This is a genomic window from Marinobacter bohaiensis (assembly GCF_003258515.1).
Classification (GTDB): domain Bacteria; phylum Pseudomonadota; class Gammaproteobacteria; order Pseudomonadales; family Oleiphilaceae; genus Marinobacter_A; species Marinobacter_A bohaiensis.
On sequence record NZ_QGEH01000001.1, the window covers coordinates 2454592 to 2511608 of the forward strand.

Consider the following 57017-nt stretch of genomic DNA (forward strand, 5'->3'; position numbering starts at 1 on the left):
AGGGCCTGGCGCCCTACTTCTTTTCCTTGGGCTGCCACTTGCCGTTCGAGTAGAACGCACTCCAGCCAGTGGCCTTGCCGTCCTTCTCGCTCATCACATACTGCTCCTTGGTCTTGCGGCTGTAGCGGATCACCGTGGGATTGCCCTCGGGGTCTTTCTCCGGCGCATCGACCAGGAAATGGTACTTGGGGTCAATCTCAGCGCGATGCGGCTTGATCTCCTTCACCAGCGGCGCCCGGGTTTCCCGGTTCTTGGGGAACTTGCTCGCCGCCAGGAACAGGCCTGACGCGCCGTCCCGCAGGACGTAGGTGTCGTCCACCTTCTGGCACTGAAGCTCCGGCATCGGCACCGGATCCATCTTGGGCGGCGCGGGCTCGCCATTGCGCAGCAGTTTGCGCGTGTTCTTGCACTCGCTGTTGGTGCAGCCGAAGTACTTGCCGAAGCGGCCGGTCTTCAACTGCATCTCGGAGCCGCATTTATCGCATTCCAGCGTCGGCCCGTCGTAGCCCTTGATGCGGAAGGTGCCTTCTTCCACTTCGAAGCCGGAGCAATCCGGATTGTTGCCACAGACGTGCAGCTTGCGCTTTTCGTCGATCAGGTAGCTGTCCATGGCGGTACCGCACTTCGGGCAACGCCGCTTCTTGCGCAGCAGGCGACTCTCGCCCTCGCCTTCCACGTCGTCCTCGGCCGAGACCACCTCGTCGCCCGGCACCAGGTTGATCGTGGTTTTGCAGCGTTCCTTGGGCGGCAACTTATACCCGGAGCAGCCCAGGAAGACACCGGTACTGGCGACGCGAATCTGCATGGGACGCTCGCAGGTCGGGCACGGAATGTCGGTTTCCGTCGGCGTATTGCCGCGCATGCCGCCTTCATCGTCCGAGCCGGCCTCTTCCAACTGCTGGCTGAAGCGCTCGTAAAAGCCGTTGAGGACGTTCTTCCAGTCAATATCACCTTCGGCAATCTCGTCCAGCTCTTCCTCAAGACGGGCCGTAAAGTCGTAATCCATCAGGTTGGAGAAAGACTCGTACAGGCGATCCGTCACAATGTCGCCCATCTTCTCCGAGTAGAAGCGGCGATTCTGCAGCTTCACGTAGCCCCGATCCTGGATCGTGGAGATGATCGAGGCGTAGGTGGACGGGCGCCCAATCCCACGCTTCTCCAGCTCCTTGACCAGGCTCGCCTCCGTGTAGCGCGGCGCTGGCTTGGTGAAGTGCTGGGTCGGATCCAGTTTCGCCAGATCCAGCTTATCGTCCACCTTGATATCCGGCAGGGCAACATCCTCGTCCTTCTTGGACGCCTGCGGCGCCGCCTTGAGGAAACCGTCGAAGCGGATGATGCGACCGCGGGTGCGCAGCTCGTAGTCGTCGGCCTCCACGGTGATCGAGGTGCTGGTGAACTCGGCATCCGCCATCTGACAGGCGATGAACTGGCGCCAGATCAGGTCGTAGAGCCGCTCAGCGTCCTTTTCCAGGCCCTTGATATCGGCCGGCCGGCGCTGGACATCGGTGGGACGGATGGCCTCGTGAGCCTCCTGCGCACCTTCTTTACTGCCGTAGACACGGGGTGCGTCCGGCAGGTACTTGTCGCCGAACTGCTTGCCAATGTACTCACGTACGCTGGAGATGGCGTCCTGACTCAGGTTGGTGGAGTCAGTCCGCATATAGGTGATAAAACCGGCCTCGTAGAGGCGCTGTGCCAGCATCATCGTTTTCTTGACGCTGAAGCTCATGCGGTTGCTGGCCGCCTGCTGCAGTGTCGAGGTGATAAACGGCGCGTTCGGGCGCGATCGCGTCGGCTTGTCTTCGCGCTTGGCCACCCGGTAGGCGGCGGCCTTGAGCTTGTCGACGTGCGCCTGGGTTTCCTTCTCGCTGGTCGGGCGGAATGTCTTGCCATCGGCCCGCGCCACTTCGAAGCGGACCGGCGACTTCACGCCTTTCGCCGCCAGATCGGCGTGGACTTGCCAGAATTCTTCCGGGATAAAGGTGCGGATTTCCCGCTCACGCTCAACGATCAGACGGACCGCAACGGATTGAACCCGGCCGGCTGACAGCCCCCGCGCCAGCTTGCTCCACAGCAGCGGCGACACCATATAACCCACCACGCGATCGAGGAAGCGACGCGCCTGCTGGGCATTCACGCGATTGCGATCGAGTTGCCCGGGCTCCTTGAAGGCCTCCTGGATAGCGCGCTTGGTGATCTCGTTGAACACAACGCGTCGGTACTTGTCGGGCTCGCCACCGATGGTTTCCTGCAGGTGCCAGGCAATCGCCTCCCCTTCGCGGTCCAAATCCGTCGCGAGGTAAACGTGGTCGGCGGACTTGGCCAGACGCTTGAGTTCGTTGACGACCTTTTCCTTGCCCGGCAACACTTCGTAATTGGCTTCCCAGTTACGATCCGGGTCCACGCCCATGCGGTTGACCAGCTGCTCGCGGGCCTTGCGCTTCTTGTACTCCGCCTTTTCCTCAGGATTCATCTTGCGAGTCTGGGCGGCCTGGCGGGCACGCTCCTTGGGATCGGTCTGGGAACCGCTTCCGCTTACCGGCAGATCACGAATGTGCCCGACGCTGGACTTCACGACGAAATCGTCGCCCAGGTATTTGTTGATGGTTTTCGCTTTTGCCGGTGACTCGACAATGACGAGACTTTTTCCCATAGCGGAATCTGCTTCCTCAATCGGCTCCCTTCTCAACGGGAGCGTCACACACTGAACCCGAGAGGCACTGAACAGGTGTCCGAAATCCCCGACTCCGACGACAGCTCTTCAGTGCATCTCAATATTGGCTAAAAATCAGGCTGCTAGCGGCATAGACCGCTCGCAGGTTTTATAGGTGCTCTGTTTTACAGGGTCAAGATGCCCAGCACAACCCATCATTGGGTCACTCTTCATTTATACAAGCCAATCCTCCAATCGCGCCAACAAAAAAGCCCGGCAAGTGCCGGGCTTCTGGTTTCAGGCCTGAAGGATCAGACGCGCTCCCAAACGGTGGCGATGCCCTGCCCCAGACCGATACACATGGTGGACACACCCAGCGTACCGCCCTTGGCCTGCAGGACGTTCAGCAGCGTGGTCGAGATCCGGGCGCCGGAGCAGCCCAGCGGGTGCCCCAGGGCGATCGCGCCGCCGTTGAGGTTCACCTTCTCGTCCATCACGTCCAGCAGCTTCAGGTCCTTGAGGACCGGCAGCGACTGGCCGGCAAACGCCTCGTTCAGCTCCCAGAAGTCGATGTCCTCGACGGACAGACCGGCGCGCTTGAGGGCCTTCTTGGTCGCCGGAACCGGACCGTAGCCCATGATCGCGGGATCGCAGCCAGCCACGGCCATGCTGCGCACCCGGGCGATCGGGGTCAGGCCCAGGGCTTCGGCGCGCTCGGCAGACATCATCAGCATCGCCGACGCACCGTCGGTCAGCTGGGATGACGTGCCGGCGGTCACGGTACCGTTCTTCGGATCGAAGGCCGGACGCAGTTGGCCGAGCGATTCGGCCGTGGTTTCCGGACGAATGGTTTCGTCTTCCTCGATCAGCTTCACGAAGCCGTTCTCGTCATGGCCCTGGATCGGCACGATCTCGTTCTTGAAGCGACCTTCCACCGTGGCTTCGTGAGCCAGACGATGGGAGCGCGCACCGAACGCATCCTGCTGCTCGCGGGTGATGCCGTGCATCTTGGCCAGCATTTCCGCGGTCAGGCCCATCATGTTGGACGCCTTGGCGGAGTATTTGGACGCGGCCGGGTTGTGATCGAAACCGGAGGTCATGGGCACGTGACCCATGTGCTCCACACCGCCCACCATGAAGACCTCACCGTTGTTGGTCTGGATGGCCTGGGCCGCCGTATGGATCGCGGTCATCGCGGAGCCACACAGGCGGTTGACGGTCTGGGCCGCGGATTCGTGCGGAATACGGGTCATCAGGGAAATCTGACGCGCCACGTTGAAGCCCTGCTCCTGGGTCTGGTTGACACAGCCCCAGATCACGTCTTCCACTTCTTTCGGGTTCAGGTTCGGGTTGCGCTCGAAAATGGCATCGATCAGCGCAGCCGACAGGTTTTCCGCTCGCACGTTGCGGAAGCATCCGTTCTTGGCACGACCCATCGGAGTCCGCACGCAATCGACGACGACAACGTCTCTCGGATTAAGGCTCATAGATCTTTCTCCGTTCGGAAATCTCGTTCAGGGTTAGCCGAAGAACTTCTCGCCATTCTTGGCCATTTCACGCAGCTTCTCGGTCGGGTGATACAGCGGACCCAGATCTGCATACTTGTCTGCCAGTTCGACGAAGGTGTCGACACCCATATCGTCGATGTAGCGCAGGGCGCCGCCACGGAACGGCGGGAAACCGATGCCGTAGATCAGGCCCATGTCGGCGTCAGCCGGCGCTTCGACGATGTTGTCTTCCAGGCAGCGGACGGTCTCGAGGCACAGCGGAATCATCATACGGGCGATGATCTCGTCTTCCTCGAAGTCTTTCCTGCCCTGAACGACCGGCTCGATCAGCTTGTAGGTTTCCTCGTCGACGACCTTCTTGGGCTTGCCCTTCTTATCGGTCTCGTATTTGTAGAAACCCTTGTCGTTCTTCTGGCCGTAACGGTCGTTCTCGAACATCACATCAATCGCGGACTTGTTCTCGTCCTTCATGCGGTCCGGGAAGCCCTCGGCCATCACTTCGTTGGCGTGCTTGGCGGTGTCCATGCCGACAACGTCCAGCAGGTACGCCGGGCCCATCGGCCAGCCAAATTTCTCCATGACCTTGTCGACTTTCTGGAAGTCGGCGCCGTCGCGTACCAGGCCGGCAAAGCCGCCGAAGTACGGGAACAGGACACGGTTGACCAGGAAACCCGGGCAGTCGTTGACGACGATCGGTGTCTTGCCCATGGCCTTGGCGTAGGCGACCGTGGTGGCAACGGCTTTGTCGCTGGTCTTCTCGCCACGAATCACCTCAACCAGCGGCATCATGTGCACCGGGTTGAAGAAGTGCATGCCACAGAAGTTTTCCGGGCGCTTCAGGTTCTTCGCCAGCGTGTTGATGGAGATGGTGGAGGTGTTGGAGGTCAGGATAGCGTCCTCGCGAACCATGTCTTCGGTTTCGCGCAGCACGGCATCCTTGACCTTCGGATTCTCAACAACCGCTTCAACAACCAGGTCCACGTTCTTGAAATCGCCGTAATTCAGGGTCGGCGTAATGCTGTTGAGGACGTCGGCCATCTGGTCGGGCTTCATCTTGCCCTTGTCGACGCGCTTGGCCAGGAGCTTCTTGGCTTCCTTGAGGCCCAGGGTGATGCCGTCCTGGTTGATGTCCTTCATCAGGATCGGCGTACCTTTCAGCGCGGACTGGTAAGCCACGCCGCCGCCCATGATGCCGGCACCCAGTACTGCGGTCAGCTTGACGTCGTTGGCTTCCTTCTCCCACTGCTTGGCCTTCTTCTTCAGCTCCTGATCGTTCAGGAACAGGCCGACCAGGCATGCCGCAACGTTGGTCTTGGCCATCTTGGCAAAGCCCTTGGCCTCGACTTCGATCGCCTTGTCGCGGGTCAGGCTGGCGTGCTTCTGCATCACCTTGATGGCTTCCACCGGCGCCGGGTAGTTCTTGCCAGCCTTGCCGGCCACGAACGCCTTGGAGATTTCGAAAGCCATCATGCTTTCCATCGGGTTCAGCTTGATCTTGCCCTGCTTCTCTTCACGGCGGGCTTTGTAGTCAAGCTTGCCGGCGTTGCACTGCTCGATCAGATCGACGGCAGCCGCCACCAGCTTGTCGCCTTCCAGAACGGCATCCACGGCGCCTTCTTTGAGCGCTTTGTCGGCGCGGTTCTCGGTACCGCCGGAGATCCACTCAATGGCGTAATCGACACCGATCAGACGTGACAGGCGAACTGTGCCGCCGAAGCCCGGAAAGATCCCCAGCTTGACCTCCGGCAGACCAACCTTCGCTTTCGGGTCCATGACGCGGTAGTCCGTCGCCAGGCACATTTCGAAGCCACCGCCCAGCGCCATGCCGTTGATGGCGGTCACCGTCGGGAACGGCAGGTCTTCGATGGTGTTGAAGACCTCATTGGCCTTGAGGTTATTGGCCACCAGATCCTCTTCCGGACCCGCGAACAGGTCGGTGAACTCGGTGATATCGGCACCGACGATGAAGCTGTCCTTGGCGCTGGTGACAACCAGCCCCTTGATGCTGTCTGACGACTTCAGCTTGTCGGCGGCGGCTCCCAGCTCTTCGATGGTAAGGCGATTGAACTTGTTGACTGACTCGCCTTGCAAGTCGAAGTTCAGCTGAGCGATTCCGCCTTCGATCTCTTTAACCGTGATGGCTTTACCTTCGTAAATCATCAACTGATCTCCAGTCTGTGTTTGGAACTGCACCAATCGCCTCCCCGTCAGGCGCGGGGCGGCTTTTCATGCAGAGAGATTTCGGTCACTGCCCGATGCGTCGATTCAAAATTCATACAGTCGTTTGAATCGAGTGGGCACACGATGAGAAAAAACCGTTGGTTTGTCAATTTGTTTCTTGCTCCATATCTCCGGCGGTATCCGCGGAAACACGAGCGCCCGGCATGAATCCGGATAATAAATCCATAGATTACAGCCGGTTGAAAACTCTATTTTATGTAGATTATGAAGCCGAGCCCGGGACTACCGACAACGCCAAGACCTGGTCCGGAGCGCCCTGTCAAAGCCTGTCAAACCGCTTGAACGGATCAGAGAGTTACTTTAGCCTCAAGATCGAGAGAGCGTCCAACAGTCATTGTTCCTAAAACAAGAGCTCTTATAACCGCTCTCCGACAGACCGGGCGCTCGCAACAAAAACAACGATTCTCAACGACCCAACAAGAAAAACGGAGATCCTGCCGATGCAACCTTTCGGTCAGTGGTTCAGTGCGCGACTGATCGCGCTCTCGCTTGGCATGTCCAGCCTTTTCCTTTGCCAGACACTTCACGCGGCGGACTCGCCCCTCCTGGCCGCCATCCACCAGTTCCGCATCAATACCTACTCATCCCTGAACGCCTACTACCGGTATACGGTCAGCAACGATACCGACACGCTGAACGAAATCGTCGGGTTCATCAACGCATCCAACGACGACACGCAGCAGATTACGGAACAGTCCGGCGACCGCCTCGACCAGCAACAGCTCGACCGGCTGACCACGGACTTCGACCGCTACAAGGATCTGATGCGCCAGAACATCAACGATGTCCGTGCCAATGGCTACCCGGATCTACGCCTGGTGTCCGATATGGCGAACCAGGCCCAGGCACTGAGCGACACCTCGGAACAGCTCTACGAAACCGTCCGCACCCACGCCGACGTCACCACCGATGACCGGATTGAAGCCGCCCGCGCCGCCGCGGTACTCATGGCAAAGATGATGAGCAAGTATTCGGCTCGTTCGACGTCGGCCGTATCCCAGACGTTCCAGGGCGCCGATACCGATACGGCTCTCGATCAACAGGCCAAAGCCTTCGACGAGCTGATGTCCAGGGTGACCTCAGGCAACCCCAGCGGCGATCTGCGAGCCGCCCTGAGCAGCGCGGCGTCCAAGTGGGGGTTCATTCGCAACTCCTATATCAACTACAACGAAAACAACGTTTCTTTCATCATCGACCGCTATTCCAAGGGCATCCTGAAAGAACTGGAAATGGCGATTTCACTCCTGTCCGGACAGACGTCTTCCCGGACAGCGCAAACCGCCCAGACAAACACCGGCTGATATTCCAGGCCAAGGTGACGACACCAACAACCGCCCACCTCCAAGCGGCCGTCAGGCCGCTTTATCGGCCCGGATAGCCGGACCGCCCGCAACGGAAAATTTGATGCAAATCAGTGATGGGATTGACCTTCTGTCCTAGATTTATGGTAAGAGGAACCTATCCCCCACCGAGAGGACAACGCCATGGCGATGTACAAAACGATTCTTGCGGCCATTGACCTGACAGAAGAAGCCGACCAGGTAATTGGCCACGCGGCGGAGCTTGCTGGCATCCACGGCGCCGAGCTGATTCTGCTGCACGTGGTCGAGCCGGTCGGCTATGCGTACGGCGGCGATATTCCCATGGACCTGAGCGAACTCCAGGACCAGCTGGACAAATCGGCCCGGGACCAGCTCACCGACCTGGGCCGCAAACACAGCATTGAAGACAAAAACCTGATGGTCACAGTGGGACGGCCGGAAGCGGAAATTCACCGGATCTGCGAGGACAGGGGCGTCGACCTGGCGGTCGTCGGCAGCCACGGACGCCACGGCATCCAGTTGTTATTGGGGTCGACGGCGAATGGCGTGTTGCACGGCGCCAAGTGCGATGTCCTGGCGGTGCGGATCCACTGATCCGCACTCTACTCGGGGTGGGAGCTCTGGGGGCGGCGGGCGCGACGCGGCCCCGATCGCCGCTTCAGACCGCGCCGATGCCTTGCTCGTCCAGCTTGCCCTCGAGCTTGCGCAGTTGTGTTTCCAGCGAATAGGACACGCTGGACGCCATGGAAAAGAAGTTCAGCAGCGCCTTCAGGTTGCTGTCGCCCTGGCACACCGTGTGGATGCGCTGCCAGAGCGCCTGGTTCACTAGCTGTAGGCGCTGATTACGCTCCACCAGGCCGTTGAGCGCCCAATCGGGCTCCCGGTCGTGACGCTTGGCAAAGTATTGCTGCAGCAAATAGAGGGAAACGCTGCGCATGATGAACTCGTCCGAGCTCGCGAACGGCATGTGATGCACCGCCATCGGCCGCAACTCCGCCAGGATTGGGCAGGCGCTGGTTGCCATGATGAGCCCCAGCAACGAGCGCAGCGACTCTTCCAGCGTGGTGTCTTTCTCATACCGGCGGCGACCATCGTCCACCCGGACGGTCATTTTCTCGTAGGCGTCGTCATTGCGGAACCTGTCGACGATCGGCAGTATCGCCACCGCCGCCGGACAGTGAGACTCTTTCTCGATCGACAACGGGCAATTACTGCACTGACAGTGCCCCAGACGCGTCCACTCGGGTAACGGGCGCGCCTTGTCGCGATCGCTGCGATGCATGCCGGCATCCGGATCGACATGGAATGTTGTTGGATTGTCGCCGTCAGGGCGAAAGGTATAGGTAACCGTCATTCAGAGACCTTCACACTTCTGAAGCTGGAAGCACTGGACATCATCCAGTCTACTCGATTGCCCGCCACCTCGCCGTGATCTTTGGTGTGATTTTGCAATCGCGCGGCATTGTCCCCGATTGCCGCGCCGCCGTTGATGCGACCTTAGCCTGACAGCGCTCAGGCGCCGGCCATGTCCTCCAACTCCATCCAGCGCTCCATCGCCGCCTCCAGCTCTTTTTCCTTATCCGCCAGATGCGCCAGAGCCTGGGAGACTTCCTCGTGGGGCCGGTTGTAGAAATCGGGCTCCGACACCTTGCCCTGCCATACCTCAATTTCCGACTCCAGCCCGGCAATCCGCTCAGGCAGGGCCTCCAGCTCGAGCTTCAATTTGTAGCTGAGCTTGCGCGGCGAGGCCGGCCTGGCAGCTTCAGCCTCCTTTTTGGCCGGTTTGGCCGCCGCCTTGCGCGGCGCCTCGGCCGGGATTTCCGATGGGAACCGGCCGCCCTGTCGGCGCCAGTCCGAATAGCCACCCACGTAGTTCCGCACCTGGCCGGATCCGTCCAGCACCAGGGTGTCGGTCACCACATTATCGAGAAACTCCCGGTCATGGCTGATCACCAATACCGTGCCGCCGAAGGACACCAATTGCGACTCCAGAAGCTCCAGCGTCTCCACGTCCAGATCGTTGGTCGGTTCGTCCAGCACCAGGATGTTCGCCGGTTTGCTGAAAAGCTTGGCCAGCATCAGCCGCGCCCGCTCCCCGCCGGAAAACACACTGACCGGCGACCGTGCTCGCTCCGGTGAGAACAGGAAATCCTGCAGATAGCCCAGAACATGCTTTTTCTGGCCGTTGATCTCGATGAACTCCCGACCTTCAGCCAGATTATCCAACGCGTTCAGTTCCGGATCGAGCTCGCCTCGCAACTGGTCAAAATACGCCACGGAACGGTTGGTACCCAGGCGAACGGCGCCATCGGTCGGATCCAGATCGCCGAGCAGCAGGCGCACCAACGTCGTCTTGCCCGTGCCGTTTTCGCCAATCAGGCCAATCTTGTCGCCGCGGATCACCGTCAGTTCCAGATCGCGGATAACAGGCTTGCTCTCATCGTACGCAAAGGAGGCCTGCCGGGCCTCTACAACCAGCTTTCCGGAGCGGGCCGCATCCTCGATCGCAAAGCTGGCGTTGCCGCCTCGCTCACGCCGTTGCCGGCGCTCGTCCCGCATGGCCTTGAGCGCCCTGACCCGCCCCATATTGCGGGTCCGTCGCGCCTTGATGCCCTGACGGATCCACGCCTCTTCCTGCTTGAGCTTGCGGTCGAACTCAGCGTTGTGACGCTCCTCTTCCTCAAGCGCCTTTTCCTTGAGCGTCAGGTAACGGTCGTAATCCGCCGCGAAGCTCACCAGCTGTCCACGATCGAGCTCGACAACACGGGTTGCCAGACGGCGTATAAACGCCCGGTCGTGGCTCACGAACAGGATCGCCCCCGCGAACTGGCGCAAGGTGTCTTCCAGCCAGGCAATGGCGGGCACATCCAGGTGGTTGGTCGGCTCATCCAGGAGAAGAATATCGGGCTCGGCGACCAGGGCCTTGGCCAGCAACACACGCCGCTGCCAGCCACCGGAAAGCGTCTTCAAGACCGAATCCGGATCGATGCTGAACTGGGCCAGGATGGCATTGACCTTCTGATCCAGGCGCCAGCCGTCCAGCGCTTCGAGCTTTTCCTGGACTTTCATCAGACGGTCGAGACTGGCCTCGTCGGCCTGCTGCGACAGGGTATGGAACTCCGCCAGCAGGGCGCCGGTTTCCGGAAAGGCGTCCGCCACCACCTGGTAGGCGCTACGCTCATCGTCCGACGGCAGCATCTGCGGCAGGGAGGCCAGCACCGAGCCGTCGTCCAGTCGCACTGAGCCGCTGTCCGGCGTCGCCAGTCCCTGGACAACTTTGAGCAGTGTCGACTTGCCCTCGCCATTGCGACCGAGCAGGCAGACACGCTCGCCGCGCTCGACGGTCAGTTGGGCGTCATCCAGCAGCGGATGCAGGCCGAAAGCCAGTGACACGTTTTCCAGGGAAAGCAAGGGCATGAATCAGTGTTCCTCTTTCAATTCCACATCGAACCAGTCGCCGACACGGATGCCGCCGGTACCGCTATGAATACCGTTGACGCCGAACATCACGCCATCCGGCGTGCGGCGAAAACGTCCCAGTTCGCGTAAGGGTTGCAGGTCCGCCGCTTTTTCACCCTTGTCCGGATCCACCGTCGTCATCACACAGCGGGAACAGGGTTTGACCAGATCCAGGCGCAGGCCGTCGATCGTCAGGGCCCGCCACTGATCTTCGGCAAAGGCGTCGCCGCCGGAGACGACGATATTGGGACGGAAGCGACGCATATCAAAGTCCTGCCCCGCTCGCGCCGACAGGGCCTGTAGCGATGCGGTGTGGGTGACCAGAAACGGGAAACCATCGGCGAAACTGACGCGGCGCTCCGCCAGCGAGTAATTATGGTCCACCGGCCGCAGACTGGAGTTCGGCATGTAGACCAACGAGACGGGCGTATACAGCCATCGGCTGAGTCGCTCCGAGGCATCGCCGGCTGCAAAGCGCGCCTTGACCCAATCCCGCCAGACGCGTACGCGCTGCTCAGTGCCGGACGGCTCGACCGCGACGGCATCGGCCTCACCGGGGAGCGTCAGAACCAGGCGACCGTCATGCAGGTCCGCCTGGATCAGGGCCAGGCGGGGTTGCTCCCGCTGCGTCACGAAGCAGCCCTCCGGATCGACAAGCATCCAGCGCCGATCGCCGGCCGGCCCGAAATCATCGAGCGTCATGCTCGTCAGGGAGACGCCTCGGAGGGACTTGACCGGGTAGTAAAACAGCTGCTCGACTTTGACCTTCGCCATGACGCCCCTCCTTGTAAAAGAAGCAAGGATACCAGCGCCTGCAGACAGCGTCAGTCAGAAACGAAAAAGCCCGGCACTAAGGCCGGGCTTTTTCTGGAATCTGGAGCGGGAAACGAGATTCGAACTCGCGACCCCAACCTTGGCAAGGTTGTGCTCTACCAACTGAGCTATTCCCGCTTATTTCGAAGCTGCCTGAGCAAGCTTTTGATCTGTTTTGAGGGGCGTTCCCCTCTCAACGGCTGCGTATTCTACGGATCCCGACGCGGCCGTCAACCATTTTCTTCATTCTTTTTTTCCAGTGCTTGCGTGGCCATCAGGCCAGACAGGCGCTCGTCACTCCAGGCTGATGCCGCGGCACTGATCGCATCGTCGGCGTCGGCGGTAGAAGCTGCGTCAGACGAGGCCGTGCTCGCCGCTGACGAATCGTCAGCGGTAGCCGTTTCGCTGGAGGCCGCATCACTGTCCGTCGAGTCGACAGTCTCAGTGGACTCAGTGCTCGCCCCCGCCGCCGATGAGGCCGGAATCAGGCTCTGTGCAATCCCCAGGGCCAGGCTCTGCCCCAGCAACCCGACGGCATTGCCGCTCTCCTGCTGAGTCGTACCCGATCCCGACAGCGATTGCTCCAGCGTCTGACCGAAAATCTGGCTGAAGCTGTCGCTGGATGCGGTGTCGGTCGATGTGGCCAGCTCGCCGCTGTCGGTCGCTGGAAACAGCCCAGAAGGCAAAATCGAACTCAAATCCATGGAATCACTCCCAAAAACTGTCCAACTGAACCAGGTCACGGACCTGAATGCTGGCCGGCATAATGCCCGTTACCGGGGCCAGCACGCTGTGATCCGGGAACACCCGAACCACTTCGAAGTCCAGCCCCGAATCACTGAAACTGGCGTAACTCACGCCCTGGTCATCGATAAACCGCTCCTCGTACTTGAGGCGGAAGACGGTGTCCCGGCGCAGCCCCTGGCGCGCGCCGATCGCCACATCGACACGGTTCGGCTGGACCCGGATGACCCGCGCCGCCGGTCGTGCGCAGGCGACGAGACCCGCCATGTCATCCACCGCCGTCTTCGTGAGACGCTCGACTTCCAGACCGTATTCCGAGTCCCAGAAGCGGTCGCTGTCGACACCGACACGTTCGGTGGCCTTGAACGGCCAGACCGTGCGCGTTCGATACTGCTGCGAGCGAATGACATCCCCCGACAGCCCATCGACGATGTCGACGGTCATGGAAAACTGCCGCACCAGCGAGTCACCGCCGAGCAATCCCCCGTCCACCTGGCCCAGGGAGATGTTGTCGATTCGCCCCTGCATCACGTACTGACTGCGCGAGCGCTCGGCCAGATAGCGGTATTCAAGGCCCGCAGGCCGGTCGCGACTGCCGGCGTTTACCTGTATCGGTAGCGGACGATCAACCACCTCATTGACCAGGAAGTCTTTCGGCACCCCGTTCAGCGCTTCCCGAAATCGCTCCGTCAGGGCCTCCGGAAGACGCTCCAACTGCCCCCAGGCAGACTGATCCGCCGTATCCAGCGTGAACGGAAGCAACGTAACCGACTTGCTGATCGGCGGCGCCCCGCAGACCTGATCGGCGCGCGCAATGTCGAGTCGCAACTGGACCCTGGCCCTGGCGTCGTATTCGTACTCCTTCACCAACTGGACGCTACGAATCAGCCCGCCATCGCGCGTGACGAAAAGCACCCCGCCTTCGGGGCTGGCGAGCTGCACATCCACATCCTTGACCAGCGACACTGACGCGCCAGCCGAAAGCACAGCATCGCGAATGGCTACCTGGGCTGCTTCGCGCATGGCGAAACCATAGTTGTCGTTGATGATGGCGGCACTGCCCTCGCCGCTGTGCCAGGCGGCCTGCACCTGGGAGACGAAGGCCAGCCCGATCAGCAGGCGTCTCAATACCACCATGGGTGATCCTGCAGCGAACTTTCGGTGACCGACTCGTCCAGTTCATCGAGCACCGACTTGTCCAGGGTCAGTTTGGTGGTATACATCTTGCCATCGATACCGTGTGCGACGATGGCCGCCCCGCGCACGATCCCTTCAACACGAACTTCCCGCACCTCGTGTTCGACGCCCTGGTCGTCGACGCTGGTGCGGGCCCGCACCTTGACCCCGTAGATCTGTTCGGCCAGACGTTCATAGGCCTCCTCGCGGGAAGCCTCCATCGCCTGCATGAGCTTTTCTTCATAGCTGGGGCCCGGCTGGGTATTGATCGGTGCATAGCCCTCGGCTTCAAGCACGGTCTTCTCGTCTTTATCCATAATCTTGTAACGGGTGAGTTGTTCGGCGCTGCAGGCAGTCAGCAGCAGGCTCAGGCTAATCAGGAAAATGACGAGTCGCATCAGAACGGCCAGACCTCAGGATCATTCAGTTTATCGGCAAGCCATCCCAGGCGCTGACTGTCCGCCAGCGAACCGGTGCCGGAGTATTCAATTCTGGCGTTGGCGATCTTGGAGGAATCGATGGTGTTGTTGTCGTTAACATCCTTGGCACGGATGACGCCGGTCAGGCGGATGTACTCCTTGCCATTGTTGATCAGCAGCCATTTATCGCCACGGATCACCAGGTTGTCGTTGCGCAGAACCTTGGTGACGGCCACCGTCAACTCACCCTCGAAACCGTTGCTCTGACTGGCCGTGCCGTCTCCCTTGAACGTCTGCTCCTGGTCGAGGTCCAGCTGGACCTCGTTGTCACCAATTTCCAGGTTGCCACCCGGTACGCCGATCGGTTCAAGATTGAACTGGCTGGTTTTCTTGAGGCTCGTGGTGCCCTTCTTGGTTGCCTTGGTGGACTCCTCCAACTGAACGGAAATGATATCCCCGACGTGAAAGTGGGACCGTTCCTGATAGAGACCACGGGACACGCCGGGCTGGTAGATGGAGCCGGTCGGCACCTGCTCCGCCGGCTCGGCCTGCGGCTCCATGGCGGCGAAGAACGGATCATCGGGATCGGCCTCTTCCAGCTGCCCCATGGGCGACCCGGTTTCCAGTCGGTGGGTATAGTCGTTACTGGCCTGCTCATCGGTGGTTGCACACCCTTGAAGCCAGATAGGCACACAAACACTGATAACAATCAAACTGCGACGCACGTGACGACAACCTCCTGACACGTTGGTTTTGCTCTGCAAGTCATGGTATCGATTCCAGTGTTTGATGCGGTTAAGCCAGTGTTAGATTGGGTAAAGATTCCCGCCAACCCATGACAAGGCACGACCAATGCGCCGATAATGCAGGCCGCTTCGAAAAGTCTGGATTCTATGTATCAAGCACTGCTGGTCGACGACGACCGAGAATTAACGGGGATGCTGACGGCCTATCTGAATCGTGAAGGGTTCGGAGTCAAGGCCGTTCATACCGGAGAGGAAGGCGAGATGGAGGCGCTGTCGGGCCGCCATGACATCGTCGTTCTGGACGTCATGCTGCCCGGCCTTTCCGGCATTGAGGTACTCGGCCGGATTCGCGGCCAGAGCCAGGTGCCGGTGTTGCTGCTGACCGCACGCGGCGACGATATCGACCGGATCTCCGGTCTCGACCTCGGTGCCGACGACTATGTCCCCAAACCCACATCGCCGGGCGAGCTGGTAGCGCGGCTGCGGGCGATTCTTCGCCGCACTCATCGCGAAGCCCAACAGACGCCGGAAAACGGTCTGATCCAGGCGGGCGCCCTGAATCTCTGGCCCAGCCGCCGTACCGCGGAATGGAACGGCGCGCCGCTGCAACTGACCAGTACGGAATTCAACCTGCTGGAAGAGCTGGCCCGTCACGCCGGCAAACTGGTCAGCAAACAGGAGTTGTCGAGCAACGCTTTGGGGCGACCGCTGACCCGCTTTGACCGCCGCATTGACGTCCACGTCAGCAGCATCCGCCAGAAGCTCGGCCAGCGTCCGGACGGGCAGTCCTGGATTCACACAGTTCGCGGCCTGGGATACATGCTGGTGACCGAATGAAGCCCAGCCCACTGTTCTGGAAGTTCTTCATCGCTTTCTGGCTGGCGATTACCCTGTCCTTTTTTGTCGGCGCCGCGCTGTTCCGGTTCACCGATCACAACCGGCCGGACCCAAAAACCGCCGAACGCATGATGTCGATCGATCATTCCCGCCGGGTGATCGAACGGGACGGGATCGAGGTCGCTCGCCCGCTCCTCGACTGGGTCACACGACCGGGCGGCGGTTCGCTGGCGCTGCTGGACAGCAACGACAAGGTGATTGCCGGCCAGCGGCCCGACCAGTTCGCCACCGTCATCCCCGTGACCGGACCCGAGGGCCAGCGTTTCCGCTTCGTATCCGCCGACAGGCTCCAACACCTCGGACCGCCCCGCCCCAACGATCTGGTACCGGTGGCGATTGGCGCTGTGGTGAGCGTCCTTTTCAGTCTTTTCCTAGCCTGGTACCTGGCTCGGCCCCTGATCCTGATCCGCGACGGCCTGCGCTCCATTGGCGGCGGACAGCTCTCCACCCGAGTCCGCCACCTGCTGGGGCGACGCAAGGACGAGATCGGTGAGCTGGGCGACGATTTCGATCGCATGGCCAGCCATCTGCAGAAGCTCATCGAAGAAAAGCGCCGGCTGCTGCACGACATCTCTCACGAGTTGCGCTCGCCGCTGGCTCGACTGCGGGTGGCCACTGGCCTGCTGACCCAATCCCGCGACCCGCAGCCGGGCATGCTGGAACGCATCGAACGGGAGGCGGAGCGACTGGAGGGGCTGATTGAGGAGATCCTGACGCTGTCCTACCTGGAAAGCGGCTCCGACAAGCCGCTGACTGAGCGCGTCGACGTGATCGAACTGCTCAATGTGATTGCCGACGACGCCGATTTCGAGGCCAGCAGCAAGCGGTGCGCCGTTACCCTGGAGGCACCGGGGCAGTTCGTCACGCGGGTGTCCGGGGAGCTGCTCTACCGGGCGTTCGAGAACGTTATCCGCAACGCCGTGAAGTACACCACCGAGGGCACGACGGTTCGTATTTCCGTCGCCGTCGATACGGGGTCGGAGCAACTGGCGGTCGATATCATCGACCAGGGCCCGGGAGTGCCGGAATCGATGCTGGATGACATTTTCCTGCCGTTCAAACGCCTCGATTCCCAGCAAACCACCGAAGGTGTCGGCCTGGGGCTGGCTATCGCACAGCGCGCTATCGCCGTCCACAACGGCCATATCTCGGCAAGTCAGGCCACCGGCGGCGGCTTACACGTCACCATCCGCCTGCCCCGTTGGGAAGACAGCGGCGACTGACCGACAGCCGCTCACGCAGAGATCACCACCGATCGCCGCAGGTGCGCCGAATTCGCTATCCAGCACCATACGAATCATCCGTTCGAACAGAGCCCGCAACCAGCCAGCATCAAACGCCCTGCCCAACAGCACGCCGTCAAACCCGAGACCGGTCACCAGCCCCACCAGCAACTCGGCGTCCCGGCGCGGGTGAGACGCCCCAAGCCGGACCAGCAACGCCTGCACGCTGTCGATCCAGGCGCGCCGATAGTTACGGGCCAGCTCTTCCAGCAAGGTATCCCGCATGGCTTCAACCAGGAACGCCTTCTCGACCAGGATCGCGTTGCGGTTATCGCGGATCTGGGTGGCGAAGTATCGGGTCGCACATTGCGCCAACGCCTCGGCGAGCCCCGCACGGCCCGGTGCAGCGCTCAACCGTTCTTCACTCGCCTCACCATCGATGATCGTTTCCATGGCCGTGTAAAAATCACGGATCCGCTGGTTGGATTTTTCCGCAAACAGTATGAAGGCATCGAGGATGAGTTCATCAATGTCGCGGAAATAGTAGGTGGTGGATGCCAGGGGAACGCCGGCACGACGGGCCACCGACCGATGCTTGATTTCCCGCACGCCGTCGGTCGTGGCTATATCGAGCGCCGCCTCCAGAATCTGCCGCCGCCGCTGCTCGCTCTTGGCCCGTACGGTCTTTCGTCCCTGGTATTGAATCGAGTCGCGCAAACCCCCACCGACGGCGTTAACCGGGTCGTGCTTACCGTCTGTCATTATTTATTCCGTTCTTATGGGACACTCTGTGGCCAGGCTCATTGACCCATCCACGGGTAACTACTCAGACACACCACAGAGTGTCGCGGAAAAGAAACAGCGAGATAGTGACTTGAATCAATAAAGCGGATTAATCCACGCCATCCTATTGCCCGAACGCCGGTCCGCCATCGCGCAGATAGCCCTCTTCCTCTGGCGTAGAGCGCCGTCCAAGCAGCCGGTTACGGTGTGGAAACCGCCCAAACCGGGCCACGATGTCCCGATGACTCACGGCGGATTGATGGAAACTGCGCAGGACGTCCTTCAGGCGACCGTCGGCCAGGGCCACCAACTGCTCATACAAGGCCACACCCCGCTCCTGGTGCGTCAATTTTTCCGAATGCTGGAGCGGCATGAAGAAAAAGGCCCGCTGGATCAGTGGCAGGGTCACATCATGTCCGCGCTCCAGGCCCGCCAGGCAGTTCTTGAGGGCCTGTGGATCGGCGTCAAACGCCATCGCGCGTCCGCGATGAATGTTGCGGGGGAACTGGTCAAGCAAGAGCAGTTCCGCCAGGGCCCCGCCCGGCTCGTCACGCCAGGACTCGAGGCCATTTTCCGACGCCACCAGCACCAGGCTGAAAAACCGGCGGCGGATCTCCCAGTCGAAGGATCGGGAGGCCTGGAACCAGCGCTGACGAAGCTCCGTTGCGGGAACGCCGTCGTCATCCAGTTCGCCAAACCAGAAATACAGGACTTCCTCCCAGGAAAACATCAGCGGCGTCCCCATTCGATTCGGTGCCCACTGCTCCAATCGGCCATAATGTACGTAGTCCTCCGGTAACTTACGTTGTAACTCACGTTTTAACCCTGTTGATACGAGGAGATAGTATCAAAATGTCCGACCATCGCGTTCTCCTGCTGGCACATGGCAGTAGTGATCCCAAGTGGTGTGCCACTTTCGAGAAACTGGCCGCCCCCAGCCTGTCGTCCATTCCGGACGCCGCCATCGCCTACATGGAGTTGAGCCAGCCATCACTGGACGACGAGGTCCGGCGCGCCGCCGCCGATGGCGTCAAATCCATAACCGTCCTGCCCCTGTTCCTGGCCGCCGGCCGACATCTCCGCAAGGATGTACCCGCCATGCTGGAACGGCTCTCGACAGAGCACGGTATCGCCATTGAGCTGTCCGCCCCGGTTGGCGAACATCCTTTGCTGGGCGATGCCATACGGCATATCGTAGAGGAAAGCCTGACTCAATAATCACTGGGGGCGCCGCATGATTCAACACATTCTGGTCACCGGCGGTACCGGGTTCATCGGCCAGCGTTTGTGTCCGGAGCTGCTGGAGCGGGGCTATCGTCTGACCATCCTCAGCCGCCGCGATGATGCTGAAGTCCGGGCCCGTTGCGGGCGCGTAAACAGCATCCAGTCAACCGAGGCGGTTCGTGACCTCGACGACATCCACGCCGTGATCAACCTGGCCGGCGAAGGCATCGCCGAGGGCCGCTGGACCGAAGCCCGCAAACAGGCGTTACGGGATAGCCGCATCGCCCTCACCCATACCCTGATTGATGCCCTGGAACAGCGGACACAGCGGCCGGACATCTTTGTTTCCGGCTCAGCCGTGGGCTATTACGGCAGTCACGGCGGTGAGGCCGTCACCGAGGACGCACCGCCGCGGGACGAGTTCACCCACCAACTATGCGCCGACTGGGAAGCCGCTGCCCGCCGCGCCGAGGCCTGGGGTGCCCGGGTCTGCCTGTCGCGCACCGGCGTCGTCCTGGATCGTGACGGTGGTGCCATGGCCCGGCTGCTCCTGCCCTTCCGGCTTGGTCTCGGAGGGCGCCTGGGAGACGGCCAGCAATACATGCCCTGGATTCATCGCGAGGACGTGGTGCAGGCCCTCATCTGGATGCTGGAGTCACCGGACGCATCCGGTCCCTACAACGTGGTGAGCCCCCATCCGGTCACCAACAAGGCCTTCACCCGCGCTATGGGCAAAGCCCTGCACCGGCCCACGCTGTTCACGGTGCCCGCGTTCGCCCTGCGCGCCGCGATGGGTGAACAGGCGGTGCTGTTACTCGAGGGTCAGCGCGCCCTCCCCGCGAGACTGCAGCAAACCCAGTTCGAGTTCCGATACCCGGAGCTGGAAGACGCGCTGCACCAGATTGTCTGAGCGATTCGATCTGCATCCGGCGCACCGCTATGCTCGGGGCGCTGGTTGCCGTGGATTGGAAGAGCAGATCGACAGAGGCGCATGCCCGGTCAATCCAGGCCGACGCTGCGCCTGAAACCCGAAAAGCAGATTTTTTTATAAAAGGGTTTGACAGCGTCCAGCGCCTTACCTAATATACGCGCCACCTCGACGAGGCAAGCTTTTGAAGCCGATGCGTCCCCTTCGTCTAGTGGCCTAGGACTCCGCCCTTTCACGGCGGCAACAGGGGTTCGAACCCCCTAGGGGACGCCACTTCTTTCCTTCCTTATTGCTTCGTATTTTCTTTTGCTCCATGAGTTTCAACCGATACAGATCCAGCCGATCTGACACGTTGCGGACCATTATAGTTTGGGCAACAGACGATCCGGTGAAATGAATTCCAGCCCCTGAGCTTCCGCCACGCCTTCACAGGTCAGCTTGCCCTGGGCCACATTCAATCCCGCCAGGAAGCCTGGATCGCCATCGAGCGCACTGCGCACCCCGTAATCCGCCAGCCGCAACACATACGGCAAGGTCGCGTTGGTCAATGCCAGAGTGGACGTGCGCGCCACGGCCCCCGGCATGTTGGCGACGCAATAGTGAACGATGCCGTCGACGACGTAGGTGGGGTCATCGTGAGTGGTGGGGCGCGACGTTTCGGCACAGCCGCCCTGGTCAATCGCCACATCCACCAGGGCCGCCCCCTCCGGCATGACCTGCAACAGATCCCGGGTAATCAGTCGGGGCGCCGAAGAGCCGGGAATCAACACCGCCCCCACGACCAGATCGGCATCGGCCAGAACCGATTCGATGGCGTCACGGGTCGAATAAAGCGTGGTGACCTGCCCCCGGTACAACTGGTCCAGTTCCCGCAACACCGGCACGGAGCGATCCATGACGGTCACGTGGGCACCCAGCCCAACCGCCAGTTGTGCCGCGTTTCGTCCCACCACGCCGCCACCGATGATCACGACATTGCCCGAATGCACCCCGGGAACACCTGACAGCAGCACTCCACGACCACCGTTTACTTTCTCCAGCGCCTGGGCTCCGGCCTGGATGGCCAGACGCCCGGCGACCTCGGACATGGGCGCCAGTAAAGGCAACTGCCCGTGGACATCGGTCACGGTTTCATAAGCAATACAGGTAGCGCCGGATGCCAGCAGGTCGCGGGTCTGCTCCGGGTCCGGAGCCAGGTGCAGGAAGGTGAACAGGACATGATGCGGCGCCAGCTTGCGACGCTCTTCCGCCAGCGGCTCCTTGACCTTGACCAGCAACTGCGCCGCCTTGAACACTGCGTCGGCATCATCGGCTATACGCGCTCCAGCCCGTTCGTAAAGCTCATCGGTAAACCCTGAGCCCTCTCCGGCACCACGCTGGACAACGACCGTATGGCCGTGCTCGGTCAGCTCGCGAGTGCCGGCCGGCGTTAGCCCGACGCGGTATTCGTGGTTCTTGATCTCCCGGAGCACTCCCACGGTGGTCATGACACCCTCCTCAAACCTCGTCAACAGTCTGCCTGCCGGCCTCCGGAACGGGGTCGGCGCCGTTTCGTCACTGAAGTATAGGAAAGGATGGAGGAGCTATCGTCATCAACTCGCCGGTCAAAAGCCGGCGTACAACTCTTAATTTTTGCAAAATCACCGGCTTATTCAGCGTACCGACAGGGCATGGGCGCAGATGTGCTGCTATAGTGGCTAAAGGGCTGATTGCTCGTTGTTTTTCTGTCGAACTTTTAGCCAACTGATGCCAGCCCCCGCCAGCCGCCCGGCCCAAAACGCCTGGCCAGAAGGCTTCGGGACATTCGGTTTACCTGAGACCATGAACTCGACAGCATGCCCAAATTGTCGACGCGACTAAGCCAGTTCAAAGCCAGTTCGCCCCTCTCCTTCCGGCTACTGGCCTATATCCTGTTGTTCAGTTCCCTGTTTACCCTGGTTGCGTCGGCCATTCAGGTCTACACCGACTATCGCAAGGATGTGTCCCTGGTAGACGAGCGCATGGCGGTGATCGAAACCAGCTACGCCAGCAGCCTGTCACGCAGCCTCTGGGCACTGGACCAGAAACTGCTGCAGGTGCAGATGGAAGGTATCCTCAGCCTGCCGGACATCGTGCACCTCAGGCTCAAGATCTACCCGGACTCCGAAGTGGTGATGGGTGAAATACCCCGGGAAACCTCCACCATGACCCGCTCTTTCGTCCTCAACCATGAAGGCGACGAGGTCTACAAACTGGGCAAACTGACCATTACCGCCAGCCTGGCGGACATCTACCAGGACCTGCGACGCAAGGTGCTGGTGATTCTCACCACCCAGTTCTTCAAGACGTTCCTCATCTCCGTGCTGATCATCTGGATCTTCCAGTTTTTCGTCACCCGTCACCTGTCCACCATGGCCAACTACACCCGAGGCTTCTCCCTGCGTAACCTGCAGCAGCCGTTGCAACTGGACCGGCCCGACACCGACATGAATCGCCGCGACGAGCTGGCTCAGGTGGTGGACGCCTTCAACCAGATGCGGGAACGGCTCAACGAGGACATCCAGCGCCAGGAGGAGGATGCTTCGGAGATCCGCAAACTGTCGCTGGCCATCGAGCAGAGTCCGTCGTCAGTGCTGATCTGCGACCGTCACTGGCACATCGAGTTCGCCAACCACAAATTCTCTCAGCTCACCGGGTTCAGCCTGGAAGAGATTCGCGGCAAGCATCCCGGGATGTTCACCAGCGACACCTTCTCCCAACGCGAGAATCAGCAGCTGTGGCAGAACATCCGTTTGCAGGTGCAGCGCGTGGGCGTCTGGCAGGGTGAAATCAACAGTGCCCGACGCAGCGGCGAGCGCTTCTGGGAGCAGGTGATCGTCACGCCCATCAAGGACGACGATGGCAATCCCAGTCATTTCCTGATCCTCGGCGAGGACATCAGCATCCGCAAACGCTACGAACAGCAGCTGCTGCGCCAGGCCAACTACGACATACTCACCGGCCTGCCCAACCGCATGCTGGCACTGGACCGCCTCAAGCTCGCCCTGGCCCAGGCCCGCCGGGAAGAAACCCTGGTCGGCGTGATGTTCCTCGATCTGGACAACTTCAAGCACATCAACGACACCATGGGGCACGAAGCCGGCGACAACCTGCTTATTGAAGCCTCCCGGCGCATTTCCAGCTGTCTGCGCGGCACCAGCACCGTAGCCCGGTTGGGCGGCGACGAGTTTCTGGTGATCCTGCCCGGCCTACGCGATCCGGAGGCGACCGAGCAGGTCGGCGACCGCATCCTGCAAACGTTCGCGCCTCCCTTCCATCTGAATGGTCAGGAAGTTTTTGTCAGCACCAGCATCGGCATCGCCATCTACCCCACCGACTCGGACAACAGCGGCAACCTGCTGCAGCACGCCGACGCCGCCATGTACCAGGCCAAGAGCAAGGGCAAGAGCGCGTACGAGCGCTTCGCTCCGGAGATGAAAGAAGTCTCCCACGAGCGCCTGCAGATCGAATCACGATTGCGCCGCGCCCTGGAGCTGGACGAGTTCGACCTGCACTACCAGCCGATCGTGCGCGCGGCCACTGGCGAGCTGATCGGTGCCGAGGCGCTGATCCGCTGGAACAGCCCCACCATGGGGCTGATGATGCCGGACAAGTTCATCCCGCTGGCCGAGGAAACCGGGCTGATCATCCCCATCGGGGAATGGGTAGTCCGGCAGGCCTGCGCCGCCGCACGGCAATGGCAGGAAAGTACCGGCCTCAAGCTGAGCATCGCGGTCAATGTTTCACCCCGACAGTTCCGCGATCCGTCTTTCATCGACGCCATCCAGCGCGCCCTGACGGAGCAGGAACTGGATCCCGCCTGCCTGGAACTGGAGATCACCGAACGGCTGATTCTGGATAACACCATCGAGACGGCCGACATATTGCGCCGGCTGGACGGGATGGGCGTGCGCCTGTCCGTGGACGACTTCGGCACCGGCTACTCGGCCCTGAGCTACCTCAAGTCGTACCCGTTCGACACCCTGAAGGTGGACAAGTCATTCATCCGGGACGTGATGGTCGAACCGGGCGACGCCGCCCTGGTGCGCGCCATCATCCACATGGCCCACAGCCTGGATCTGGAGGTGATCGCCGAAGGGGTGGAAGAAAAGGCCCAAAGCGAGTTCCTGCAAGCCCAGAACTGCGACTACGCTCAGGGCTATTTCTACAGCCGGCCGGCCTCAGGCGAGGCGTTCGTCGAATGGGTTCGCAAGCACCACCCGGCCAGGGGCGCCTGAATACGGGCACCCCGGCGGGAATCGGCGAATGCCTGAGAAAAGTTCGAAGCCCCCGATGGACAGGAGCGCCTAGAAACGAGCGCAGAAAAGACTAACGCGCTTTCTTGCGCTTGTCCTTCTGTTTGGTCTTGCGCACGTGCTGCATCATCCGACGCTTCTTGGCTTGTTGGCGCGGGGTCAGCTTGTTGACGCGCCCGGCATAAGGGTTTTCGCTGGAACGGAACTCGAAGCGAATGGGAGAGCCCTTGACGTCGAGCACGCGGCGAAACGTATTCTCCAGGAAGCGCTTGTAGGCTCCCGGCAAGGAGGCGGTCTGGTTGCCGTGAACCACGATCAGCGGCGGGTTGGAACCACCCTGGTGCGCATAACGCAACTTGATGCGCCGGCCGTTGACCAGCGGGGGCTGATGCTGGGTCAACGCGTCCTCGAGGATAGCCGTCAGACGGTTGGTCGGCCACTTGGCCATGGCGGATTCATAGCAGTCGGCAATGGAGTCGTACATCACGCCCACGCCCGAGCCATGCAACGCCGAGATGTAATGCTTGTCGGCGTAGTCCAGGAAATCAAGCCGACGAGCGACCTGCTCTTTCACGCGGCCACGCTGCTCGCCATCCATGCCATCCCACTTGTTGACGGCAATCACCAGCGACCGCCCGGCGTCCAGCACAAAACCGATCAGGTGCAGATCCTGGTCCACCAGCCCTTCCCGGGCGTCGATCACCAGGATCACCACATGCGAATCCTCAATGGCTTTGAGGGTCTTGATAATCGAGAATTTTTCGACCGCTTCGCGCACACTCTTGCGGCGCCGGACACCGGCGGTGTCGATCAGGGTGTATTCATGCCCCTGGCGCTCGTACGGGATGTACACGCTGTCGCGTGTAGTACCGGGCATATCGTAGACCACCACACGGTCTTCGCCGAGCATGCGGTTGACCAGCGTGGATTTACCCACGTTCGGCCGGCCCACGATACCGATGCGAATCCCCGGGTATTTCTCGGCAACGTCTTCCTCGACCTCCGGCACCTCAACCAGCAGGTCCTCCAGCATTGAGCGAATGCCGCGGTTGTGGGAGGCCGCCGTCAGGAACACGGATTCGAAACCAAGCTGGTAGAAGTCGGCGGCGGCCACATCGGGATCCTGGCCATCGGTCTTGTTGACCACGAGATGGGCCTGCTTTCCGGACCGGCGCAGTTGGCGGGCGATCAGCTCGTCGCCACTGGTCAGACCGGAGCGGCCGTCCACCATGAACAGGACGATATCCGCCTCTTCCACCGCCTGCAGCGACTGGCGCGCCATTTGGGCATCGATGCCTTCCTCGTCTCCGGTGAGACCGCCGGTGTCGATGACGATGAAGCGACGCCCCTCGTAATTGCCCTCCCCGTATTTCCGGTCCCGGGTCAGGCCAGCGAAGTCAGCGACCAGGGCGTCCCGGGAGCGGGTCATCTGGTTGAACAGGGTCGATTTGCCAACGTTGGGGCGTCCAACCAGGGCGATTACAGGAATCATAGCGTCGTCGTCATTCAGAAGTCGTGAACCGGGCGCGCCGATTCGACGCGCCGGTATGGATTAGTCGGATTCCTGCAGCCGGTAGGCCGCCAGTTCACCGCTGTTGCCGTAAATATAGATCAGATCGCCGTTGCGGATCATGGGCACCCGCAGGCCGGCGTCGTCAACCTGGCGCTGCCCCTGCAGGGACCCGTCCAGTTGTGAGAGCACGTGCACGTAGCCTTCGTAGTCGCCGGTCAACAGGTAACCGTCCACCGGCAGCAGGCCGGTCGTCTGACGCCACTCAAGCTGATCCTGCTTCCACAGCTCCTTACGGTTGAACACGCTGAACGCGGTGATCACCCCGTCGGAGCCGGAAATGTAGATGTTGCCGTAATCCAGGGTCGGCGACTGGAAACTGCTGGCCTGCTGCTTCCAGATCTCTTGCCCGCTGCGCATATCCACGGCCGCCACGCTGCCCTGGTAGCCGGTGACATAGGCCACGCCATCACGCACCACCGGGGTACCGTCGACATCCACCAGGCGCTCCAGCTCAGTACGACCACTGGGCTCGCCCACCGAGTACTGCCACAGCGGCTGGCCTGATTCGGACAGCACCGCCACCACTTCACCGCTGGCAAAAGCCAGCAGGGTCACCTCGTCACCCACGCGGGGCGTGGCGTTGCCGCGGAAACTCAGGACCGGAATGGAACCGTCGTACTGCCAGAGTTTTTCGCCATCGGAGGTGCTGAATCCCACCGCCTTACCGTCGATGGTCTGAACCACCACCACCGAACCGTTGGACTGCGGCGGCGCCAGAATCTCACTCGGCAGGTCGACAGACCAGACTTCACCGCCCTGCTCTTCCCGGGACAGGGCCAGTAGCTGACCGTCACGGGTGCCCAGGTACAACTGGTTGGCGTCCGCCCCGACACCGGCCAGGATGGAACGATCCAGCTCGGTATCCCAGTTGTAGTCGCCGTTCTCCGGGTTCAGCGAGGCCAACTCGCCGTCCGCCGAAACAGCGAACAGCTCGCCGTAGGACAGCGTCGGCTGCAGGAAAAGCAACTGTTCGTCAGCGCCGTCGCCAATGCTGGTGTCCCAGACTTCATCGAGCCACACCGTGCTCTCGATTTCAGGCAACGGCTTGGGCTGCTCAAAATTGTCGTTGGAACTGCATCCGGCAAGCAGTGCGGCCATGGCGCCGGCCAATGCCCCGTGACGGATGACTCGCGCACCCAGGGGCATCAAGCATCCTCCCCAATGGCCAGATCGGACATCTTAAGGCGCAGCAGCGGGTTGGCCTGACCTTCAGACGCCTTGCTCGCCGCCAGGTAAGCCTTGCGCGCGCCTTCGAGATCCCCCTGCGACCGCAGGATGTCACCTTCCAGCTCTGCATACAGGGCACTGAAGGCACCGGGGGAAGCCACGCCATTCAGGGTGTCCAGCGCCGCATCGCCATCGCCGGCCGCAAACTGGGCCTGGGCCAGACGATGTTCAATCATCACTTTGAGCGGACCTTCCTCAGTGTGGTCCCGGGCCCAGGTGAGGGATTCCGTCGCCGCCTCAGGATCACCCTTCTCGTCGAACTGGTGCGACGCCAGGATGAGCGTGCCATACACCGCATAGGCGCTGTCTGAGAATTCGTCCTGCAGCTCCTGGGCGACAAACGTGATGGTCTTTTCCCGCTCGTCGTTCGCGGGCTGGTTCACGGCACTGAGCAGCTGTTGGTACTGCGAACCGGCCTGGCTGCGCTGGTCAGCCTGGTGCTGCTGCCACGCCTGCCAGCCAAAGACGATGGCCAGTGCGGCGCCAATGCCAATCAGCAGGGAACTGCCGTTCTTCTTCCACCAGCCCTTGATCGCTTCGACTTGTTCTTCTTCGCTACGCAATTCCACCTTCTATGACTCCCGTAATCCAAAAACGTCGTGTATCCGGTTACTGCAGCAACGCAGCAAGTTCGTCCGCGAGGCCGGACTGGGCAACCGTGCGCTGTTCTTCGTCGCTGCGCAAGGGTTTGAGACTGACCGCTTGCTCAGAAACTTCATTGTCGCCAATGATCAACGCATAACGGGCGCCGCTGCGATCCGCCTTCTTCATCTGGCTCTTGAAACTGCCGCCACCGCAATGCAGAACAATCACCCTGTCCGCCAGCGATTCACGCAGCGCTTCGGACACCTTGAGGGCCTCCGACTCGCCGGCCTCACCCATGCCCATGACGTAGAGGTCCGCGTCACCGCTGACCGATTCAGGCACCAGCTCGAGGGTTTCCAGCATCAGCACCAGACGCTCGATTCCCATGGCGAATCCCACGGCCGGCGTGGGCTTGCCGCCCAGTTGCTCAACCAGGCCGTCATAGCGGCCGCCGGCGCAGACCGTACCCTGGGCACCCAGGCTGTCGGTGACCCATTCGAATACCGTCTTGCCGTAGTAGTCCAGCCCCCGCACCAGACGGGAATTGACCGTGTATTCGATTCCCGCCAGTTCCAGGCGGCGTTTGAGACCTTCGAAATGCTCGATCGATTCAGCGTCGAGGAAATCCACCAGATCCGGCGCGCCCTGGAGAATGGCCTGGGTTTCCGGCACCTTGGAGTCGAGGATCCGCAGCGGGTTACTCTCCATCCGCCGGCGGCTGTCTTCGTCCAGCTGCTCGGTATACGCCGAGAGATAATCCACCAGCGCCTGACGATAGGCTTTGCGGGCCTCGCTGGTGCCGATGGAGTTGATTTCCAGACGAACGTGGGGCGCCAGACCCAATACCTTCCAGAGACGCGCGGTCAGGGTCAGCAGCTCGGCGTCGATATCCGGCCCGCTCATGCCAAAACATTCCACGCCGATCTGGTGGAACTGGCGATAGCGCCCCTTCTGCGGACGCTCATGGCGAAACATCGGGCCGGTGTACCAGAGCTTGCGGGTCTGGTTGAACAGCAGGCCGTGCTCCTCACCGGCGCGAACGCAACCGGCGGTCCCTTCCGGACGCAGGGTCAGGCTGTCGCCATTGCGATCCTCAAAGGTGTACATCTCCTTTTCGACGATGTCGGTCACTTCGCCGATGGAGCGCTTGAACAGATCGGTCTGCTCCACGATGGGCATACGGATTTCGTGATACCCATAGTTGCGCAGGACCTGCGCCACCGTACTTTCCAGATACTGCCAGACCGGCGACTGGTCCGGCAGGATGTCGTTCATGCCTCGAATTGCTTTAATCTTTGCCAAGGTGTCTTTCCAGTCTGAGCTTCTCAAAGTCGTGCGGCAGGGCCGGCCCGCAGGCCGGCATGAGGCGGGTGTTATGCCCCGCGCCGCACGGTATCAATCTTGGGCGCGGGCGATAATGGAGTCGTCCTGCTCCTTGCGGCGCTTCACCTGTTCCCGGATCAGGCGTTCCAGGTCATCCACCAGATTCTCGTTATCCAGCTTCTGGTTCGGGCTGCCGTCGAGATAAAGCAGGTTGCGCGGACTGCCGCCGGTCAGGCCCAGATCCGCTTCCTTGGCCTCACCGGGGCCGTTGACGATGCAACCGATGATGGCCACGTCCAGCGACGTGTTGACGTCATCAAGACGCTCTTCCAACTCGTTCATGGTCTGGATGACATCGAAGTTCTGCCGCGAGCAACTCGGGCAGGCCACGAAGTTGATCCCCCGGGCCCGCAACCGCAGGCTTTTGAGGATATCGAAACCAACTTTCACTTCTTGCACCGGATCCGCTGCCAGAGACACGCGGATGGTGTCGCCGATTCCGTCCATCAGCAGCATGCCCAGGCCGACGGATGATTTGACGGTACCGGAACGGAAACCACCCGCCTCGGTAATACCCAGGTGCAGCGGTTGTTCGATCTGGGTGGCAATCTGCCGATACGCCGCCACCGCCATAAACACATCCGAGGCCTTCAGGCTCACCTTGAAGTCCTGGAAGTCGTAGCGGTCCAGAATGTCGATGTGACGCATGGCCGATTCCACCAGCGCCTCGGGCGTCGGCTCGCCGTATTTGCGCTGGAGGCTTTTCTCCAGCGAACCCGCGTTCACGCCGATACGGATCGGGATATTGCGATCCTTGGCCGCATTGATGACCGCCGTTACCCGGTCCTCCCGGCCGATGTTGCCGGGATTGATCCGCAGACAGTCGACGCCGTATTCGGCGACCTTCAAGGCGATCTTGTGATCAAAATGAATATCGGCCACCAGCGGCACCGACACACGGGCGCGTATTTTGGCAAAGGCTTCCGCCGCATCCATGGACGGCACGGAAACCCGAACGATGTCGGCGCCGGCCTGCTGCAGGGCCTCGATCTGCCCAACAGTGGCATCGACGTCGCAGGTTTCGGTGTTGGTCATGCTTTGCACCGCAATCGGCGCATCGCCACCGACGGGCACAGAGCCCACGTGAATCTGGCGGGATTGACGTCTCTTGATGGGGGATTCGTGTTTCATAAGGTCCTGGATTCGTTTAACGGATCAGTTTCCAACGGTCAGCGCCACGCGGTTATTTGATGCCGGATAAACGGAAAGATCCACCGCTTCACCATTAAAACGCAACGTGGCGGCGTCCGCAGCCCCGAGGACAATCTGGAATGGCCCCCGGCCCTCATAACGCAGGCTCTCACCGGCACGTTTCAGGGACGCGACAACCGTGGTCCCTTCCGCATTCTTGATCGACACCCAGCAATCGCCGGTAAAGCTGGCCGTCAGCAAGTCCATATCCGGGGATGTCGGTGTAACCGGCGGGTTCTCCGGCGCCGGCGCACTCGCCTCGTCCGACGACGCTTCCGGTTCGGCCACCGGAGCCGCGGCGTCGGGCGCGACCGCCGCAGGCACGGCTTCGCTCATGTCACTGCCGTCACCGGACGGCGCCTGGTCGGTGGCGGCCGGCTGTTCCATATCGTCCTGCGTGGTGGCCGATGTACTTTCCGGGTCGTTCCCGGCCGGCATGCCGGCGTCGTTTTCAGCAGCCTCCGGGCTGTCCGCAGCGCTACTTGCCGAGGCGTCCTCGACCGGCTCGCCGAAGGCCGTGGCGTTGTCTGCCGAATCGTCTGCCGCCGTCTGGTCAACCACGGAACCATCCGCTTCGCCATCGATTTGCGATTCCGCTGTCGCCGCTTCATTCACGTCTTCGGAGGGCGCGGGATCGGATGTATCGAGTGCACCGCTGATGCCGCCCGGGAACAGTTCCGTCTCCATCACGCGATAGCCGATTCCAGCCACCACGGCGATCAACAGGATGATCAGCGTCCAGCGGGCAACACGACGTTTCTGTCGCTTCTTGCGTTCGATGGATTCCAGCGGGTTATCACGGCGTGCCTGCTCCTCCTCCTCGCGCATCGGCATCAACTCCAGATCGAGCTGATCAACCAGTTTGCGGGGGTCGAGACCAACCTGTTCGGCGTAGGCCCGCACATACCCTTTCAGGAACAACTCACTACCAATTTTCTCGTACTGCCCTTCTTCGATCGCCTGGATGATCGACGGGCGCAAATGCTGACTGTCCGCCACGTCGGTAATCGAAATCCCCTTCGATTCCCGGGCGCGGCGGAGCTGATTCCCGACCTCTCCGGTTACCGCCTCGGCAACCGGTATTTCCTGGGTATCATCATTAGTCATTCGAAATCAGTGCTCTGTACTGTTTAAGTTGTTCTGATTCTGGGTATTGGTTCCGCAGAAGTAAAGCGAGGCTCGCCTCGCGATGCGAGTCCCCGAAATAATGCGCCAGCCGCAGCCCCGTCAAGAGACTTTCCGGCGAGTGCTGGAGATTGGGGTTACGATCCATCACCGTGGTCAGTTGGCGATAATAGATCGACGCCTGATTGTAATCATCGGCCTTGAGCAACAGGCTGGACAGGGCAAGCAGGTAATCCGGTTTGCCGCGACTGAGGTTGACGGCGCGCTTGTAACTCTTGGCCGCGGCCGGGTAATCCTGCTGCTGCTCCTGAGCGCGGCCCAGGTTATAGAAAATCGACGCGCGCTCGGTGTACTCAACATCCTGTGACGCGCGCTGGAACTGCTCCTCGGCTTCCTCGTAACGCCCCTGGTTGTAGAGGAAGGCGCCATAGAAAATGCGCCCGCGGGTGTAACTACTGTCACTGGACAGCGCCCGACGAAACGCCTTTTCCGCCAACTCCGGCTCGCCTTCGGACTGGTACACCAGCCCCATCCCGGCCAGCGCACCCGGGCTGTCCGAGTCAATATCCAGCGCACGCTGCAACCGATCCCGTGCCCGATCGTAATGGCCCTGGCCGATATAGGCGAGACCCAGCCGCACGTAACTTTCTTCAGCCTTCTGCTGGTCAGCGTCCTTGGCAAATGGACTGTTCGTTGTGGTGACGCAACCGGCGCTGGAGGCCAGCAACCCAACCATCAGAATGGCTCTGACGACTGCACTGGGAAAGGCGTTAAGTTTCACGCTTGGCAAATCCTTTTATTGAAAGGCGCGTCAGGGCGTCATCTGGTGAACGGGAATATACCTCTGGCTGCGGCGCGTTCGATCCTCGAACTGCCCCACCAACTGGCCACAGGCGGCGTCGATATCGTCGCCACGGGTCGTCCTGACCGTTGTCACATGCCCGGCCTCATTCAGGATCGACTGGAAGCGACGGGTGGCCATCGCCTTGGGCCGTTTGAAATCACTCTCCGGGAATGGGTTAAACGGAATCAGGTTGATCTTGCACGGCAACCCCTTGAGCAGCCTGGCCAACTCGTGGGCATGCTCAAGCTTGTCATTCACGCCCTGGATCACCGTGTACTCGATGGTCACCTTGCGCTTGTCCGGCAGGCGTGACAGATAGCGTCGAGTGGCGGCCAGCAGTTCGCTGATGGGGTATTTCTTGTTGATCGGAACCAACTGGTTGCGAAGTTCGTCGTTGGGGGCGTGCAGGGAAATCGCCAGGGACACGTCGGTCAGTTCGCCCAGGCGGTCGAGCGCGGGCACCACACCCGACGTGCTCAGGGTCACCCGACGCTTGGAGAGACCATAGGCGTAGTCTTCCATCATCAGGTCCATGGCATCGACCACGTTGTCGAAGTTGAGCAGCGGCTCGCCCATCCCCATCATCACGACGTTGGTGATCGGGCGTTCCTCGTTGGGATTGAACGGCATGAAGGAGCGCCGCGCCACCCAGACCTGGCCGATGATTTCCGCGGCCGTCAGGTTGCGGTTGAACCCGCGCTTGCCGGTGGAGCAGAAGGTGCAGTCCAGACTGCAACCGATCTGTGAGGAGACACACAGCGTCCCGCGCTGGCCATCCGGAATGAGGACGGTTTCAACACTGTTGCCGCTGTCCATGCGCATGATCCACTTGCGGGTGCCGTCCTTCGACGTCTCGTCAAACACGACCTCGGGCCCGCGGATCTCAGCAACAGCCTTAAGCTTTTCCCGTAACGCCTTGCTGACGTTAGTCATTTGGTCGAAGTCATCAACACCACGCTGATGCATCCACTGGAGCAGCTGGGTGGCGCGGAATTTCTTTTCGCCCAGAGACTCGAAAAAGGCCTCCAGTTTGGGCTTGGGCATGCCCAGAAGGTTGGTTTTTTCGGTCGGCGATGACATAACGATAACCTCGATCAAATAACCCGTCAGAACGGGCGGCCGGCCTGGCCGCCCGCCCCGAAGAGAATCAGCCGCGCGGGCAGATCTCGTTGTCGTTGAAGAAGTACGCGATCTCGCGCTCGGCCGATTCCGGAGAATCGGAACCGTGTACGGCGTTGGCGTCGATGGAGGACGCGAAATCCGCACGAATGGTGCCGGCGTCCGCTTCCTTCGGGTTGGTCGCGCCCATCAGGTCACGGTTCTTGGCGATAGCACCTTCACCTTCCAGCACCTGGACCACAACCGGGCCGGAGGTCATGAAAGCCACCAGGTCCGGGAAGAACGGACGCTCTTTGTGCTCCGCGTAGAAACCTTCCGCCTGCTCCTGGGTCAGGTGCATCATCTTGGCAGCAACGATGCTCAGACCGCCTTTCTCGAAGCGGGAGTAGATTTCGCCAATGACGTTCTTGGCCACTGCATCGGGTTTAACGATAGAGAGCGTACGCTCGATAGCCATGCTATATCTCCAATTGGTTAAGGGTAAAAAACTAGACGGCGATTATACGCAGGAAGCCAGCCACTGCCTACCTGACTCCGGAGCGCGAGCGCTGCAGGCCCCGCAGACGCTCCAGCACTGTCGCAATATCTGACACGGCAAAGGCAATGTCCTCTTCAGTGCTGAAACGGCCGAATGAAAAGCGTAGCGCACTGTGCGCAAGCTCGTCGCTGACGCCCAGAGCACGCAGCACGTAGGACGGCTCCAGGGATGCCGATGCGCAGGCGGAACCGGACGACACCGCCAGATCTCGCAACCCAAGCATCAGGGATTCGCCATCAACACCCTCAAAACTCAGATTGACAATGCCCGGCACACAGAGTTCCTGATCGCCGTTGAAATGCACACCCTCCAGCGCCAGCACTCCGACCAGGAACCGCTCCCGCAGCGCTGTCAGGCGCTCCCGCTCAGTGTTGAGCTCGTCATCGGCGAGCCGGAAGGCTTCCCCCATACCGACGATCTGGTGCGTCGCCAGGGTGCCGGAACGCATGCCCCGCTCATGGCCACCACCGTGGATCTGTGCCTCAACACGCACAGCGGGATCGCGACGGACGTACAGCGCGCCAATGCCTTTCGGGCCGTACACTTTGTGGCCGGACAAGGACATCAGGTCCAGCTTGACCTGCGACAGGTCAACCGGGAGCTTGCCCGCCGCCTGGGCCGCATCAACGTGAAACAGGACGCCACGCTTTCGCAGACGCTCACCAATCGCCGCCACATCGGTCATCACGCCGATCTCGTTGTTCACCCACATCAGACTGACCAGACAGGTGTCCTCTTCCAGCGCGTCATCAACCTGGTCCGGCGTAATGTGTCCGGCGGCATCCGGCTGCAGGTAGGTAACGCGCATCCCTTGGGATTCGAGCCAGGCGCAGGTGTCCAACACCGCTTTGTGCTCAATCGCGGATGTCACGATGTGGGCACCCGGGAAGCGGGCGGCAACGCCTTTCAGGGCCAGGTTATCGGCCTCGGTGGCGCCGGATGTCCAGACGATCTCGCGGGGATCACAACCAATCAGATCGGCCACCTGCCGCCGGGCACCTTCGACGGCGGCCTCTGCCTGCCAGCCGTAGCCATGGGAACGGGATGCCGGATTACCGAAAACCCCGTCGAGGGTCAGGTGTTCGGCCATGTGCTCGGCCACGCGCGGGTCAACCGGAGTCGTAGCCGCATAATCGAGGTAAACTGGTTTCTTCATAGCACTCTGGAACTGAATGAATCGGTGCCCCTGACTCCGGGGCCGGGACAGGTTGAATCAGGCGGGATCGTTCTGGACCAGGCGCCGGGTATTGATGGCTTCCGCCTGACGCCGGTTCTGGCGATGGGCCACCACCTGGATTTCCCGCTTACGCATGAGATCGGCGAGGCTGATCTCACTGAGAAACGTATGAATCTGGTCACTCAGGTCCGACCAGAGATGGTGAGTCAGGCATTTTTCACCATTCTGACAGTCGCCCTTGTTGTGGCAGCGGGTCGTGTCCAGGGACTCGTTGACCGCATCAACCACGTCGGCGATGAACACAGCATCGTGGGGACGTCCAAGCTGATAGCCCCCGCCCGGACCACGCACGCTGACCACGAGCTTTTGACGGCGGAGCTTGGCAAACAACTGCTCAAGATAGGACAGGGATATATCCTGGCGCTGTGAAATATCCGCCAGCGACACAGGCCCGTCCTCGGCGTGGAGCGCCAGGTCGAGCATCGCCGTCACGGCGTAGCGGCCCTTCGTCGTCAGTCGCATGGATCACAGCCTCGAGAGATCGAACCAGTGGGTCTGTCGACTTGAGAGTATGAATTGACCGACTAAATCAGTCAAGTATTGCCCTCTCGCCCAAAAATCCAGGCAACGCCGACAGTTACCACCCCTGTCAGGACGATTCCTTATCGTCCCTTACGCAGTCGAAATCTTCCTCGTCGAGCGGCGGCAAAGCACCGTTACGGTACTCATGATCCACCCGCTGCAGCGCCTTGCACATGGTTTCGATACGCTCGTCCACCACGTGCATATGATCCAGCAGACTGCGCACGGCACGCGCCACGGGGTCGGGCATTTCCTCGGTGACACCGTAGGCGTCGAACCCCATTCGCTGCTCCATATCGCGGCGCTTGCTGGATTCGGCGTCCTTGTCACGCTTGACGATCACCCGGCCAGGAATACCCACCACGGTGGCATCCGCCGGTACCGCCTTGGTGACCACGGAATTGGACCCCACTTTGGCCCGGTCACCCACCTCGAACGGCCCCAGGATTTTGGCCCCCGCGCCGATCACCACACCATCGCCCAGCGTCGGGTGCCGCTTCCCCTTATTCCAGCTGGTTCCTCCCAGGGTAACGCCCTGGTAAAGCGTCACGTCGTCACCAATAACGGTGGTTTCGCCGATCACGACGCCCATACCGTGGTCGATAAAGAAACGGCGACCGATCACCGCGCCCGGATGGATTTCAATCCCCGTCAGCCAGCGTGCCACGGTGGAAATGGTGCGCGCCAGCCACTTGAAGTCACGGCACCAGAGACTGTGAGCCAGGCGGTAAAACAGGAGGGCGTGCAGCCCCGGGTAATTGGTCAGTACCTCAAACGTGTTCCGCGCGGCGGGATCACGATGAAACACACTGCCGATATCTTCGCGCAAACGCTCAAACATAGCTCAGTCCTGCTCCTGCTCCGCTTCGGGACGGCTCTGGCCGCCCCCTGCACTCTTCTGCACGGCAGAGAGGATGCCGCGCAGAATATTGATCTCCATCTGATCCAGATGCGCCCGCTGGAACAGCCGTCGCAGCCGGGTCATCAACTGGCGCGGATTTTCCCGCCGATGGAAATCCACGTCCACGAGCACCTGCTCCAGGTGCCCGAAGAATCCCTCCACGTCCTGTACCGAGGCCAACGGGATATCCCAGCCCTCGTCGCCGGGCCGCAGCATCGGCTTGAGCAGCGCCTGCCCGTCGCCGGCTTCCAGCGCGCGAAGCTGATGCATCCGGACCTCGTAACAAATCACCTGCACCGCCATGGCCAGGTTCAGGGAGCTGTAATCCGGATTGGACGGTATGTGGATATGGTAGTGGCAACGCTGCAATTCTTCATTGCTCAGGCCATGATTCTCACGTCCGAACACCAGGGCCACATCCCCCTGCCCCGCCTGCTCGGCCGCCCGGGCGGCGCTTTCCGACGGCGGGATCACCGGCCAGGGCACCTTGCGTCCGCGGGCGCTGGTCCCCATCACCAGCACACAATCCTCAATGGCCTGCTCCATGGTATCGACGACCACAGCCCGATCGAGGATATCGGATGCACCGGACGACCGGGCATAGGAAGCCTCGTCAGGAAAAGACGCCGGGTTCACCAGATACAGATTGGACAGCCCCATGTTCTTCATGGCCCGAGCCACCGCGCCGATATTGCCGGAGTGCGAGGTTTCAATCAGGACGATGCGGATGTGTGCTTGGGGGTCTGTCTGGGTCATGCGACTGTCTCGGGTCTTACCGTTGGCTTAAGGGCGCAATATGATAGCAGAAAGTCGCGGCAGTTGAGCTGCCCACCGGGGTAATTCCCTATGAGCACCCCGTCAAAAAACGTACAAGCGCAGTCAGTGATTTGCTATCATACGCGCCCTTTGAACAGCCAGTTGACAGAGAGCTCCATGCAACCAGCGATTAAAATGGCTCTGCGCATTGCGCGCCAGGGCTCCGAGTACCTCAAGGCCCACTTTGAACGCCAGGATCCTGCAGCCATCGACGACGGCGCCCGCCAGCAGCTGGCCCGCGCAGAAGCTTCTGTTTATGCCAATTTCGCCGAGCAGCTGCAGAAAGCCTACAAGGATCACTACATTGCTCCGGCCGGCGACATCGAGGCCGGCGACGAGGCACTGAGCTGGCACGTTTTCCCGCTGATCGGAAGCGAGAATTTCCTGCGTGGCATCCCCGAGTTTGCGCTGGCCCTGGTCCAGAAGAAAGCCAACCGGGCCGAGCACATGCTGCTGGTCAATCCGATCACGGGTGAGGAATACTCAGCCAGCCGTGGTCACGGCGCCGCTCTCAACAGCCGCCGCATCCGCATGAACGGCGCTCAGGGCATGCGCCGCGCCATCCTGGCGACCAACGTCCTCGACTTTACTCGCGAGACCGACGATCCGCTGATCTGGGGCGAGCTCATCAGCACCCTGGCCCGCGAATCTTCACAGACCCGCACCTGTGGCTGCGGCGTTCTGGATATCGCCCGCGCCAGTGCCGGCCACCTGGACGGCGTCGTCCTGTTCCGCCCCACCGCGGTAGAACAGTCCCTCGCACTGCTGCTGACCCACGAGTCTGGCGGCCTGTCCGGCGACTTTTCGGGCAACCCGGCCGGCGGGGACACCAGTCGTCAGCTGGCGATCGCCAACCCGAAACTGTTCAAGGAGCTGCTGAAAACGCTGCACCCGTTCCGCGGCCGACTGCCACGCTGATCCTGCGCTTTCATCAGACAAAAAAAGGCCGCAATCGCGGCCTTTTTTTGTGCCCGGGAACCGGGCTGGAACAGCATCACCGGATTTACATCCGGTTCAGCCATTCGGGCGGTTCCTCGTCTTCCTGCTGATCGGCGGCGCCTTCCTTGGGCGGCACAACCAGATCTTCCCGGGTAACGCCCAGCAGCACCAACAGGTTCGCTGAGACGTAGATGGAGGAGTAGGTACCCACGACAATGCCGATGATCAACGCAACGGCAAAGTTATGGATCGCCTCACCACCAAGGAAGTACAGGGAGAGCAGGACGACCAGCGTCGTACCCGAGGTGTTGAGGGTCCGGCTCAGGGTCTCGGTGATCGAGTGGTTGACCACGTCTTCGGTACCACCGGTGCGCAGCTTGCGGAAATTCTCCCGGATACGGTCCGCCACGATGATCGTATCGTTCAGCGAGTAACCGATGACGGCCAGCAACGCGGCCAGCACGCTCAGATCGAACGTCCACTGAAACAGCGAGAAAATACCCAGCACGATCAGGACATCGTGTGCCAGCGGCAGAACCGAGGCAATTCCGAATTTGAGCTGAAAACGCATACCCACGTAGATCAGCACCACGAACAGGGCCAGCAGCAGCCCCAGGCCGCTGTCTTCCTTCAGCTCGTCACCCACCTGGGAACCGACGAACTCCGCCCGCACCAACTCAAGCTGATCGCCATCGGCACGCAGCGCATTGATCATGTTCGCGGAGAGTTCGTCGTCCAGATCCTGGCGCAGACGCACCAGCACCGACTTTTCGTCGCCGAAATTCTGGACAACGAACTCGGTGTAGCCGGCGTCATCCAGCGTCTGGCGCACCTCGTCCAGCGACGGCGCCTCCTCGTAGGCGAACTCCACCGAGGTCCCGCCGGTGAAGTCCAGACCCAGATTGAGTCCGTTCACCGCGAGAATGACAATCGAGAGGATCACCGCGGCCAGGGAGCCGAACGACGCGATGCGCCGCACTCCCATGAAGTTGATGGTTTTATCCGTCAGATTAGCCATTGGCAAGCTTCCCCCCGATCGCAAGCTTCTCGATCTTGCGACCGCCATAAATCAGATTGATGATGCTGCGGCTGACCAGCAGGCCGGTGAACATGGAGGTCAGGATGCCGATGCACAGGGTCACCGCGAAGCCTTTGACCGGCCCGGAACCCATGGCGAACAGGATGACCGCCACCAGCAATGTAGTGATGTTGGCGTCAAAGATGGAGACGAACGCCCGGGAGAAACCAGCGTTGATGGCGCTCTGGGGTGGCGCGCCCTGCCTCAGCTCTTCCTTTATTCGCTCGAATATCAGGACGTTGGCATCCACCGCCATACCTACTGTCAGTACGATACCGGCGATACCGGGCAGCGTCAGCGTGGCCGACAGGATCGACATGCAGGCCACCAGCAGCATCAGGTTGACGGTCAGGGCCACATTGGCCACCAGACCGAAGAACCGGTAGTACAACAGCATGTAAAGCAGGACGATGGCGAAACCGACGGTCACTGACATGACGCCTGCATCGATGTTCTTCTGCCCCAGGCTCGGACCAATGGTCCGCTCCTGCACGAAGTACATCGGCGCAGCCAGGGAACCGGCCCGCAGCAGCAGCGCCAGCTCGCCCGCTTCAGCCACGGAATCGAGACCGGTGATGCGGAACGAGCTGCCGAGGGTGGACTGGATGGTCGCCAGGCTGATGATGCTGCGATCCACCTTGCGCTCTTCCACCTGCTGGATCTCGCCGTCGACGCGCTTGCCCACCGTCTCGGTCTTGTACTCGATGAACAGCACCGCCATGCGCCGCTTGATGGCGTCGCGGGTGGCACGGGTCATCCGGTCACCGCCGGTGCCGTCCATCGTGATATTGACCTGCGGCTGGCCATTCTGGTCGAAAGCCTGCTGGGCGTTAGCGACGTTTTCGCCGGTGACAATGATTTCGCGCTCAAGACGAGCGGTACGGTTCGGCTCATCCCGGAACGGATACACTTCGGCTGTCCCGGACGAGGCGTCCTGACGAGCTTCCAGCCGGAACTCGAGGTTGGCCGTGGCACCCAGTACCCGCTTGGCCTGTGCCGTGTCCTGCACGCCCGGCAGCTCCACCACGATGCGGTCACGCCCCTGGCGCTGGACCAGTGGTTCAGCAACACCCAGCTCGTTGACCCGATTGCGGATCGTCGTGAGGTTCTGCTGTAGCGCGTAGTCCTCGATTTCGGTCACGGTCGCTTCCGACAGCTGCAGTGTCAGCAGCCTCTGGTCGTCGTCGCCGGACTCGCGATTCAGCAGGAACTCGTTGTACTGGCCGCGAATCAGGTCGAACGCCTCATCGCGGGCCGCATCGTCCCGGAACGACAGTTCAATGGTATTGCCGTCACCCACATCACCGCCGCGGTAGCGAATGCGCTCCTCGCGCAGCTGACGCTTGATCTCACTGGCATAGACTTCCAGGCGTTTCTGCAGGGCGCTGTCCATATCGACTTCCAGCAGGAAGTGGACACCGCCGCGCAGGTCCAGCCCCAGCTTCATTGGCCCGGCGCCAATGTTGCGCAGCCATTCCGGCGTGGTTGGGGCCATATTGAGCGCCGCCAGGTAATCCTGGCCCACGGCCTCCTGGATGACCGGGCGGGCACTCAGCTGGGCATCGGAGCTTTGCACGCGAATCAGCGCGTTGGGTGGGTTGAGCACCGCATCTTTGACCTGGACGCCGGCTTCGCCCAGCGCATCAACAGCCTCGTCCAGGGTCGCCTGATCGACCTGGGTGCTGCTTCGTGCACCGGTGATTTGAATCGCATAGTCATCGGGATAGAGGTTGGGCAGCGCGTAGATGAAACCAATCACCACCGCGACCAGAATCACGATATTTTTCCAGAGCGGGAATTTATTGAGCATGGAATGCCTTGTTCTGCTGGTCAGAACCAGCCCTGTACCGTCTTGAATACCTGACGCCGGCCAGGTTGGCCGGCGCCGTCTACAGATCCGCGCCAGGACGGCCGGACCTGATATGAGAAGGGGCACTCATCTCGTGCCCCTTCCGGAAGGATCAGATATCTTTCAGCGTGCCTTTGGGCAGCGCAGTCGCAACTGCGACCTTCTGGACCTTGACTTCGACGTTGTCCGCCACTTCGATCACGATGAAATCGTCAGTGACCTTGGTAATGCGGCCGGCCATACCGCCGGAGGTCACCACTTCGTCGCCCTTGTCCAGGCCGGCCATCAGCGCCTTGTGCTCCTTGGCACGCTTGGACTGGGGGCGCCAGATCAGGAGGTAGAAAATCAGGATGAAGCCGGCAAAGAAGATCACCTGACCGATGACGCCCATGCCACCCTGACCTGCCGCCGGCTGCTGAGCCATGGCGACCGCAGGCGATGCGGCCAGGCAGACAGTAAGCGCGTTACGCAAAGCTTTCATTCGAGTACTCCGTTTTTGATTTGAATCTTGTCTCCGCAAGGCGGTGCGCGTCAGCCTTCGGATTCACCAGCCAGGGCCGGCACAGGCTGCCCCCGACGCGCGTAGAACTGCTCGATAAAGTCCGACAATGTACCTGCTTCAATGGCCCCACGCAATCCAGCCATGAGGTTCTGGTAATAGCGCAGGTTGTGGATCGTATTGAGCTGCGATCCCAGCATCTCTCCACACCGATCCAGGTGGTGCAGATAACCGCGCGAGAAGTGCTGACAGGTGTAGCAGTCGCACTCGGAATCGAGCGGACCGGTATCGGTCCGATGCCGCGCGTTACGTATCTTGATCACGCCTTCGCTGGTGAACAGATGGCCGTTGCGGGCATTGCGCGTCGGCATGACGCAATCGAACATGTCGACACCACGACGCACCGCCTCGACGATGTCTTCCGGCTTGCCCACGCCCATCAGGTAACGCGGTTTGTCTTCGGGCATCTTTGGCGGCAGGTGATCGAGGATCTTCATCATTTCCTCTTTGGGCTCGCCCACCGACAGCCCACCGATGGCGTAGCCATCGAACCCGATATTGACCAGGCCTTCCAGGGATTGTTCCCGTAGCCCTTCATACATGCCGCCCTGGACGATGCCGAACAGTGCCGACGGGCTGTCGCCATGGGCATCACGACTGCGCTGGGCCCAGCGCAGGGACATCTCCATGGACGCCTTGGCCTGCTTTTCAGTGGCCGGATACGGGGTGCACTCGTCGAAGATCATCACGATATCGGAGCCCAGATCGCGCTGCACCTGCATCGAGATTTCCGGCGTCAGCTCCACCGGCGAGCCATCCACGGGCGAGCGGAACTTCACACCCTGCTCGGTGATCTTGCGCATTTCGCCCAGGCTGAACACCTGGAATCCGCCGGAGTCGGTCAGTATCGGGCCCTGCCATTGGGTGAAGTCGTGCAGGTCGCCGTGTTGCTTGATGATCTCCGTGCCGGGACGGAGCATCAGATGGAAGGTGTTGCCCAGAATAATCTGCGCGCCGATCCCTTCGATATCCCGCGGCAGCATGCCCTTGACCGTGCCGTAGGTGCCCACCGGCATGAAGGCGGGGGTCTGGACCTCGCCCCGTGGAAAGCTGAGGGTGCCCCGCCGCGCCCGACCGTCGCTGGCCAGGGTCTTGAAGGACATGAAGCACTCTTCTCTCATTGATCTGACTCCTGATGGGCCTGCTCCGCCTGCGCCGACGGCTGCTGGCCGGTCACAAACATGGCATCACCATAACTGAAGAAACGGTAGCGCTCGTCAACCGCCTGACGATAGGCGGACATCACCGACTCGTACCCGGCGAAGGCACTGACCAGCATAATGAGGGTGGATTCCGGCAGGTGGAAGTTGGTAATCAGCGCATCGACGCACTGAAACCGGTAGCCGGGGTAGATAAAGATATCGGTATCACTCTGGAACGCCCGGAGCTCGCCGTTGCGGGAGGCCGACTCCAGGGAACGCACCGAAGTGGTCCCCACGGCCACCACTCGCCCGCCTCGCTGGCGGGTGCGCCGGATGGCATCGACCGTGGCCTGCGGCACATCCACCACTTCGCTGTGCATGTGATGTTCTTCCACCGAATCGACGCGCACCGGCTGGAAGGTGCCCGCGCCCACGTGCAGGGTCACGAACGCCTGCTCAACCCCCTGCTCGGCCAACGCCGCCAGCATCGACTCGTCGAAATGCAGTCCCGCCGTGGGCGCCGCTACCGCGCCCGCTTCCCGGGCATAGACGGTCTGGTAGCGCTCGCGATCGGCTTCTTCGTCGGGACGATCGACATACGGTGGCAACGGCATATGCCCCACCGCTTCCAGCAGGGCCAGGACCGACTCGGCACCGCTATCAAGCTCAAGCTGGAACAGGGCGTCCTGCCGGCCGACGACACGGAACGCACCACCCTCGTCCACCAGGATCCGCTGGCCTGCCTTGGGCGATTTCGACGAGCGGATATGGGCCAGCAACTGTGTTTCGTCCAGCACCCGCTCCACCAGGATTTCCAGCTTGCCGCCGGTTTCCTTGTGGCCGAACAGTCGGGCGGGAATCACGCGGGTGTCGTTGAAGACCAGCAAATCGCCGGGTTTCAGCAGGCTCTGGATATCCCGGAACTGGCGATGGGTCACCGCGCCCGTGGAGCCATTGAGGTGCAACAGTCGGCTGGCGGTACGCTCCTCAAGGGGATAGCGCGCGATCAGTTCGTCCGGAAGGTCAAAATGGAAATCGGAGACTTTCATCGAGGCTCAACCTGGTCTGGCAAGGGGACTCACCAACGGCTGGCATTCAGGTCCCGGCGGGTGCGTACAGTGACACACAGCTACAGAAAAACAGGAATTTGGTGCCGGGGGTGGGACTCGAACCCACACGCAGTTGCCTGCACGAGATTTTGAATCTCGCGTGTCTACCAGTTTCACCACCCCGGCGTCTGGAGAGTGTGGCGATTATACTGAGCGGAATGCCCGGGTCAACCGGATAACACGGGTTTCCACACGAAATCCGGTTCTTGACCCCGTCCGCTCCGGTTACAGACGATCGAACAGCGACAACTGGGACACCTGCGCGAACGATTGCTGGGCCGCCTGCAGCACGAAACTCTGGAAACTCAGGCGACTGATCGCCTCAGCGTAGTCCACGTCGCGCAGCTCGGAAGTGATCTGCTCATTGTAGACGGAGGAATCGGTCAGGAACTCGCTGGTGCTCTCCACGGCATTGAGACGCCCGCCGATCTGGGTCTGGGTCGTGAGGACGCTTTCCTGGGCGTTGTCCAGATTCTCCAGGGAGTCGGCGATCAGGTCGTTGAACGCCTGCTGACCGCTGGGAAACGTGGCGGCGTCAGCACTGTCCGGCTGCACCACGCTGCCGTTGATGTCGATGTCCTGGAACTTGGCGCCGCTGATCTCCAGGTCACCGCCCCAGCCGCCGGCGTCGATCTCCAGGTCACCCTGGGTCGACTCCAGGCTGATCGACCCCGGCAGATCGTCGGTGTTCACGCTCACCCCCTCCAGGGCCGGGTCGGTGCTGCTGTTGATCGCGTCGGCCACGGACTGCAGGTCGTCCGTATTGTCGAAGCTGAAGGTCACCCCGTTGATGCTCACCGAATCACCGCCCGCCTGGGCGGAAAAGTCGGAGATGGTCGCGGTCGCCGGCGTCTTGGCCTGGTTCTCGAGGCCGTAGATCAGCTTCTCGACCGTGGAAAACATTGACTGGCGGTCGGATGTCTTGACGAAGAACTTGTCCCCGTCGGAAGCCCCCGTAATCTCGAACTGCATCCCGGCCACCTGGATGCTGTCACCGCTGGTGTACGTGTTGTCCGCCGGCGTCAGATCGGCCCCGGTGGAACGGTTGGTCACCGTGTAAGTGCCGGCGGTGGCATCTACCTCAACCACCAGATCATCCGGGTAAACGGAATTGAACACCTCCTGATCCAGCATCATCCCGGTACTGATGGTGGCCGGGGGATTGGTGCTGTTGGCACTACTGGCTTCAGTGAAAAACGTCGGGTTGTTGCTGGCCACGTCAGAGAAGATGCCCTTGCCGTGGTCGCTGATCGCCACTTTGACGCCCACATCGATTTCCAGCTCCCGCTGCCCCTCGTCGCCCTGGTACACCCAGCTTCCCGAGACGTTCTGCTGGTAGGCCTGGGTATTGCCCTTGAAGCCGCTGAAGATGTACTCGCCGGACGCATCCCGGGTGTTGGCCAGGGACGCCAGCTGGTCCAGCCGTTCGCGCAGCTCCGAGGCGATGGAATCGCGGTCCTCCGCCGACAGGGTGCCGTTCCCCGCCTGCACGGTCAGCTCGCGCACCCGCTGGATGACGTCGGTGACGTCTCCCAGCGTGCTCTCCTCCTGCTGCAGACGGTTGGTGGCCAGGTCGATGCCGCGCTGGAACTGGTCGATCTGGGCCGATTGCTGGTCCAGTTTCAGCAGTCGCGCCGCAGCCACCGGGTCGTCGGACGGGTTGATGACCCGCTTGCCGGTGGACACCTGCTGCTGAGTCTTCTGCAACTGGGTGTTGAGGTCCTGCAGCCGGTTAACGCCACCGCTGAAAATCTGCTGTGATGAAATACGCATGGTCAGACGCCTTAGTTAAAGGTACCCAACAGGGTGTCGAACAGGTCCTGCGCCACGCTCATGACCTGCGCCGACGCGTTGTAGGCGGCCTGGTACTGGATGAGACGGCCGGCTTCCTCGTCCAGGTTCACCCCGGAGGTGGACTCCCACTGGTTGGTGGACTGCTCCAGCAGTGCCTGCCCCGCTTCCATATCGAGCTGGCTCTGACGAGTGGTCACACCCACCGTTTCCACCAGCCCGCCATAAGCCTCGGTGAAGCTCTGGTTACCGCCGTTCATGGTGTTGGTCGTACCCATGCCGCCAAGGATCGCGGCATTGCGGTTATCGGAAACCCCATCGGTGTTGTAACCAATGGTGAAGACATCATTCGCTTCCGGGTTGCCGCTGATCTCGAACTGAAAGCCTCGATAGTTCGGATCCGACGGGTCCTCGGAGAACAGCTTGTTGGACACGCCCGGCTGATAGGTGCCGGTCACCGGAGGCGTCAGCGCCTGCGGGTTGGTCGGGTCGGTCGCGTCCAGGATTTCGTAGCTGGTATCCGAGGTGAACCGGACCATCAACGGCGGAGACAGCTCCCCGCGCTGACTGAACTCGTCCAGCGGCACGTTGGTGAGCGGATTGGTGGTGCTCAGCATGGTGCCCTGGGAAATCTGGGCATCGCCGGTGTTGCCTTCATCCGACTCGGCGGAAACGGGCGTGGCAAACGCCAGGTCCTCTTCCCGATTAATCTCCATCCCGATATTCGCCGCGGCATTGCGGGTCGGTCGCACCAGGAAGCTGTCGCCATCGCTGAAAGAACCGGCTTCGATGTGTACATTGAAACCCGGCATCTCGATTTCCGCCGGCAGCGGATCCGGCAGTTGCCCCTGGCGCACGATCTCGCCGGTCTCGGCGTCCACCAACTGGAAGTTCTCGCCGTTGGTGCCGCTGAATTCCAGATTGTAGGATTTGGCCGCCAGCTCGCTGGTGTCGGTAATCTCGACGGAAACCACACCGTCCTGCGGCGGCGCGTTGTTATCGCTGGCCGACACTCTGTCCAGTTGCGCCGCCCGGGTATTGACGTCGCTGAAGAAGAGTCCGCCCAGGTCGCCTTCCAGATCCATACCAACACTGTGCTGCTGGTTGATCTGGTCCGAGACCGCCAGGGCCACACGGCCCAGTTGGTCAAACGCGGGCTCCAGCACCTTGTTCTGGAAGGTCCGCAGACCACCGATGGTGCCGCCGATCATCTGGTCGGTAACATCGGCAACGCGATTGCCGGTGGTCAGCTTGAACGCCAGCTTGTTGGGGTCGTCCGGTGAGGTTTCGGTGGACAGGCTGGCGGCCTCGTTACCGACCACCAGCGCCTGACCACTGCTCAGGGCAACGTTGACCTGGTAGCCATCGACCTCGGTGACTTTCACCTGCAGCAACTCGGACAATTCGCGGATTTTCTCGTCGCGCTTGTCCAGCAGATCATTGGGCAGGTTGCCCTGGGCAATGCCCGGGCTCTCCGAAATCGATTCGTTCAGATCCGCGATGGTGCTGAGCAGGCTGTTCACATCCGACGCCGCCGCTGACATCTGGCCAGTCACTGACTCCCGCTGCTGAACCATCTCTCCGTGCAGGGACTGGAAACGGTTGACCAGGTTTTCCGCCTCGCTCAGTACCGCCTGGCGCTGGGGCAACGCCGCCGGGTCTTCGGCGGCACTCTGCAGACTGGAGAAGAAGTTGTTCAGGGCATCATTGAGGCCGGTACTTTCCCCACCCAGCAGGTTGTCCAGGCGGGTGAGCTCCGTGTTGAGCGTGTCCTGCTCGTTGAATAGGGAGGTGTCCGAGCGCAGCTGGTTGACCACGAACTGATCTGAAATCCGGCGAATTTCGCTGATACTGACGCCCGAGCCGATGCTGCCGGCACCGGTGTTGATGCCGCTCTGGCTCTCGAATACCACCTGCTGGCGGCTGTAGCCGTCGGTGTTGGCGTTGGTGATGTTGTTGCCGGTCGTATTCAGCGCGGACTGGTGCCCCAGAATCCCCGAGAGACCGATGTTGATCAGGCCAGCCATGACAGTTACTCCTCACCGCCCTGTTTCAGGGACAGGGACTGCCCCGTGACTCCCTCGAACGAGTCACTGTTGAGAATGCGGCGGATCTTGGCCCCGTAGGCCGGATCGGTCGCGTAACCGGCCTGCTGCAGGCCGTCGGCAAAGGCTTCCGGATCGTCCGCCACCGACAGCACGTCGCGGTATCGAGGATTACGCTCCAGGAAGCCAACATAGTCCTCGAAGCTGGACTGGTAGTCCGGATACGACCGGAAAGCCGCCCGCTCCTTCAACGGGATTCCATCGCGGAACTCGGTGGTCAGTATGTCCACGGAGTCGCCCTGCCAGCGGCTGTCCGCCTTGATGCCAAACAGGTTGAAGCTGGCTTCTCCCTCGCTCCCCCGAATCATGTGCTTGCCCCAGCCGGTTTCCAGTGCGGCCTGGGCCACCATGACCCTGGGATCGATACCCGAGTCCCCCGCCACGGACTCCGCCATCGGCAGCAGCGTCTGCACGAAGTGCTCCGGCGACTCGAAGCGCTCGGGCATGAGTGCCGTTGTCTCGGCTGCCGAGTCAGAGTCGGCCGTCACGGCAACCGGGGCTTCCGGTTCCGCGCTGCTGCTCGCCTGGTTCGCAGCGATCGCCTTGACCTCATCCACTTCCTTCGGCAAACGCGGAGACAGCGGCGGCAGACTGCGCTGGTAATCGGCGATGCTGGCCCGGTGGCTGGCGCTTTTGTCGCCGTCGCCTTCCAGACCGGGGATCTGTTTCGACAGCTGCCGCACCAGGGTCTCCGCCAGCCCGAAACCACTGTTCTGGCTCATGCTCAGGGTCAGCTGGCTGTCGAACATCTGCTGGTAGAACTTGCTCTGGCTGCTGTTCAGGTAGTTGCCCTCGGCGTAGACGTCGTTCACCTTGCGCATGGACTTGAGCATCTGCGACAGGAACAGGCTCTCGAACTGCTTGGCCACCTGCCCCAGCGCCGCTTTCTTGTCCTTGTGCGCCTCCGTTTTCAGGGCGTTGAGGCCGCTGAAATCGGTGTAATACTGAGCGCTGTCGAGACGGGCATCCTGCATCACGGCACCTAGATCACGATCAACTCGGCACGCAGCGCGCCGGCTTGCTTGAGGGCTTCCAGCACCGCCATCACATCACCCGGCGCGGCACCCACCTGGTTCACTGCCTCGACGATCTCGTTGAGCGTTACCGCCGGACCGAACTTGAACATGCGCGCCGGCTCCTGGGTGGTGGTGATGGTGCTGTTCTGGGTGACCACCGTGTCACCGCCGGACAGGGGACCAGGCTGGCTGACGTTGGGGTTCTCCTCGATGGTCACCGTCAGGTTGCCGTGAGTGATCGCGGCCGGGCTGACGTGGACGTTCTGGCCGACCACGATGGTGCCGGTGCGGCTGTTGATGACCACCTTGGCCGCCGCCTCGGCGGGATTGACCTCCAGGTTTTCCAGCACCGACAGGAAACTGACCCGCTGGGACGGATCCCGCGGCGCCTTGACCCGGATTGACGAGGCATCCTGGGCGTAGGCCATGTCCGGGCCCAGCGTGTTGTTGATCACGTCCACCACACGGCGGGCGGTGGTGAAATCCGGCTGTAGCAGGTCGAACGTGATGGTATCGCCGCGACTGAACGGCGAGGTTACTTCGCGTTCAACGCTGGCCCCGTTGGGAATCCGGCCCACGCTGGGCACGTTGACGGAAATCCGCGAGCCGTCGTTGCCGGAGGCGCCAAAGCCACCCACCACCAGGCTACCCTGCGCCAGGGCATAGACTTGGCCGTCGGCACCTTTCAGCGGCGTCATCAGCAGGCTGCCACCGCGCAGGCTTTCAGCGTTACCGATGGACGACACGGTGATGTCGATTTCGTTGCCGCGCTTGGAGAACGGCGGCAACGTCGCGTGCACGGTGACCGCCGCCACATTTTCCAGCTTGGGGTTGACGTCGGCCGGCACAGTGATGCCGAACTGGTTCATCAGGTTGCGGAACGTCTGGTTGGTGAACGGCGCCGAATCGCCGGTACCATCCAGCCCCACCACCAGGCCGTAGCCCACCAGCTGGTTCGAGCGCACGCCCTGGATCCGGGCCATGTCTTTCAGGCGATCCGCCAGCAGCGGCTCGGCCACGACGGCCAGCACCAAACCGGCGATCAGCGTTCTAAGCAAACTCATAGCGGGAACCACTCGCTGTTAAAGAAGCGCGACAGCCAGCCCTGGCGTGTGGCATCGTCAAAGTCACCGGTGCCGCCGTAGGCGATGCGGGCATCAGCGATGCGATTGGAAGACACCACATTATTCGGCGAAATATCCTGCGGGCGTACCAGCCCGGTCAGGCGGATGTACTCGTCACCGTTGGTCAGCGACAGCCACTTCTCCCCGCGAATACGCAGGATGCCGTTGGGATAAACCTCGGTGACGGTTACCGTGATGCTGCCGGCCAGGCTGTTGCTCTGGTCCGCCTCGGCTTCCCCCTCGAAATCCCGTTCCAGGTTGGGGTTGGTGCCCAGGTTCAGATTATTCAGTCCCAGGATGCTGCCGTCGTTGAAATTGACCTCATTGTCCTTGGTGATGCTGCTTTCCGCGTTTTTGGAGGCCTGGGTCTGTTCTTCCAGGCTGACCATCAGAATGTCGCCCACGTTCAACGCCACGGTATCGCCGTAGAAGTTGAAGTTACGCGAGGTCTGGTAGATGGCGCCTGACGACGGATCGCGCTGCATCAGGGCCTGGGCCTTGACCGGTGCATACGCCGGATCATCCGGAACCGCACGCGGACGACTGACCGCCTGACAGCCTTGCAGGACGATCAGCGACACGATCAGGAAAGGAGTCAGTCTGGTTCGCATGGTCTCATTCCTCCTCTGAACCGCCGTCAGCCCTAGCCGACGTTCTGGTTCAGGAACTGGAGCATCTGGTCGGTGGTGGAGACCACCTTGGAGTTCATCTCGTAGGCGCGCTGGGTGGTGATCATGTTCACCAGTTCCTCGACCACCTCGACGTTGGACGCCTCGGTCATGCCCTGCTCGATCTGGCCCAGGCCATCCAGCCCCGGCTCGCCTTCCTGGGGATCACCGCTGGCAGCGGTTTCACGGAACAGGTTGTTGCCGATCGCCTGCAGACCCTGCGGGTTGACGAAGTCCACCAGCGTGATATCGCCCAGCTCCACCGGGTTGGCCTGGTCGTCCACGACCGCCGAGACGGTACCGTCCGTGCCGATGGTGATGCTGGTGGTGTTCTCGGGCACGTTGATGTTGGGCTCCAGCGGGTAGCCGTTGGCGTTCACGATGTCGCCCTCGGAGTTGAGCTGGAACTGGCCGTCCCGGGTGTAGGAGATGCTGCCGTCCGGCATCAGGACCTGGAAGAAACCGCGGCCATCCACGGCCATGTCGAGCGGCTGCTCGGTCACCTGCAGGTTGCCCTGGGTGAACTGTTTTGCGGTCCCCACCACGCGTACACCGGTACCCAGCTGCAGACCCGACGGCAGTTCCGAGTTCTCGGCGCTCATGCCGCCCGGCTGCCGGTTGATCTGGTACAGCAGGTCCTGGAACACCGCCCGGTCGCGTTTGAAGCCGGTGGTGTTCACGTTCGCCAGGTTGTTCGAGATGGTGGACATGTTGGTGTCCTGCGCACTCAAACCGGTTTTACTGACCCAAAGTGCTGGATGCATGCTCTATCTCCTGCATGGTGCCGGTGGCGACAGCGGCGAGACATTGCCGCTTTTATCCGCCGTTACCGGCCACTCAGACTGTTATCCAAGGTTTTGCAACAGCCGTGCCGTCGCTTCGGAATTGCTTTGCGCGGTGCGCATGACCTTCACCTGCATTTCGTACTGGCGCGCCAGCTCCATATTGGCAATCATCTCCTCCACCGCGTTGACGTTGGAGGACTCCAGGAAGCCGGATTGCAGGCGCACGGCACCGTCGGCTGCGAAAGGTCCTGCCGCCTCGCCGGGTTTGCTGCGCATGAAGCCGTCGGTCCCTTTCATCAGACTGTCCGCCGGCGGATTGACCAGCTTGAGGCGATCCAACTGCACCAGCTGATCCGGCGGTCCACCCGCTGGAACAATCGATACCGTGCCGTCCTGACCGATCTGCAATTTATCGTAGGGAGGCAGAGCCACCGGCCCGCCGTTGCCCAGCACCGGTTCGCCGGTGGCCGTACGCAGGATGCCGTTGACGTCCACGCTGAGGCTGCCGGACCGGGTCAGGACTTCTTCACCGGTATCCGCCTGGACCGCCAGCCAACCGTCGCCGGAAATGGCAACGTCAAGATCCCGTCCCGTTTCCATCAGCGCGCCGGAAGACAGATCGGTTCCCGGGCGCTCCGTCATGGCGTAGGCACGCGTCGGATAATGCTCACCGAACACCGGCATACTGCGGGCCTGGGCAAAATCCCGTTTGAAACCAGTGGTATTGACGTTGGCCAGGTTGTTGGCGTGGGCCTGTTGCCCCAGCATGCTTTGCTTGGCGCCGGACATCCCGATGTAGATGGCCTTGTCCATGAGGAAAACTCCTGCCGGATTTTTGACTCGATAACAGAGTCATTGCAGAAGTCGTGCCAGAACTGTAGAAATGCCGCCAGACCGGGCCTGGAGCCCGGATCCGGCGGTTTTTCAGGAGGGATTAGCGGAGATTGATGATGGTCTGGGTAATGGCGTCCGACGTTTCGATCGTCTTGGCGTTGGCCTGATAGTTACGCTGCGCCACGATCAGGTTGACCAGTTCTTCAGACAGGTCGACGTTGGACTCCTCGACCGAACTGGCGGTGATCGACCCCAAGGTGCCGCTGGACGGTGAGCCGATGATCGGCTGGCCGGACTCGAAAGTCTCCACCCAGGTGGTGTCACCCACCGGCGACAGACCCTCGGCGCTGCGGAAGGTGGCCAGAGCCACCTGCCCCAGCGTTTGCGACTGGCCGTTGGTGTAACGGGCAAAGACCACGCCTTCGTCCGACACATCCAGACCCGACAGGCGGCCGGTGGTGTAGCCGTCCTGGGCCTGGTCGTTCACCGCAAAGTCGCTGCCGTACTGGGTGGTCTCGTCCAGCGTAATGACGAAGTTGGAGCTGACAGGGGGATCCGGAATCGGCGTGGTGCCGCCGTCGGCCACCAGTCGCGGGCCATCCGCACCGTTGGGCTGACCATTGGAATCCAGCGGCGTCCAGTTGGAGATCAGCACCTCACCATCGGGGTCGCCGTTGACGCTCTGCAGGGTGCCGTCCTCGCTGAATACCAGGTCGTACTGGGCCATGGTCGCCTGACCGGTGGAATTGGGCGGATCACCGATGTTCTCGCCGTCAATCTGGACGTACATGCTCCAGGCGTTGCCCTGGCTGGCGCTGGTGTTGGGCTCCTTGACGAAGTACTGGGTCATCACGTGCGGATTCCCCAGACTGTCGTAAATCGTGGTCGACGTGGCGTGGTTGTAGGTCTTCTGGTCCGTGGGATCGAAGGTGTTGTTGGTGAACGAGGTCGGCGTGACCCCATCCAGAATGGTGGTCGTCGACGGCGCATCGGCGGCGGCGGTCATCTGCACCTCGCCGTCCAGCGTGACACTGACCGTGCCCACCTGGGTGGACGGATTGGTGCTGTCGGTGGACACGGCCGTGCCATCGTCAAACGCCATCGCGCCGCCGTTGGCGTTGACGTCCTCGTAGCTCATGCGCAGGGTGTCGCCGCGACTGGAAATCAGGCGTAGTTGGCCACTACTGTTGATGGTGGCGTTGATGCTGCTCAGCGACGACCCGTTAATATCGTCCGCCAGCTGTTGCAGACGCTCGGCCGTGGTCAGGGTGTTGCCGGAGCTGTCGGTGTCGGCCACAGTGAAGTCCACGCCTTCCAGGGAAAAGATGTCGGCGGCCTGGATAGACGAGCCGTCCAGCAGCACCTCGGTGCGGCCCGAGGCGCTGACATCCTCCTCCTGACTCAGGGCGTTGGCGATCTCCCGCGCGGAGCTGTCGGCGGCTACCGAGACATCGCGCGTGGAGCCGTCCGGATAGGTAATGGTAAAAGTCTGTGCCCCGGTGCTGGCGTTGGGCGCGAAGTCCCGACTGGTGACGCGGGTGCCGCTTTCAGCCAGGACGCTTTCGCGGGAATCCAGGTTCAGCTCCGACTCGACGCCGGTGGTCCGGCGCGGTGAGAGGTTATCGCTGTCGATGAACAGATCACCGCGGACGCCGGACAGGTTGCCCTCGTCATCGGCCTGGAAGCCCTGCACGCGCATGCCCTGGTTGTTCACCACATAGCCTTCGCGGTCGATGCTGAACTGACCGGCGCGGCTGTAGCGGACTTCGCCGTTGTTATTCAGTATAAAGAAGCCGTCGCCGTCGATGGCCATGTCCAAGCCATTGTCAGTAAAGCTGACATTGCCCTGACCAAAGGACTGCTTGATGTCCTGCACGCGCACCCCGTCGCCGATGGCGTTGGTGCCGCCGGACAGGAAACCGCTGGCGTAGAGGTCACCGAACTGGACCTCACTGCCCTTGAAACCGACGGTGCTGGCATTGGCAATGTTATTGCCGGTGACATCCAGATCCACGGACGCGGCCCGCAAGCCACTGAGACCGATATTGAACGCCATACTTCACCTCATCCTTAAATCTGTTTACGGAGCCTTTAGCGGACTCTTCAGTTAATCTGCTGCACGTCGGACAGGGCTACCGAACCCATGCCGGCAAGATTGAGCGTGACATCGCCGCTGCTGGCCAGGGAGACGCTGTCAACGTTGGCACTGAGCATCGTGCTGAGCTGCTCGGAGCCACCGGTATAACTGCCATGGGCCTGGAGCACGTAGGTGCCCTCCGGCAGATCATTGCCGTCCGCGTCCTTGCCGTCCCAGGTAAACGACTTCTGTCCTTCGGACGCCGCCCCCAGGTCGATCTGGCGCACCAGCTCACCGGACGAATCCAGCACGTCGAGACGCAGGCTGGAGGTCGACGCCGGTACCTGCACGGCCCCCTCTACCTCACCGGAAGCGCCGAGGATGGCGGTCTGGGAAGGCACCATCACCGTGCGGCCGACCATGGCCGACGCCTGCAACGCCTGGGTGGAACGGAACTGACCGGCCAGGTCCTGCACGCTGTCCGATACCCCCTGCATTTCCTCCAGCGAGCTGAACTGCGCCAGCTGTGCCAGGAAGTCGCCGTTTTCCTGGGGCTTGAGGGGGTTCTGGTTGTTGAGCTGGGCGATCATCAGCTCCATGAATTCGTTCTTGCCAAGCTCGTCGGAGGATGACGTGCCGCTGGCGGTCTGGGACCGGTACTGACTCAGTACATCGGTAGCGGAGGTGCTGTTAACGGTGCTCATGCTCTACTCCTTACTGAGTCGATTACTGGCCGAGAGTGAGGATGCGCTGCATCATCGACTTGGCCGTGTTCATCACGTCCACATTCATTTCAAAGCTCCGCGAGGAGGACATCATGTCCGCCATTTCCTCCACCACGTTCACGTTCGGGTAGTAGACGTAGCCGTCCTCGTTCGCCGCGGGGTGGTTGGGCTCGTAACGCATCTGCAGCTCGGCATCGCTTTCCACCACACCGTCCACCTTGACGCCGGCCGACGCGGCGCCATTGCTGCCCTGGCTCCAGCCGGTACCAAAATCGCCCTGGGACATCATGTCCTGCTGAATGGCGGAGAAAACCGGCTTACGCGCCCGGTAGGTGGTATCGGTGCTGGAGCTGGCGGTTTCGGCGTTGGCGATGTTCGACGCCGTGGTATTCAGCCGCAGGGACTGGGCTGTCATACCGGAGCCGGCAATATCAAAGATGTTTCCAAGTGACATGACGCGTGTCCTCTACCCTGCGGTCCTTTATTCGCCCTTGATGGCCTTGGTCAGGCCCTGGAATTTGCTGTTGAGAAACTGGAAGCTGGCCTGGTAATCCATGGCGTTGCGCATGAACCGGGACTCTTCCTGCTGTGCATCCACCGTATTGCCGTCCAGGGAAGGCTGGTACGGGTTGCGATACATCAGCGCGGCGCGCTCGGTCATGGCCGCTTGCGGATCGATGTGGCCGCTGCTGGTACGCTCCAGCGGCAGCGACGAGGCCTGCGACTGGGCATTACCCAGCGCCGCCTTGAAATCGATGTCGCGCGCCTTGAAGCCCGGGGTATCCGCGTTGGCCAGGTTATTGGCCAGCACTTCGGCACGTTGAACCCGTACGTTCAGCGCTTTCTCGTGAATGCCCAGGGCGTTTGCAAAACTGATGGCCATGCCGTCTCTCTCCGGAGGATTGCCGCATATCGCTTTGGATAAGACAAAGCAACAGCAATGCCAGTTTACGGAAACCCCTGAAAACAGAGGGTTGGAGAGGAATAAGCGGTTTGCGGAATGAAGGCGGGACGGGGAAAGCGGCAAGGACTTTCCCCCGGAGTTTCCCCTGCGGCGGCGGCCCCTCTCTAGACGGGCCAGCGGGACGCGAAGGTGGCCGGCTGCGGCCGCTCCATCTGCGGCTTGCGCAGGGCCGGCGTTCCCACATAGAGGAAACCGGCGATCGATTCGTTCTCTGCCAGCCCGAGGCCCTCGTGGACACGCCGGTCATAGGCCACCGGTCCGGTGCGCCACATTCCGGAAAAGCCACGCGCTTCCAGGGCCAAAAGCATATAAGCCATACCGCAGCCGGTGGAAACGGACTCCTCGATGGCCGGCACCTTGGGATGCGATTGATGACGGGTGATGCCGACCAGGATCATCGGCGCGCGTAACGGCATCTTGCGCAGCTTTTCCTCGCTGGGCGCGGCCGGGTCCTCCGGGTTGGCGATCCGCGCGAACACCTCACCCAGGGCCGAGCGTCCTTCACCCTCCACCACCAGGTAACGCCAGGGACGCAGCAACGCGTGATCCGGCGCCCGGGCAGCGCAGGCGAACAGATCTTCGAGCACCTCCGGGTCTGGAGCGGGTGCCTGCAGTTGGGGCTCCGACGTGCGGCTGAGGATCGCATTCACGGTATCAGTCATAGTTGATTCCCGGGTTCATCAAAACGGTTGCGTGGTCATGCCAACGCCGATGCGGCTGACCGGAACGGAGCTGCAGCCCTGGAGCCGCCACGCTGACGCCGCCAAAACAGAATCGACGC

General features: G+C 61.4%; 51 protein-coding genes and 3 tRNA genes. 9 read left to right on the plus strand and 45 right to left on the minus strand.

Features of this window, described 5'->3' with window-relative positions; all coding sequences use genetic code 11:
- Window positions 1-13 precede the first annotated feature (13 nt).
- The 3 genes from topA to fadB all read right to left on the minus strand — a co-directional run bounded on the left by topA (window position 14) and on the right by fadB (window position 6321).
- Entirely contained in the window at window positions 14-2653 is a 2640-nt protein-coding gene (topA, locus tag DKK67_RS11010) for a type I DNA topoisomerase (RefSeq protein ID WP_111496384.1), read from the minus strand.
- Window positions 2654-2964: 311 nt separating this feature from the next.
- Window positions 2965-4140: an acetyl-CoA C-acyltransferase FadA gene (fadA, locus tag DKK67_RS11015; protein WP_111496385.1), complete on the minus strand. Its 1176-nt coding sequence runs from the start codon at window positions 4138-4140 to the stop codon at window positions 2965-2967.
- A 33-nt stretch (window positions 4141-4173) separates the two neighbouring features.
- Window positions 4174-6321: a fatty acid oxidation complex subunit alpha FadB gene (fadB, locus tag DKK67_RS11020; RefSeq protein ID WP_111496386.1), complete on the minus strand. Its 2148-nt coding sequence runs from the start codon at window positions 6319-6321 to the stop codon at window positions 4174-4176.
- A 521-nt stretch (window positions 6322-6842) separates the two neighbouring features.
- Between fadB and DKK67_RS11025 the strand changes: the two genes are divergently transcribed.
- Both DKK67_RS11025 and DKK67_RS11030 read left to right on the plus strand, forming a co-directional pair.
- Complete coding sequence (locus tag DKK67_RS11025) at window positions 6843-7703, plus strand: hypothetical protein (protein WP_111496387.1); 861 nt, start codon at window positions 6843-6845, stop codon at window positions 7701-7703.
- 183 nt (window positions 7704-7886) lie between these two features.
- Window positions 7887-8318 carry a universal stress protein gene (locus DKK67_RS11030; RefSeq protein WP_111496388.1) on the plus strand — a complete coding sequence of 144 codons (432 nt, stop codon included), beginning with the start codon at window positions 7887-7889 and terminating at the stop codon, window positions 8316-8318.
- Between the two features lie 64 nt (window positions 8319-8382).
- Here the strand turns inward: DKK67_RS11030 and DKK67_RS11035 are convergent, their stop codons facing one another.
- The 8 genes from DKK67_RS11035 to DKK67_RS11070 form a co-directional block, all read right to left on the minus strand.
- Complete coding sequence (locus tag DKK67_RS11035) at window positions 8383-9078, minus strand: DUF6901 family protein (protein WP_111496389.1); 696 nt, start codon at window positions 9076-9078, stop codon at window positions 8383-8385.
- Window positions 9079-9236: 158 nt separating this feature from the next.
- Entirely contained in the window at window positions 9237-11141 is a 1905-nt protein-coding gene (locus DKK67_RS11040; protein ID WP_111496390.1) for an ATP-binding cassette domain-containing protein, read from the minus strand.
- Between the two features lie 3 nt (window positions 11142-11144).
- A complete protein-coding gene (locus tag DKK67_RS11045; protein ID WP_111496391.1) occupies window positions 11145-11957 on the minus strand; it encodes an MOSC domain-containing protein in 813 nt (270 codons plus the stop codon).
- 101 nt (window positions 11958-12058) lie between these two features.
- Window positions 12059-12134: transfer RNA gene (locus tag DKK67_RS11050), tRNA-Gly, on the minus strand.
- 92 nt (window positions 12135-12226) lie between these two features.
- Window positions 12227-12700, minus strand: a complete 474-nt coding sequence (locus DKK67_RS11055) for a hypothetical protein (RefSeq protein WP_111496392.1) — start codon at window positions 12698-12700, stop codon at window positions 12227-12229.
- Between the two features lie 4 nt (window positions 12701-12704).
- On the minus strand, window positions 12705-13877 hold the full coding sequence (locus DKK67_RS11060; RefSeq protein ID WP_111496393.1) for a flagellar assembly protein T N-terminal domain-containing protein: 1173 nt from the start codon (window positions 13875-13877) through the stop codon (window positions 12705-12707).
- Window positions 13865-14314 carry an LPP20 family lipoprotein gene (locus DKK67_RS11065; RefSeq protein WP_111496394.1) on the minus strand — a complete coding sequence of 150 codons (450 nt, stop codon included), beginning with the start codon at window positions 14312-14314 and terminating at the stop codon, window positions 13865-13867. Before DKK67_RS11065 ends, DKK67_RS11060 begins: the two co-directional genes overlap by 13 nt.
- Window positions 14314-15027, minus strand: coding sequence for a flagellar basal body L-ring protein FlgH (locus DKK67_RS11070; protein WP_228160576.1), 714 nt, complete (start codon window positions 15025-15027; stop codon window positions 14314-14316). Before DKK67_RS11070 ends, DKK67_RS11065 begins: the two co-directional genes overlap by 1 nt.
- Before the next feature lie 201 nt (window positions 15028-15228).
- Between DKK67_RS11070 and DKK67_RS11075 the strand changes: the two genes are divergently transcribed.
- On the plus strand, window positions 15229-15918 hold the full coding sequence (locus DKK67_RS11075; RefSeq protein WP_111496396.1) for a response regulator transcription factor: 690 nt from the start codon (window positions 15229-15231) through the stop codon (window positions 15916-15918).
- Entirely contained in the window at window positions 15915-17201 is a 1287-nt protein-coding gene (locus tag DKK67_RS11080; RefSeq protein ID WP_111496397.1) for a sensor histidine kinase, read from the plus strand. Before DKK67_RS11075 ends, DKK67_RS11080 begins: the two co-directional genes overlap by 4 nt.
- Here DKK67_RS11080 and DKK67_RS11085 read toward each other — a convergent pair.
- Together DKK67_RS11085 and DKK67_RS11090 are read right to left on the minus strand one after the other, a co-directional pair.
- On the minus strand, window positions 17154-17963 hold the full coding sequence (locus DKK67_RS11085; RefSeq protein WP_111496398.1) for a TetR/AcrR family transcriptional regulator: 810 nt from the start codon (window positions 17961-17963) through the stop codon (window positions 17154-17156). The genes DKK67_RS11080 and DKK67_RS11085 overlap by 48 nt on opposite strands.
- Window positions 17964-18108: 145 nt before the next feature.
- On the minus strand, window positions 18109-18714 hold the full coding sequence (locus DKK67_RS11090; protein ID WP_111496867.1) for a DUF924 family protein: 606 nt from the start codon (window positions 18712-18714) through the stop codon (window positions 18109-18111).
- A gap of 122 nt (window positions 18715-18836) precedes the next feature.
- Here DKK67_RS11090 and DKK67_RS11095 point away from each other — a divergent pair, with 122 nt between their 5' ends.
- From DKK67_RS11095 to DKK67_RS11105, 3 genes are all read left to right on the plus strand, one after another.
- Entirely contained in the window at window positions 18837-19202 is a 366-nt protein-coding gene (locus tag DKK67_RS11095; RefSeq protein ID WP_111496399.1) for a sirohydrochlorin chelatase, read from the plus strand.
- Between the two features lie 16 nt (window positions 19203-19218).
- Window positions 19219-20118 (plus strand): TIGR01777 family oxidoreductase, encoded by a 900-nt coding sequence (locus tag DKK67_RS11100; protein ID WP_111496400.1) that lies wholly within the window; start codon window positions 19219-19221, stop codon window positions 20116-20118.
- 215 nt (window positions 20119-20333) lie between these two features.
- Window positions 20334-20409: transfer RNA gene (locus tag DKK67_RS11105), tRNA-Glu, on the plus strand.
- A gap of 89 nt (window positions 20410-20498) precedes the next feature.
- Here the strand turns inward: DKK67_RS11105 and ald are convergent.
- On the minus strand, window positions 20499-21623 hold the full coding sequence (ald, locus tag DKK67_RS11110) for an alanine dehydrogenase (protein WP_111496401.1): 1125 nt from the start codon (window positions 21621-21623) through the stop codon (window positions 20499-20501).
- A 348-nt stretch (window positions 21624-21971) separates the two neighbouring features.
- Here ald and DKK67_RS11115 point away from each other — a divergent pair, with 348 nt between their 5' ends.
- Window positions 21972-24392, plus strand: coding sequence for a bifunctional diguanylate cyclase/phosphodiesterase (locus DKK67_RS11115; protein ID WP_111496402.1), 2421 nt, complete (start codon window positions 21972-21974; stop codon window positions 24390-24392).
- A gap of 91 nt (window positions 24393-24483) precedes the next feature.
- Here the strand turns inward: DKK67_RS11115 and der are convergent, their stop codons facing one another.
- From der to trmJ, 13 genes are all read right to left on the minus strand, one after another.
- Entirely contained in the window at window positions 24484-25902 is a 1419-nt protein-coding gene (der, locus tag DKK67_RS11120) for a ribosome biogenesis GTPase Der (RefSeq protein ID WP_111496403.1), read from the minus strand.
- Between the two features lie 60 nt (window positions 25903-25962).
- Entirely contained in the window at window positions 25963-27129 is a 1167-nt protein-coding gene (gene bamB / locus DKK67_RS11125) for an outer membrane protein assembly factor BamB (protein ID WP_111496404.1), read from the minus strand.
- Entirely contained in the window at window positions 27129-27779 is a 651-nt protein-coding gene (locus tag DKK67_RS11130) for a YfgM family protein (protein ID WP_111496405.1), read from the minus strand. Before DKK67_RS11130 ends, bamB begins: the two co-directional genes overlap by 1 nt.
- 40 nt (window positions 27780-27819) lie before the next feature.
- Window positions 27820-29070 carry a histidine--tRNA ligase gene (hisS, locus tag DKK67_RS11135; protein ID WP_407657836.1) on the minus strand — a complete coding sequence of 417 codons (1251 nt, stop codon included), beginning with the start codon at window positions 29068-29070 and terminating at the stop codon, window positions 27820-27822.
- Between the two features lie 120 nt (window positions 29071-29190).
- Complete coding sequence (gene ispG, locus DKK67_RS11140) at window positions 29191-30309, minus strand: flavodoxin-dependent (E)-4-hydroxy-3-methylbut-2-enyl-diphosphate synthase (protein WP_111496407.1); 1119 nt, start codon at window positions 30307-30309, stop codon at window positions 29191-29193.
- A 24-nt stretch (window positions 30310-30333) separates the two neighbouring features.
- A complete protein-coding gene (locus DKK67_RS11145) occupies window positions 30334-31476 on the minus strand; it encodes a RodZ domain-containing protein (protein ID WP_111496408.1) in 1143 nt (380 codons plus the stop codon).
- Window positions 31469-32275 (minus strand): type IV pilus biogenesis/stability protein PilW, encoded by an 807-nt coding sequence (pilW, locus tag DKK67_RS11150; protein ID WP_322873909.1) that lies wholly within the window; start codon window positions 32273-32275, stop codon window positions 31469-31471. The genes DKK67_RS11145 and pilW overlap by 8 nt, the downstream gene beginning before the upstream one ends.
- A 30-nt stretch (window positions 32276-32305) precedes the next feature.
- Window positions 32306-33418, minus strand: coding sequence for a 23S rRNA (adenine(2503)-C(2))-methyltransferase RlmN (gene rlmN / locus DKK67_RS11155; RefSeq protein ID WP_111496409.1), 1113 nt, complete (start codon window positions 33416-33418; stop codon window positions 32306-32308).
- Between the two features lie 67 nt (window positions 33419-33485).
- Window positions 33486-33914, minus strand: a complete 429-nt coding sequence (gene ndk / locus DKK67_RS11160) for a nucleoside-diphosphate kinase (protein ID WP_111496410.1) — start codon at window positions 33912-33914, stop codon at window positions 33486-33488.
- A gap of 67 nt (window positions 33915-33981) precedes the next feature.
- Window positions 33982-35151, minus strand: a complete 1170-nt coding sequence (locus DKK67_RS11165) for an IscS subfamily cysteine desulfurase (RefSeq protein ID WP_111496411.1) — start codon at window positions 35149-35151, stop codon at window positions 33982-33984.
- Between the two features lie 57 nt (window positions 35152-35208).
- Complete coding sequence (gene iscR, locus DKK67_RS11170; protein ID WP_111496412.1) at window positions 35209-35694, minus strand: Fe-S cluster assembly transcriptional regulator IscR; 486 nt, start codon at window positions 35692-35694, stop codon at window positions 35209-35211.
- A 127-nt stretch (window positions 35695-35821) separates the two neighbouring features.
- A complete protein-coding gene (gene cysE, locus DKK67_RS11175) occupies window positions 35822-36595 on the minus strand; it encodes a serine O-acetyltransferase (protein ID WP_111496413.1) in 774 nt (257 codons plus the stop codon).
- 3 nt (window positions 36596-36598) lie between these two features.
- Entirely contained in the window at window positions 36599-37411 is an 813-nt protein-coding gene (gene trmJ, locus DKK67_RS11180; protein WP_111496414.1) for a tRNA (cytosine(32)/uridine(32)-2'-O)-methyltransferase TrmJ, read from the minus strand.
- Window positions 37412-37588: 177 nt separating this feature from the next.
- Between trmJ and DKK67_RS11185 the strand changes: the two genes are divergently transcribed.
- The gene (locus DKK67_RS11185) at window positions 37589-38389 is read left to right on the plus strand and encodes an inositol monophosphatase family protein (RefSeq protein WP_111496415.1); all 801 of its coding nucleotides are present in this window, start codon (window positions 37589-37591) and stop codon (window positions 38387-38389) included.
- Between the two features lie 85 nt (window positions 38390-38474).
- On the opposite strand, the gene secF is transcribed toward DKK67_RS11185, so the two are convergent.
- From secF to DKK67_RS11275, 18 genes are all read right to left on the minus strand, one after another.
- Entirely contained in the window at window positions 38475-39428 is a 954-nt protein-coding gene (gene secF / locus DKK67_RS11190) for a protein translocase subunit SecF (protein ID WP_111496416.1), read from the minus strand.
- The gene (secD, locus tag DKK67_RS11195; RefSeq protein ID WP_111496417.1) at window positions 39421-41298 is read right to left on the minus strand and encodes a protein translocase subunit SecD; all 1878 of its coding nucleotides are present in this window, start codon (window positions 41296-41298) and stop codon (window positions 39421-39423) included. The genes secF and secD overlap by 8 nt, the downstream gene beginning before the upstream one ends.
- Before the next feature lie 151 nt (window positions 41299-41449).
- Window positions 41450-41818, minus strand: a complete 369-nt coding sequence (yajC, locus tag DKK67_RS11200) for a preprotein translocase subunit YajC (protein ID WP_111496418.1) — start codon at window positions 41816-41818, stop codon at window positions 41450-41452.
- A 50-nt stretch (window positions 41819-41868) separates the two neighbouring features.
- Window positions 41869-42999 carry a tRNA guanosine(34) transglycosylase Tgt gene (gene tgt, locus DKK67_RS11205; protein ID WP_111496419.1) on the minus strand — a complete coding sequence of 377 codons (1131 nt, stop codon included), beginning with the start codon at window positions 42997-42999 and terminating at the stop codon, window positions 41869-41871.
- A 14-nt stretch (window positions 43000-43013) separates the two neighbouring features.
- The gene (gene queA / locus DKK67_RS11210; RefSeq protein WP_111496420.1) at window positions 43014-44087 is read right to left on the minus strand and encodes a tRNA preQ1(34) S-adenosylmethionine ribosyltransferase-isomerase QueA; all 1074 of its coding nucleotides are present in this window, start codon (window positions 44085-44087) and stop codon (window positions 43014-43016) included.
- 99 nt (window positions 44088-44186) lie between these two features.
- Window positions 44187-44273 (minus strand) — tRNA-Leu (locus tag DKK67_RS11215).
- 99 nt (window positions 44274-44372) lie between these two features.
- Window positions 44373-45920 (minus strand): flagellar hook-associated protein FlgL, encoded by a 1548-nt coding sequence (flgL, locus tag DKK67_RS11220; protein ID WP_111496421.1) that lies wholly within the window; start codon window positions 45918-45920, stop codon window positions 44373-44375.
- An 11-nt stretch (window positions 45921-45931) separates the two neighbouring features.
- Window positions 45932-47965, minus strand: coding sequence for a flagellar hook-associated protein FlgK (gene flgK / locus DKK67_RS11225; RefSeq protein WP_111496422.1), 2034 nt, complete (start codon window positions 47963-47965; stop codon window positions 45932-45934).
- Window positions 47966-47970: 5 nt separating this feature from the next.
- A complete protein-coding gene (flgJ, locus tag DKK67_RS11230) occupies window positions 47971-49017 on the minus strand; it encodes a flagellar assembly peptidoglycan hydrolase FlgJ (RefSeq protein ID WP_111496423.1) in 1047 nt (348 codons plus the stop codon).
- A gap of 8 nt (window positions 49018-49025) precedes the next feature.
- Entirely contained in the window at window positions 49026-50123 is a 1098-nt protein-coding gene (locus DKK67_RS11235) for a flagellar basal body P-ring protein FlgI (RefSeq protein WP_111496424.1), read from the minus strand.
- Entirely contained in the window at window positions 50120-50794 is a 675-nt protein-coding gene (gene flgH, locus DKK67_RS11240) for a flagellar basal body L-ring protein FlgH (protein WP_111496425.1), read from the minus strand. The genes DKK67_RS11235 and flgH overlap by 4 nt, the downstream gene beginning before the upstream one ends.
- 32 nt (window positions 50795-50826) lie before the next feature.
- The gene (flgG, locus tag DKK67_RS11245; protein ID WP_111496426.1) at window positions 50827-51615 is read right to left on the minus strand and encodes a flagellar basal-body rod protein FlgG; all 789 of its coding nucleotides are present in this window, start codon (window positions 51613-51615) and stop codon (window positions 50827-50829) included.
- Window positions 51616-51696: 81 nt separating this feature from the next.
- Entirely contained in the window at window positions 51697-52449 is a 753-nt protein-coding gene (locus DKK67_RS11250) for a flagellar basal body rod protein FlgF (protein ID WP_111496427.1), read from the minus strand.
- A 121-nt stretch (window positions 52450-52570) separates the two neighbouring features.
- Window positions 52571-54526: a flagellar hook protein FlgE gene (locus DKK67_RS11255; RefSeq protein ID WP_111496428.1), complete on the minus strand. Its 1956-nt coding sequence runs from the start codon at window positions 54524-54526 to the stop codon at window positions 52571-52573.
- 47 nt (window positions 54527-54573) lie between these two features.
- Window positions 54574-55251 carry a flagellar hook assembly protein FlgD gene (locus tag DKK67_RS11260; protein ID WP_111496429.1) on the minus strand — a complete coding sequence of 226 codons (678 nt, stop codon included), beginning with the start codon at window positions 55249-55251 and terminating at the stop codon, window positions 54574-54576.
- A gap of 22 nt (window positions 55252-55273) precedes the next feature.
- On the minus strand, window positions 55274-55726 hold the full coding sequence (flgC, locus tag DKK67_RS11265) for a flagellar basal body rod protein FlgC (protein ID WP_111496430.1): 453 nt from the start codon (window positions 55724-55726) through the stop codon (window positions 55274-55276).
- A gap of 27 nt (window positions 55727-55753) precedes the next feature.
- The gene (flgB, locus tag DKK67_RS11270) at window positions 55754-56155 is read right to left on the minus strand and encodes a flagellar basal body rod protein FlgB (RefSeq protein WP_111496431.1); all 402 of its coding nucleotides are present in this window, start codon (window positions 56153-56155) and stop codon (window positions 55754-55756) included.
- Window positions 56156-56340: 185 nt separating this feature from the next.
- Entirely contained in the window at window positions 56341-56898 is a 558-nt protein-coding gene (locus tag DKK67_RS11275; RefSeq protein WP_111496432.1) for a nitroreductase family protein, read from the minus strand.
- Between the last annotated feature and the right edge of the window lie 119 nt (window positions 56899-57017).

Excerpts from the sequence above, each read along its gene's own strand:
- topA (WP_111496384.1), bottom strand. The coding sequence starts at position 2,653 with ATGGGAAAAAGTCTCGTCATTGTCGAGTCACCGGCAAAAGCGAAAACC.
- fadA (WP_111496385.1), bottom strand. The coding sequence starts at position 4,140 with ATGAGCCTTAATCCGAGAGACGTTGTCGTCGTCGATTGCGTGCGGACT.
- fadB (WP_111496386.1), bottom strand. The coding sequence starts at position 6,321 with ATGATTTACGAAGGTAAAGCCATCACGGTTAAAGAGATCGAAGGCGGA.
- DKK67_RS11025 (WP_111496387.1), top strand. The coding sequence starts at position 6,843 with ATGCAACCTTTCGGTCAGTGGTTCAGTGCGCGACTGATCGCGCTCTCG.
- DKK67_RS11030 (WP_111496388.1), top strand. The coding sequence starts at position 7,887 with ATGGCGATGTACAAAACGATTCTTGCGGCCATTGACCTGACAGAAGAA.
- DKK67_RS11035 (WP_111496389.1), bottom strand. The coding sequence starts at position 9,078 with ATGACGGTTACCTATACCTTTCGCCCTGACGGCGACAATCCAACAACA.
- DKK67_RS11040 (WP_111496390.1), bottom strand. The coding sequence starts at position 11,141 with ATGCCCTTGCTTTCCCTGGAAAACGTGTCACTGGCTTTCGGCCTGCAT.
- DKK67_RS11045 (WP_111496391.1), bottom strand. The coding sequence starts at position 11,957 with ATGGCGAAGGTCAAAGTCGAGCAGCTGTTTTACTACCCGGTCAAGTCC.
- DKK67_RS11055 (WP_111496392.1), bottom strand. The coding sequence starts at position 12,700 with ATGGATTTGAGTTCGATTTTGCCTTCTGGGCTGTTTCCAGCGACCGAC.
- DKK67_RS11060 (WP_111496393.1), bottom strand. The coding sequence starts at position 13,877 with ATGGTGGTATTGAGACGCCTGCTGATCGGGCTGGCCTTCGTCTCCCAG.
- DKK67_RS11065 (WP_111496394.1), bottom strand. The coding sequence starts at position 14,314 with ATGCGACTCGTCATTTTCCTGATTAGCCTGAGCCTGCTGCTGACTGCC.
- DKK67_RS11075 (WP_111496396.1), top strand. The coding sequence starts at position 15,229 with ATGTATCAAGCACTGCTGGTCGACGACGACCGAGAATTAACGGGGATG.
- DKK67_RS11080 (WP_111496397.1), top strand. The coding sequence starts at position 15,915 with ATGAAGCCCAGCCCACTGTTCTGGAAGTTCTTCATCGCTTTCTGGCTG.
- DKK67_RS11085 (WP_111496398.1), bottom strand. The coding sequence starts at position 17,963 with ATGACAGACGGTAAGCACGACCCGGTTAACGCCGTCGGTGGGGGTTTG.
- DKK67_RS11090 (WP_111496867.1), bottom strand. The coding sequence starts at position 18,714 with ATGTTTTCCTGGGAGGAAGTCCTGTATTTCTGGTTTGGCGAACTGGAT.
- DKK67_RS11095 (WP_111496399.1), top strand. The coding sequence starts at position 18,837 with ATGTCCGACCATCGCGTTCTCCTGCTGGCACATGGCAGTAGTGATCCC.
- DKK67_RS11100 (WP_111496400.1), top strand. The coding sequence starts at position 19,219 with ATGATTCAACACATTCTGGTCACCGGCGGTACCGGGTTCATCGGCCAG.
- ald (WP_111496401.1), bottom strand. The coding sequence starts at position 21,623 with ATGACCACCGTGGGAGTGCTCCGGGAGATCAAGAACCACGAATACCGC.
- DKK67_RS11115 (WP_111496402.1), top strand. The coding sequence starts at position 21,972 with ATGCCCAAATTGTCGACGCGACTAAGCCAGTTCAAAGCCAGTTCGCCC.
- der (WP_111496403.1), bottom strand. The coding sequence starts at position 25,902 with ATGATTCCTGTAATCGCCCTGGTTGGACGCCCCAACGTTGGCAAATCG.
- bamB (WP_111496404.1), bottom strand. The coding sequence starts at position 27,129 with ATGCCCCTGGGTGCGCGAGTCATCCGTCACGGGGCATTGGCCGGCGCC.
- hisS (WP_407657836.1), bottom strand. The coding sequence starts at position 29,070 with ATGAACGACATCCTGCCGGACCAGTCGCCGGTCTGGCAGTATCTGGAA.
- ispG (WP_111496407.1), bottom strand. The coding sequence starts at position 30,309 with ATGAAACACGAATCCCCCATCAAGAGACGTCAATCCCGCCAGATTCAC.
- DKK67_RS11145 (WP_111496408.1), bottom strand. The coding sequence starts at position 31,476 with ATGACTAATGATGATACCCAGGAAATACCGGTTGCCGAGGCGGTAACC.
- rlmN (WP_111496409.1), bottom strand. The coding sequence starts at position 33,418 with ATGTCATCGCCGACCGAAAAAACCAACCTTCTGGGCATGCCCAAGCCC.
- ndk (WP_111496410.1), bottom strand. The coding sequence starts at position 33,914 with ATGGCTATCGAGCGTACGCTCTCTATCGTTAAACCCGATGCAGTGGCC.
- DKK67_RS11165 (WP_111496411.1), bottom strand. The coding sequence starts at position 35,151 with ATGAAGAAACCAGTTTACCTCGATTATGCGGCTACGACTCCGGTTGAC.
- iscR (WP_111496412.1), bottom strand. The coding sequence starts at position 35,694 with ATGCGACTGACGACGAAGGGCCGCTACGCCGTGACGGCGATGCTCGAC.
- cysE (WP_111496413.1), bottom strand. The coding sequence starts at position 36,595 with ATGTTTGAGCGTTTGCGCGAAGATATCGGCAGTGTGTTTCATCGTGAT.
- trmJ (WP_111496414.1), bottom strand. The coding sequence starts at position 37,411 with ATGACCCAGACAGACCCCCAAGCACACATCCGCATCGTCCTGATTGAA.
- DKK67_RS11185 (WP_111496415.1), top strand. The coding sequence starts at position 37,589 with ATGCAACCAGCGATTAAAATGGCTCTGCGCATTGCGCGCCAGGGCTCC.
- secF (WP_111496416.1), bottom strand. The coding sequence starts at position 39,428 with ATGGCTAATCTGACGGATAAAACCATCAACTTCATGGGAGTGCGGCGC.
- secD (WP_111496417.1), bottom strand. The coding sequence starts at position 41,298 with ATGCTCAATAAATTCCCGCTCTGGAAAAATATCGTGATTCTGGTCGCG.
- yajC (WP_111496418.1), bottom strand. The coding sequence starts at position 41,818 with ATGAAAGCTTTGCGTAACGCGCTTACTGTCTGCCTGGCCGCATCGCCT.
- tgt (WP_111496419.1), bottom strand. The coding sequence starts at position 42,999 with ATGTCCTTCAAGACCCTGGCCAGCGACGGTCGGGCGCGGCGGGGCACC.
- queA (WP_111496420.1), bottom strand. The coding sequence starts at position 44,087 with ATGAAAGTCTCCGATTTCCATTTTGACCTTCCGGACGAACTGATCGCG.
- flgL (WP_111496421.1), bottom strand. The coding sequence starts at position 45,920 with ATGCGTATTTCATCACAGCAGATTTTCAGCGGTGGCGTTAACCGGCTG.
- flgK (WP_111496422.1), bottom strand. The coding sequence starts at position 47,965 with ATGGCTGGCCTGATCAACATCGGTCTCTCGGGGATTCTGGGGCACCAG.
- flgJ (WP_111496423.1), bottom strand. The coding sequence starts at position 49,017 with ATGCAGGATGCCCGTCTCGACAGCGCTCAGTATTACACCGATTTCAGC.
- DKK67_RS11235 (WP_111496424.1), bottom strand. The coding sequence starts at position 50,123 with ATGAGTTTGCTTAGAACGCTGATCGCCGGTTTGGTGCTGGCCGTCGTG.
- flgH (WP_111496425.1), bottom strand. The coding sequence starts at position 50,794 with ATGCGAACCAGACTGACTCCTTTCCTGATCGTGTCGCTGATCGTCCTG.
- flgG (WP_111496426.1), bottom strand. The coding sequence starts at position 51,615 with ATGCATCCAGCACTTTGGGTCAGTAAAACCGGTTTGAGTGCGCAGGAC.
- DKK67_RS11250 (WP_111496427.1), bottom strand. The coding sequence starts at position 52,449 with ATGGACAAGGCCATCTACATCGGGATGTCCGGCGCCAAGCAAAGCATG.
- DKK67_RS11255 (WP_111496428.1), bottom strand. The coding sequence starts at position 54,526 with ATGGCGTTCAATATCGGTCTCAGTGGCTTGCGGGCCGCGTCCGTGGAT.
- DKK67_RS11260 (WP_111496429.1), bottom strand. The coding sequence starts at position 55,251 with ATGAGCACCGTTAACAGCACCTCCGCTACCGATGTACTGAGTCAGTAC.
- flgC (WP_111496430.1), bottom strand. The coding sequence starts at position 55,726 with ATGTCACTTGGAAACATCTTTGATATTGCCGGCTCCGGTATGACAGCC.
- flgB (WP_111496431.1), bottom strand. The coding sequence starts at position 56,155 with ATGGCCATCAGTTTTGCAAACGCCCTGGGCATTCACGAGAAAGCGCTG.
- DKK67_RS11275 (WP_111496432.1), bottom strand. The coding sequence starts at position 56,898 with ATGACTGATACCGTGAATGCGATCCTCAGCCGCACGTCGGAGCCCCAA.